Genomic DNA, 56,193 nt, shown 5'->3' on the forward strand with positions numbered 1-56,193 from the left:
CTCGGCGACTGGCGCGCCCTGCCGGAGTCGGTCTCCCTTGTAGCGCCCGGGGCGGGCCCTGGGATCGTGTGGGTCATGCCGTGCCCGCCGCGCTCCCCTGGAGGTCTTTCGTGGTGGCGGCGGGCGGGGTTGGCTCCGGGATCGGGTGGTCACTCGGCGACTGGCGCGCCCTGCCGGAGTCGGTCTCCCTTGTAGCGCCCGGGGCGGGCCCTGGGATCGTGTGGGTCATGCCGTGCCCGCCGCGCTCCACTGGAGGTCTTTCGTGGTGGCGGCGGGCGGGGTTGGCTCCGGGATCGGGTGGTCACTCCGCGGCCGGCGCGCCTGCGGTGGTCAGGTCTCCTTCGTGGTGACGGTCACGGGGGCGTAGGCGAGCTTTTCGAGGGGCTCGCGGATCTGGGCGGCGTCGCCTACGGCGATGACCGTGAGGGCTTCCGGGTCGATGTGCTTGCGGTAGGCGCGGGCCACGCCGTCGGGGGTGGAGGCGCGGACCGCGGCCAGGTAGGCGCTCGGGTAGTCGGCGCCCAGGCCGTTGGCGGACACGTCGGCCAGCTCGGCGGCCACGGCGCGGGCCGTCTCGTACTCGGCGGGGGCGCGGTCGGCCAGGGCGCGGACGGACGAGCCGTGCTCCTCGGCGTCGATGCCGCGGGACACGATGCCGCGCAGTTCGGTGAGGGCGTCGGCGACCGCGTCGGCGGTGACCTCGGTGTGGACGGCGCCCTGGGCGATGAACAGGCCGCAGTGCCGCATGCGGAGCAGGCCGGCGCGCATGCCGTAGGTGTAGCCCTTCTCCTCGCGCAGGACGGCGTTGAGGCGGGACGTGAGACCGCCGCCCAGGACGTGCGACGCGACCATCAGGGACGGCCAGTCGTGGTGGGAGCGGTCGGGGACGCCGTGGCCGAAGCTGAGGTAGGTCTGCACGGAGCCGGGGCGGTCGACCACGACGATGCGGGCGGCGGACTCGGGCATGACCCGGTCGGCGGTGGGCAGCGGCGCGGCGGAGCCCGCCCAGCCTTCCAGGGCGGCGGCGAGGGCGCTGTCGGCGTCGGTCCCGGCGAGGTCGCCCGCGACCACGGCGGTCGCCTCGGCGGGGACCACGGAGCCGTAGAAGTCGCGGACGTGCGAGCCCTGCAGCGCGCCGACGGACTCGGGGGTGCCGCCGGTCGGGCGGGAGGCGCGGGCCTGCTCCGGGAAGAGGACGGCGCGCAGCTCGCGCATGGCGCGCGTGCCGGGGTCGGCGTCCTCCTGCGCGATCTCCTCCAGGCGCTCGCGGACGAGGCGCCGCACGTCGGCGTCGTCGAGGGCCGGGCGGCGCACCACCGAGGAGAACAGCTCCAGGGCGGCGCCGAGCCGCGTGGTCGGGACGTCCAGCGCGATGCGCAGGGCGGTCAGGTCGGCGTGCGCGTAGAGGCTGGCGCCGAGCCGCTCGAACGCGGCGGTCAGCGCGGTGCCGCCGCCGGGCTCGGTGCCCTCCAGCAGGGCGCGGGACGCCAGCGTCGCGACGCCGTCGAGACCGGACGGCTCGCGGCCCGCCCCCGCGTGCAGGACGAGGCGGACGGCGGCGAGCCGGCGGCCGGGCAGGTCGCAGCGCAGCGTCGCGGGGCCGGCCGGGACGCGGCCCGCGGTGCCGGACGGGAACGCCCACGCCGGGACGGGCCCGGGGACGGGACGGGGCTGCAGTGCAAGGCCGCTGCTCACGAGGTGCCTCCGTAGGTCAGGGCGGTGCGGGCGCCCGGGGCCAGCCAGCGGCCCGCCATCTCCTTGATCGCGTCTCCGGTGACCGCGGTGGCGCGACCGGGGGCGGTGAAGACCCGGGCCGGGTCGCCGAACTGCGTCGCGTTCTGCGACAGCGCGTTCGCCAGGCCCGTCACCGTCTCGGTCTGCTCCAGGAAGCCGCGCTCGGCCTGGGCGGTGGCGCGGGCGGTCTCGTCGGCGTCCGGGCCGTGCGCGGCGAACCGTTCGAGCTCCTCGTCCAGCACGGCCGCGATCTTCTCGGGCTCCGGGCCGACGGCGTCCACGATCGCCAGGGACGGGCCGGACGCGAGCCGCGTGACCCCGGCCCACACCTCGGTGGCGATCTGGTCGCGCCGCACCATCCGGTCGTAGAGGCGGGAGCCGGAGCCGCCGCCGAGGATCTCGACCGCGAGCTCGGCGGCCTCGATGTCGTCGCCGCCGTCGGTGGGGAGCGTGAACATCGCGAAGTAGGCGGGGGAGGGCACTTCCTCGTCGAGGGTCTCGCCGCGGACGCCGGTCAGCGGCCCGAGGGCGCCGGGGCGCGCGGCGGGCTGCCGCGGGCCGGCCGGCAGGCCGCCGAAGTAGCGCTCGACCGCCTCCAGCGTCTTCTCCGGGTCGACGTCGCCCACGACGGACAGGACGGCGTTGCCCGGCGCGTACCAGGTGGCGAAGAAGTCGGTGCAGTCGTCGAGGGTGGTGGCGTCCAGGTCTTCCATGGAGCCGATCGGGGTGTGCGCGTAGGGGTGCCCCTCGGGGAACGTCAGCGCGCACAGGCGCTCGAAGGCCGTGCCGTAGGGCTGGTTGTCGTAGCGCTGGCGCCGCTCGTTCTTCACCACGTCGCGCTGGTTGTCGAGGTTGGCCTGGGTCAGCGCGGCGGGGAGGGTGCCCATGCGGTCGGCCTCCAGCCAGAGCGCGAGCTCCAGGTGGCTGACCGGCACCGTCTCGTAGTAGTTCGTGCGCTCGAAGGACGTGCTGGCGTTGAACGCGGCGCCGGCGCTCTCCAGCAGGGCGGCGTGCTCGCCCTCGGCGACGTTCGCCGAGCCCTGGAACATCAGGTGCTCGAAGAGGTGCGCGAGGCCGGTGCGGCCGGCCCGCTCGTGCCGCGAGCCCACCCCGTACCAGATGTTCACGGCGGCCAGTGGTACGACGTGGTCTTCGCAGACCACCACGCGCAGGCCATTGCCGAGCGTGTGCTCATGCAGCGGCTGTTCTGCCACGGAGCGCTCCCGTCCGTTCGATGGGCCGGACAGCACCGCGCGCGCCGGGAGGCGTCCCAGGCGGCGGGCTTGATCTCGGTCTCACCGTACCGGGTGCGCCCGGCGCGGGGAGCGCCGACGGAAACTGTGGATAACCGGCGCCACGGAAAAGGCGCGAGCGCGGCCGGAGCAGGACGGGAGGCGGGGGACGGGAGGCGGGGGACGGGTGGCGAGGGGTCAGGGAGCGCCGGGGCTCAGGACGCCGCGGACTCGTGGGCCGCGATCGCGTCCTCCAGCGACCGGTGCAGGACGAAGATCTTGGTGAGCTGGGTGACGTGGAACACCCGCCGCACCCTGTCGTTGACGCCCATGAACGACATCGAGCCGTCCCGCGCCCGCAGCCGGTGGTAGATCCCGACGAGGACGCCGAGGCCCGTGGAGTCGAGGAACGTCACCTCGCCGAGGTCGATGACCAGGTGCGCGCCGCCGTTGTCGATGATCTCTAGCAGGGCCTCGCGCAGGCGGGGGCTGGTGAAGACGTCGATCTCACCGCTGATCTTGACGACCGTGAGGCCCTTCTCGACGCGATGCTCGACGGCGAAGTCCACCGGTGCTCCTCTCTGCCCCACGCCTCGTCCAACCCTGGAGGAGTTCTAGGGCCTCGTCGGGGGAATCCAATTGTTACCCCGGTCGCGCGTTGTTACGCCCGTTGTTCCGGACGCGTCGCTCAGGAGGACCGGAACAGGGCCCAGACGACCTTGCCGCGGGCGAGGGCGCGCCAGCCCCACCGGACGCTGAACGACTCGACGAGGTGCAGGCCGCGGCCGGTCTCGGCGATGTAGTCGGGCTCCTTGCGGCGGGGCGCGGTCCGGCTCGCGTCAATGATCCCGCAGAGCAGCCACGGCCCCTCGTGCCCGAGGCGCAGCCGGATGGCCGAGGGCGCGGAGCCGAGCGGGTCGGCCGGGTCGCCGTACACGCCCTCGCGGTGCACGTCGTCGCCCGGCCGCCCGCCGGCCGTCTTCCCGCTGTGCCGCAGCGCGTTCGTGACGAGCTCGGAGACGACGAGGCCGACGTCGTCGGCGAGCTCGGCCATGCTCCACTCGGCCAGCCGGGAGATCGCGAAGTGCCGGGCCTCGGTGACCGACTCCGGATCGGGCTCGACGGTGAACGAGACCGTGGACCCCCGCAGTTCCGTCAGCGCCGTGACGGCCCTGTCCAGGCGCGGAGGCAGGTCGAACGCCTCCGGGACGGGCGTCGAGCGCCCAGCCTGGGCCCGTGGGTCGTCCGGCCCCGCGAGAGGGCCGAGCTCCCACCGCGTGTCGTCGTGCGCGTGGCGTGACGTCATTCCACCGGACCCCGCAGAGTGATCTCGTTGTGCAGCCGTGGCTCGGAAGTCTCGTGCGTTATCCTGCGCATCGTAGCGTGCGAATGCAAGGCCCAATGCACGTGCATCCGCATCGCGAGGGTGTGGGGCGACGCGGATCGCATGCGGGAGATCGGAGGTAACCGCGGGACGCTGAGGCCAGTGGCACACTAGGTTCGCTGTCCGCCGAATAGCCGGGAGGTTGGGCGTGACTCCAGAGACGCCGGGAAGCGGGTCGACGGTTCGTCGGATCCTGCTCGGGTCGCAGCTTCGCCGTCTGCGCGAGCAGAAGGGCGTGACCCGTCAGGACGCCGGCTACGTCATCCGCGCGTCGGAGTCGAAGATCAGCCGTCTTGAGCTCGGCAGGGTCAGCTTCAAAGAACGAGACGTGGACGACCTGCTCACGTTGTACGGCGTCGGCGACAAGACGGAACGCGAGGCGCTGCTACAGCTTGCGCGGGAGGCCAACACCCCCGGTTGGTGGCACCGGTACAACGACGTGTTGCCCGGCTGGTTCCAGACCTATGTGGGCCTGGAGGAGTCGGCGGCGTTGATCCGCACATATGAACTGCAGTTCGTCCCGGGACTGCTGCAGTCGGAGGGGTATGCGCGCGCGGTGATTCGCCTGGGCAACGCCGGGGCCGCCGAACACGAGATCGACCAGCGCGTGGAGCTGCGCCTGCAGCGTCAGGAACGCCTCACGGGAGCGGAAGCCCCGCGCCTGTGGGCCGTGGTGGACGAGGGGGCGCTGCGGCGTCCCATCGGCGGGCCGGAGGTGATGCGGGGCCAGTTCGAGCACCTCATCGAGATGTCGAAGCTGCCCAACGTCACCATCCAGATCATGCCGTTCAGGTTCGGAGGCCACGCGGCCGAGGGGGGCGCCTTCACGATCCTGCGTTTTCCCGAGCAGGATCTGCCGGACGTGGTTTACGTCGAGAACCTCACCGGCGCGATGTACCTGGACAAGCGCGACGACGTCGACACCTACCTGCAGGCGATGGAACGCCTGTGTGTCGACAGTGCGACCCCGGAGCGCACCGTCGAGCTTCTCGGTGATCTTCTCAGAGAGACATGATGCTCCAGACCGATTACGACAACGGGATGCCGGCCGCCGAGCTCCTCGGAGCACGATGGCTGAAGTCCCGGCGAAGCAACTCCCAGGGGAACTGTGTGGAAATCGCCGAACTGCCCGACGGGCAGGTCGCGATGCGCAACTCCCGCCATCCCGAGGGCCCGGCCCTCATCTACACCCGCCCCGAGATAGAAGCGCTCATCCTTGGAGCCAAGGACGGCGACTTCGACCATCTCATCGCCTCCCGTAACTGATCCAGCAGCGGCCGGGTCGGCACCGGTGCACCCGAACGTCGACCCGTCCTCCGCAGGAGACACAGGCCACCCCAGGCGCGAGGGTGGCCTTGTTCATTCCGGCCCCAGATCTCTCCGTCAGCCGCAGTTGCCGTAGGGGGCGGTACTGCCGTTGCCGCCGAAGCGGACGCACACCCCGGGCGCGCTCACGTACACCGGTCCCGCGTACCAGGCGAACGAGCCGCTGTCGCTGACGGCGCCTCCGCCCTTCTTCTGGACCCAGGCGGAGACGGGCGACTTCGTGCCGACGTGCTTCGTCTTGATGGTGACGGCGCAGTTGTACTTGGTCGAGTTGCTGTAGAGCAGGTAGGCGACGCCGCCGGACACCCCCATGGAGCGCAGCACGTAGTACCCGGTGCCCTTGCCGCCGTTGTTGCACGCGGACTGCGGCGTGTACTTGTTGGGCGGCTCCTTGGGCGGCGTCGAAGTGCCCCCGCCGGTGCCTCTCGTGGGGGTCGAGCCGCCGGGCCGCTGCGGCGCACCCGGTTTCGGGGACGCGGTGGGGTTCGCGGGGTTCCCGCTCTTTCCGGGCTTCGGCTGCCCTGGTTTCGTCGTCGTCGGGCTCTGGGGGCGGCCGGCCGCGCCGTTCGCGGAGCCGGAGTCGCCTCCCACGCCGTGGTTCTCGTCGGACGCCGAGACGGGCCGTTCCTTGTCGCCGCTCGGCCTTGTCGCGGCCCACGCGGCGCCGCCCGCGATGACCAGCGCCACCGCCGCGGCCGCGGCGATCGGTATGGCGAGGCGTCCGCGTCCCCTGCCGTCCGGCTCATGGCCGTTGGGCGGCGCAGGAAGGCTCGGTGGCGGCATTCCGAGCGCCCCCTGGCCGTAACCCTCCGGGGGAGGCATCGCATCGGCGTACGGACGCGGCTGCGGGGCCGTCCCTTCGGGGACGCCGGACGGGTCCGTCACGTGCTCGGGAGGCGGCGCAGGGAGGGCCGCGGCGGGCGGGACGGTCATGACGGGAGGGACGGCCTCGGACGCTCCGCTGGTCGCGCCGAGCAGCCGCTCCTGGGCCTCGCGGGCGGTCGGGCGCTGCGCGGAGTCCTTGGCCAGACACGCGAGGACGAGTTCGCGCATCGGGCTCGGGAGGTCGCCCAGATCCGGTTCGCCCGTCAGGATCCGCTTCATGACCGAGGCCATCTCGTCGTTGCCGAACGCGGGACGTCCCGTCGCGGCGAACGCCATGGTCGTGCCCCAGGCGAACATGTCGGCCGCCGGGCCGACCTGGTCGCCGGTGAAGTGCTCCGGGGCCATGTAGGCGGGAGTGCCGACGTTCTGCGTCTCACCGGCCGCGCCCAGCGCGCGCGCCACGCCGAAGTCGATGACGCGCGGGCCGTCCGGGCCCATCATGACGTTGCGCGGTTTGAAGTCGCGGTGCACGATGCCGGCCTGGTGGATCGCCGTGAGCGCGGTGAGCGTGCCCACCGCCAGCCGCTCCAGCGCGCCGCCCTTGCGCGGGCCCTCCGTCCGCACGACGTGGAAGAGCGACAGGCCGGGCACGTACTCGCTGACGATGTAGGGCTGGTCGCCCGCCACGTCGGCGTCCAGGACCTGCGCGGTGCAGAAGCGCGCGACGCGCTTGGCGACCTCCAGTTCGCGGACGAACCGGGCGCGGGCGGACTCGTCCCCCGCGAGCCTGCCGTGCAGGAGCTTGATCGCGACGTGGTCGTCGGCGCGGACGGCCCGGGCACCGCCCCGCGGGCGCCCCAGGAAGACCGCCCCCTGCCCGCCCTCGCCGAGGCGGCCCAGGATCTCGTATCCGCCCAGCTCGACCGGGTCCCCCGACTCCAGTGGATGGGCGTCCGGCATCGTCCTGTCGGTCACACCACTCGCTCCCCGTTGTTCCGCATCGTCCCGCGATCGTTCCGCAAGACTATGGCCAACGATGGTATGCGCTCGGCAAAGCGGGTGATCAAGTCGTGGTGGCCGCGGCCACTTAATGGGACTATAGTCCGGTTGTACTTCAGGGGAGGAGGCGATGATGGACCGTCGCCCGGCCGGCGCGAGGCGCGTGGATCTGGAACTGATGCGGACCCCGCCGCCCAAGGAGCGCGCCGACGCCGCCCGCAACCGCGTGAAGGTGCTGGACGCCGCCGCCGCGCTGTTCGCCCGGCACGGAGTGGAGGCGGTGTCCATGGACGCCGTCGCCGCCGAGGCGGGCGTCGGCAAGGGCACGCTGTTCCGCCGCTTCGGCGACAAGGCGGGCCTCGCCGTGGCGCTGCTGAACGAACGCGAACGTGCGCTCCAGGACGCGATCCTGTCCGGCCCGCCTCCGCTGGGCCCCGGGGAGGACGGCGCGGTCGTGGCGCCGTCCGAGCGTCTGCACGCCTTCGCCGACGCCTACCTGGACTACGTGCTCGACCATCTGTCGCTGGTGCGCATGTCCGAGACCGCTTCGCCCGGGGCCCGGTACCGGATCGGCGCCTACGGCTTCTGGCACCGGCACCTGACGATCCTGCTCGACCAGCGCGGTGACGCCGTTCCGGACGGTGAGGCCGTCGCGCACGCGCTCCTGGCAGTCCTCGGCGCGGAGCACCTCACCGCGATGGTGGAGAGCGTCGGCAGGGAACGCACCCGGGCCACCGTCCACAGATTCTTCGACATGGCTCGCGCCTAGCGGAACGCGAAAGCCCCCGCGGATGCGGGGGCTTTCCCATGCCTGCCCGGAGGTGCGGTCGGGCGCGGAGTGTCAGGCCGGGTCGGGTGTCCGCCGGCGGCGGCGGGTCTCCGCCCGGCCCTCCGCGTTGCCCGGTGGACCCTCCTGGGCATGGTTGCGTTCCAGCTGCGCGGCGACCGCGAGGGCGCGCAGCGACGTGGTTCTCACGCGTTTGCGCTCGCTGGTGGAACGGGTGCGGGGGATGCTGCTGGGCACGGTTCACCTCCGTAGGTCGCTGACATGGGTGCGGCCCGGCCGGCGGGATCGCGCACGGTCGTTGCAACCGCAAGATCCTTCCGGCTATTCCGAGTGATCGTTCCGTTTCGCGACGACCGGATTCAGGGGAAAGATTCCCCTGTTTTCACGTCTCGTACCATCTGTCCCTTTGTTCTCGTTGCCGTGCGGGGCCGTCCGGACCGCTCGACTGGGTAGGTATCCCAGGATCCGGTTCGCCCGCGGGTTCGTCCCGCCATGAGCGGCTCAGCGTGGAGCCCAGGAGGCCGTCGGGCGCGGCCGGACGCGCCCCGAGCCACTCCTGGGAGACACACGTGATCAGTAAGCTGCTCGTCGCCAACCGTGGCGAGATCGCCGTGCGCGCCTTCCGCGCGGCGTACGAACTCGGCATCGCCAGCGTCGCCGTGTACGCGCACGAGGACCGCCTGTCCCTGCACCGGCAGAAGGCGGACGAGGCGTACGAGATCGGGGAGCACGGCCACCCGGTCCGCGCCTACCTGGACGTGGACGGGATCGTGGAGACGGCGCTGCGGGTCGGCGCCGACGCCGTCTACCCGGGCTACGGGTTCCTGTCGGAGAGCCCCGAGCTGGCGGCGGCGTGCGAGCGCAACGGGATCAAGTTCGTCGGCCCGCCGTCGCGGGTGCTGAGCCTGGCGGGCAACAAGATCGAGGCGGTCGCGGCGGCCGGCCGCGCGGGCCTGCCGGTGCTGCGCTCGGCGACGCCGGAGCCGGGACGGGAGCTGGAGGCGGCCGACGAGGTCGGGTTCCCGCTGTTCGTGAAGGCCGCGTCGGGCGGCGGCGGGCGCGGGCTGCGCCGCGTCGACCACCGCGAGGACCTGGAGGCCGCCGTGGACACGGCGCGCCGCGAGGCCGAGAGCGCGTTCGGCGACCCGACGGTGTTCCTGGAGCAGGCGGTGGACCGCCCGCGCCACATCGAGGTGCAGGTCCTCGCGGACGCGGCCGGGCACATCGTCCACCTGCGCGAGCGCGACTGCTCGGTGCAGCGGCGCCACCAGAAGGTCGTCGAGATCGCGCCCGCCCCCGGGCTGGACCCGGAGACCACCCGGCGGCTCTGCGACGACGCGGTCCGCTTCGCCCGGGAGATCGGGTACGAGAACGCGGGGACGGTCGAGTTCCTCGTGGACGACCGCGGCGAGCACGTCTTCATCGAGATGAACCCCCGCATCCAGGTCGAGCACACCGTCACCGAAGAGGTCACGGGCGTCGACCTGGTGCAGAGCCAGCTGCGCATCGCGGGCGGCGAGACGCTGGCCGACCTCGGCATCGCGCAGGACGAGGTCGGCGTGAGCGGGTTCGCCGTGCAGTGCCGCATCACGACCGAGGACCCGGCGAACGGGTTCCGTCCCGACACGGGGAAGATCTCGGCGTACCGGTCCCCGGGCGGCGCCGGCGTGCGGCTCGACACGGGAACGGCCTACGGGGGCGCGATCGTGTCGCCGCACTTCGACTCGCTGCTGGTGAAGCTGACGTGCCGAGGCCGGACGTTCGAGGAGGCGGTACGGCGGGCGCGCCGTGCCGTCGCGGAGTTCCGTATCAGGGGCGTCGCGTCCAACATCCCGTTCCTGCAGGCGCTGCTGGACGAGCCCGACTTCCGCGCGGGCGGCGTCACCACGTCCTACATCGCCGACCACCCCGAGCTGCTCACGGCCCGTTCCAGCGGCGACCGCGCGACGCGGCTCGTCCGCTACCTGGCGGACGTCACGGTCAACAAGCCGCACGGTGAAGCCCCCACCGACCTGGATCCGGCGACGAAGCTGCCGCCGCTCGACCTCGACGGGCCCTTCCCCGAGGGGTCGCGTGACCGGTTGCTGGCGCTCGGCGCGCGCGCGTTCGCCGAGCAGCTACGGAACCAGGACGCCTTGGCCGTCACCGACACGACGTTCCGCGATGCGCACCAGTCGCTCCTCGCTACGCGAGTACGTACCTATGACCTGCTGTCTGCCGCGCCCTATCTCGCTCGGATGACGCCGCAGCTTCTCTCGATCGAGGCGTGGGGCGGGGCAACGTACGACGTCGCGCTCCGCTTCCTGGGCGAGTCGCCCTGGGACAGGCTGGCCGCGATCCGCGAGGCGGCGCCCAACCTGTGCATCCAGATGCTTCTGCGTGGCCGCAACACCGTCGGCTACACGCCGTATCCCGACTCGGTGGCTCGGGCCTTCGTCAAGGAGGCGGCCAGTACGGGAGTCGACATCTTCCGTGTGTTCGACGCCCTGAACGACGTGGACCGCATGCGCCCGGCCATCGACGCGGCCCTCCAGACCCACGCGCTTGTGGAAGGCACGCTCTGCTACACCGGCGACCTGTCCTCCCCGGACGAACGGCTCTACACGCTCGACTACTACCTGCGGCTGGCGGAGGAACTCGTCAACGCGGGAGTCCACATCCTCTGCGTCAAGGACATGGCCGGCCTGCTCAGGGCGCCCGCCGCGCGCACCCTCGTCAGGGCCCTCCGCGAGCGGTTCGACCTGCCCGTCCACCTGCACACCCACGACACGGCCGGCGGGCAGATCGGCACCTACATCGCCGCCATCGAGGCGGGCGTCGACGCCGTCGACGGCGCCGCCGCGCCGCTCTCGGGCACCACGAGCCAGCCGCCGCTCCAGGCGATCGTGGCCGCGACCGACTTCACCGAGCACGCCACCGGCCTCGACCTGGACGCGCTCACCGCCATGGAGCCGTACTGGGAGGCCGTCCGGAAGCTCTACGCGCCGTTCGAGATGGGGCTTCCCTCGCCGACCGGGCGCGTCTACGGGCACGAGATCCCCGGCGGGCAGCTGTCCAACCTGCGGCAGCAGGCCGTCGCCCTCGGCCTCGGCGACCGCTTCGAGGAGATCGAGCGCCTCTACGCGGCCGCCGACGCCATCCTCGGGCGGCTCGTGAAGGTCACCCCGTCCAGCAAGGTCGTCGGCGACCTGGCCCTGCACCTCGTCGCGGCGGGCGCCGACCCGGACGACTTCGCCGAGAACCCGGACCGCTACGACATCCCGGACAGCGTCATCGGGTTCCTGAACGGCGAACTGGGCGATCCGCCCGGCGGCTGGCCCGAGCCGTTCCGCACCAAGGCCCTCGCAGGACGCCGGTACACGCCCGCCCGGGCCGAACTGGACGGCGCCGAAGAGAAGGCTCTGGCCGGCCCAGACGTTCGCGACACGCTCGACCGCCTGCTCTTCCCGGGCCCTGCGAAGGAGTACCGCGAAGCCCGCGCCGCCTACGGGGACCTCTCCGTCCTGCCGACCGGCCCGTTCCTCTACGGGCTCCGGGCGGGGCACGAGGTGGCGTTCGACCTCGAACCCGGCGTCCGCGTCCTGGCCGGGCTGGAGGCCGTCGGCGACGTCGACGAGGCCGGGGTCCGGCAGGTCATCTGCTCGGTGAACGGCCAGCTCCGGACACTCTCCGTCCGCGACAAGTCCGTCAAGTCTGACGCGCCGCCGGTCGAGCGGGCCGACCCCGCCGAGCCCGGCCACGTCGCCGCCCCGTTCGACGGCTCGGTGACGCTGCGGGTGGCCAAGGGCGACGAGGTCGCCGCGGGAGACGTGGTCGCCACCATCGAGGCCATGAAGATGGAGGCCGCCATCACCGCCCCGGTCGCGGGCGCCGTCGCCCGGCTGGCCGTCCCGGAGGCGACGCCCGTCCAGGCCGGCGACCTCCTCCTGGTCATCCAGGACGGCGCCTAGGGCGCCTTCCGTCCTCCGGGGGCCGGACGCGTCGCGTAGCTCCCCAGGGACGGTTCGAGCAGGTCGAAGGCGGTCTTCGCGGACTCCGCGAGGGCCGCCTCGATCTCCTCGCGGGTCTCGCCCCGCACGTTGCGGCGCAGGGCCTCCTGGAACAGGACGCGGTGGACGCCGCCGAGCTGCGCGGCGACGAGGCGGGGCAGGACGTCGTCCGGGCCCGCGCCGGTCTCCTCGGCGAGGACGGCGGCGAGAGCCTCCTCCCGTTCCTCGTGGAACTCGCGGAGCCGCGCCACCAGCGCCGGGCTCTCGGCGACCATCCGGGCGAACGGGGGGCCGGAGAAACCGATCACGGCGTCCTGCCGCCGGACGGCCTCCAGGAACCCCCGGCGCAACGCGGCCAGCGCGGACTCGCCCGGCGCCCGCTCGGCGACCGTGCGCGCCAGGGAGGCCACGAACACCTCGTGCAGGTCGAGCGCCAGGTCCTCCTTGCGGGGGAAGTAGTTGGTGACGGTCATCTTCGCCACCTGGGCCGCCGCCGCGACGTCGGCGATGGTCACCCGGTCGAAGCCGTGCCGCAGGAACAGGCGGGTCGCGTGGTTCGAAATGCTCTGGCGCGTCTGCTGCTTCTTCATCTCCCGCAGTCCCATGCCGCCATCCTCTCATAATCCGACCTAAGTTCGTTGTCGACATAAGCTTAGGTCGGATCTAAGTTTGGCTCGCGAGCCTGACGGGTACCGAGATCGGGTGACCGTTCCCTCCCGGCCGCCGGACGAGCAAAGGACACAGCCCTGAACGCCAGCCACGCGCCGAGCGCATCCCCCCGCTCCACCGTGAACCTCGTCGACCCGATGAAGGACTACCTGTCCCGCATCGGGCGCACCGCGCTGCTCACCGCCGAGCAGGAGGTCGACCTGGCCAAGCGCATCGAGGCCGGCCTGTTCGCCCGAGAGCGCCTCATGACCCTGGGCGACGAACTGAGCCTCCAGGACAAGCAGGACCTGGAGTGGATCGCCGCCGACGGCGTCCGCGCCAAGGAGCACATGGTCGAGGCCAACCTGCGCCTCGTCGTGTCGCTCGCCAAGCGCTACATGGGCCACGGCCTCCCGTTGAACGACCTCGTGCAGGAGGGCAACCTCGGCCTGATCCGCGCCGTGGAGAAGTTCGAGTACCGCCGCGGCCTGAAGTTCTCCACCTACGCCGTCTGGTGGATCAAGCAGGCGATCAGCCGCGCGCTGGCCGACCAGAGCCGCACCATCCGCATCCCCGTGCACGTCGTCGAGGTGCTCAACCGGATGACGCGGGTCCGGCGGCGGATGATGCAGGACCTCGGCCGCGAGCCGACCTCGCAGGAACTGGCCGTCGAGCTCGACGTCACGCCCGAGAAGGTCGAGTGGCTGCGGCGGCAGGCCCGCGAGCCGCTGTCCCTGCACACCCCGCTCGGCGAGGACGGCGACGGCGAGCTCGCCGACGTCATCGAGGACCCCGAGGGCGGCGACCCCGCCGACGTCGTGGCGACCTCGATGCTGCGCGGGCGCCTCGACGCCGTCCTGGAGACCCTCACCGAGCGCGAGGCCGGCGTGATCTCGCTGCGGTTCGGGCTGTCGGGCGGCGAGCCGAAGACCCTGGAGGAGGTCGGCAAGGTCTACGGGGTGACGCGCGAGCGCATCCGGCAGATCGAGTCCAAGGGCATGCACAAGCTGCGCCACCCCTCCCGCCGCGAGACCCTCGCGGACCTGCTCGGCTGAGCCGCCGGCCGGGCCGGCGCCGGGGAGGCCCGCGGCGCCCGCGCGCCCGCCCGGGCGTCAGGCCGTGGAGTCGCGGCCTCCGGCGAGCCGCCGGGCGAGTTCGTCGCGCTCCCGGGTGAGTTCGGCGACCTCGTGCTGGAGTTCGAAGATGCGCCGGATGGCGGGCAGCGTCATGCCCTCGCCCATCATCGACACGACCTCCTGGATGCGGCCGATCTCGTGGCGGCTGTAGCGGCGCTGGCCGCCGGTCGAGCGCTGGGGGGAGACGACCCGGTGGTCGTCGATGCGGCGCAGGAACGCCTGCTGGACGTCCAGCATCTGCGCCACCTGTCCCACCGTGAACAGCGCGGCGTGCTCGTCGTCGAACGGCAGGTTCATGGGGGGCCTCCTCGGCGCCGTCGCGGTACCGGCGAACGCCGGACGATGCGGGCGGCCCCGGTCGGCACGGCCTTCGACGAGCCGCGCCGGCCGGGGCCGCCCGGACGTCGCGCGTCAGCTCCTGATCGCCTTCTGGCCGGCGCCGGACTGCTGGACGGCCACCTTCCGCGGCCGCGCCCGCTCCAGCACCGGGATGCGGACGGCGAGGACGCCGTTCTCGTAGGCGGCCTCGATCGCTTCGGCGTCCAGGTGCTCCGACAGGTAGACCCGGCGGGTGAAGGAGCCCATGGTGCGCTCGCGGACGAAGACGCGCTCCTCCTCGCCGAACTCCTCCTCGCGCCGCGCGGTCACCGAGAGCACGCCGCGGTCGACGGTCACCTCGATGGAGCCGGGGTCGACCCCCGGCAGATCGAACCGCAGGACGACGTCGTCCGCGCGGCGGACGCCGTCCATCGCCATGGCGGCGCCGTTTCCCTGGCCGGCCGCCTGGCGGACCGCGCGGTCGAACTGACGCTCGAACTCCTGCACGAACGGGTCGATCGACGTCAGCAACACGGACATCACCTCCGAAGACCTCGGCGCCTGGCGTGCGCCGATTACCTGTTCCTCGTACAAGAGGAAACCTGCAACTCCAGTTATAGGAAACCGGGAAGCCGATGTCAAGCCCCGGCGTCGCGGCCGTCCAGTCCCGGGTGTCGTGAGCGACCCGTTTTGGTGGCTCTGGGACCGCTTCCACCCTCGGGATGAGAGAGTGGATGATCTAGAAAAGCCCCCTCGGGGGCGCGGTCGGCGCGGAAAGACGGGGATGATGGCCAGAGGGCTGGGACGGCTGGCGAGGCGCGGCGTCGCCAGGGGAGCGGCCGCGGGTGCGGCGCTCGTTCTGACGTTGGCGACGGCCCAGGTCGCGGCGGCGGCCGGGCCGGACGTGGGCCCGTCCGTGATCGCCGCGGCGCAGCCGCCCACCGTCCCGTTCGATCCCGCCAAGCTCCGGGCCACCCTGGACGCCACGCACGACGCCGGGATGTACGGGCTGTTCTCCGAGGTCCGGGACGGCCGCACGGCGTGGGACGGCGCGGCCGGCGTCGCGGACGTGCGCACGGGGCGCCGGGTCACCCCGGGCATGCGCCAGCGGGTCGGCAGCATCACCAAGTCGTTCGTCGCCACCGCGATCCTCCAGCAGGTCGAGCGGGGCCGCGTCGACCTCGACGCCCCGGTCGGCCGCTACCTGCCCGGCCTCATCCCGGGGCGCCCCGGCGAGCAGACGACCGTGCGGATGCTGCTCGACCACACCAGCGGCATCGGCGACTACGTCGCCCCGGCGTTCCCCTCGCTGCGGGAGCTCTCGGCCGACAGCCTGGACGAGTACCGGTTCCGCGACGTCCCGCCCGAGCAGCTCATCGCCTGGGGGCTGCGGGCGCCGCGCACGGGAGAGCCGGGCGAGCGCTGGTCGTACTCCAACACCAACTACGTCATCGCCGGGAGACTCCTGGAGAAGGTGACCGGGACCAGGGCGGAGGAGTACATCACCCGGAACGTCATCCGCAAGGCCGGGCTGAAGCACACCTACTTCCCGTCCTCGCCCTGGATCGCGGGCCCGCACCCGCGGATGTACGAGTCGCTGTACCAGCACGTGACGCCGCCCCGCGACTACAGCACCTTCGACATGAGCTGGGCCTGGACGGCGGGCGCGCTCGTCTCCACCATGGACGACCTCAACCGCTTCTACCGCAGGCTCCTCACCGGCGACCTCATCGGGCCGGACGCTCTGGCGCAGATGCGGCGGACCGTCCCGGTGAAGGACGCGGACGGCAACGTCCTGATGAACTACGGCCTCGGGCTCTACTCCCTCGACCTACCGTGCGGGACGTTCTGGGGCCACGACGGCGCGGTCTTCGGCGCCGGAACCCAGTCCCTGTCCTCCGCCGGGGGCGAGCGGCAGATCTCGCTGGCCTTCAACCGGATGAAGTACCAGCAGCTCAGCGCGGGCGGCACGCCCGTCCCCCACCCCATCGACAACGCGCTGGCCGCGCACGTGGTGGAGGCCCTGTGCGGCAGCCGCCCCGCGACCGGCACGGTCCGTCCCGCCGCGCAGGTGCGGCTGCTGCCGCTCCAGGCCCTGCGCGCCGCCGGGTGAGACGCGGCCGGTCGCCGGAAACTCAGACCAGGTCGGACGGGTCGGTGTTGGCGCCGCACAGCACGACCACGACGCGCTCCCCGGGGGACGGCCGGTAGGCGCCGCCGCGCAGCGCGGCCACGGCGGCGGCCGTGCCGTGCTCGACGACCATGCGGTACTCCTGCCACACGAACCGGCGGGCCTCGATGATCGCCTCGTCGGTGACCAGGACGGGACGCACCCCGGCACGGGAGGCGACCGCGAACGCGATCTCGCCGGCCCGGGTCGCGCCGAGGGAGTCGGCGGCGATCCCCGACACCTCCACGTCCACGGGGCGTCCGGCGTGCAGGGCGCGTTCGAGGGTCGGGATCGTCGCGGGCTCGACGCCGACGACGCGCGCCCGCCCTTCGAGCGCGGCGGCGACGCCCGCCATCAGCCCTCCGCCGCCGACCGCCAGCAGGACCGTGTCGACCTCGCCGCCGGTCTGCTCCAGCATCTCCAGGCCGAGCGTGCCCTGGCCCGCGCACACCTCCGGCAGGTCGTAGGCGTGGCAGAACAGCGCGCCGGTGTCGGCGGCGCGCTTGGTCGCGGCGTCCTGCGCCTCGGCGTACCGGGTGCCCACCTGCACGACCGCGGCGCCGAGGGCCCGCAGCCGCGCGACCTTCACCGCGGGCGCCGTCTCCGGCACGTACACCTCGGCCGGGACGCCCGCCCGCGCCGCCGCGTACGCGAAGGCCAGCCCGGCGTTCCCGCCTGAGGCCGCGACGACTCCCGTCTCGGGAAGCCGCCCCTCCTCCCGCGCCGCCAGGATGTGGTTGAACGCACCGCGCGCCTTGAACGACCCCGTGTGCTGCGTCAGTTCGAGCTTCAGCCACATCCGCGCGGCGGGCGCGAGCGGCCCCGGCTCGACCTCGACCATCGGCGTGCGGCGGACATGTCCCGCGACACGCTCCGCGGCGGCCTGGACGTGCGAGCGATCGATCACCGGTTTCCCCTCCGCGTCATCAGCACCCAACGCCAGTTTGGGACATGACACCCGATCACGCCACCCGCCCCCCTGACAACCACCCCCAAGCCCCCCGGGAAGGGCTGCTGACCGTCGTCCTCCGCTCCGCTCCGGACGCCGGTCAGTTTTCCTTTGGGGGGCGACCCCCCAAGCCCCCCGGGAAGGGCTGCTGACCGTCGTCCTCCGCTCCGCTCCGGACGCCGGTCAGCACACGGTGCGAGGTCGGTCAGCGGCCGGGGCGAGTCTCTTCATCGGCGCGGGACGCAGGTCCCGCCGGACTAGGGAGGTCCCCATGAAGAACGTCCTCATCTCGGGTGCGAGCATCGGCGGTCCCGCGCTGGCGTACTGGCTGCGGCGGTACGGGTTCGGCGTGACGGTCGTGGAGGTGTCGCCCGGGCCGCGGGCCGGCGGGCAGGCGATCGACGTGCGCGGGCCGGCGCTGGAGGTCGCCGAGCGGATGGGCGTCCTCGACCGGATCCGCGAGCGGCGCGTCGAGATGCGCGGCATGTCCATGGTGGACGGGGACGGCAAGGAGCTGTACCGCAGCGAGGACTACACGATCACCGGGGGCGACCTGAGCAGCGCGGACGTGGAGATCCTGCGCGACGACCTGTCCGCGATCCTGGTGGACGCGGCCGGCGACGGCGTCGAGTACCTGTACGGCGACTCGATCGCCGGGGTGGAGCAGGACGACGACGGCGTGCGGGTGATCTTCCAGAGCGGGCTGATCCGCACGTTCGACCTGGTCGTCGGCGCGGACGGCGCGCATTCCACCACGCGCCGGCTGGTGTTCGGGCCGGAGAAGGACTACCTCACCCACCTCGGCACCTACCTGTCGGTGTGGACGGCCCCGAACTTCCTCGGCCTGGACCGCTGGCAGGTGTTCCACCAGGTGCCGGGCAGCAGTTGGGGTGGCGGCGTGATGAGCGTGCGCGGCAACGAGGAGGTCCGCGTCTACCTGGGGTTCGAGTCCGAGCGGCCGATCGAGTACGACCACCGCGACACCGCCGTGCAGAAGAAGATCATGGCGGACGCGCTGGCCGGCGGCGGCTGGGTGGTGCCCGAGCTGCTGGAGACGATGTGGGACGCGCCCGACTTCCACTTCGACTCGATGGCGCAGATCCACATGGACTCCTGGTCGAAGGGGCGGGTCGTCCTGCTCGGGGACGCGGGCTACTGCGGGTCGCCGCTGTCCGGGCAGGGCACGAGCATGGCCATCGTCGGCGCGTACGTGCTGGCCGGGGAGCTGAAGGCGGCGGGCGGCGACCACCGCGCCGCGTTCGCGAACTACGAGAAGGAGCTGCGCGGGTACGTCGCCGCGAACCAGGAACTGGCGCTGACCAACAAGGCGCGGGTGGACGCGCAGCGCGACGCCGAGACGGGCGCCGGGACCGAGGTCGTCGACTTCCAGGACTTCGGGGAGATCGTCGGCTCGTTCACGGTGCGGGACTACTGAGCGCGGCGGCGCGGTCCAGCAGGACCCGGCGTTCGGGCGCGTTGCGGGTGAGCTCCGCGGCGCGCTCGAACTGCTCCCGGGCCTCGTCCCGGCGGCCGAGGCGGGCGAGCAGGTCGCCGCGGACGCTCGGCAGCAGGTGGTAGCCGCGCAGGGCGGGCTCGTCCACCAGCGCGTCGGCGAGCTCCAGGCCCTTCTCGGGACCGTGGGCCATGCCGACCGCCACGGCGCGGTTCAGCTCCACCACGGGGGACGGCGCGACGCGGGCGAGGATCTCGTAGAGGGAGGCGATCTGCGCCCAGTCGGTGTCCTCGGCGGAGGGCGCCTGCGCGTGGCAGGCGGCGATCGCGGCCTGCAGGACGTACGGGCCGGGCGGCTCGCCGATCCTCTTCGCGCGCAGCAGCGCCTCGAACCCGCGGGTGATGAGGAGCCGGTCCCACTTGCCGCGGTCCTGCGCCGCCAGCGGGACGGGCTCCCCGGACGGGCCGGTGCGCGCCCGGGTGCGGGACGCCTGGATCTCCATCAGCGCCGCGAGCCCGTGCACCTCGGGCTCGCCGGGGGCCAGCGCCGCGAGGACGCGGCCGAGGCGCAGCGCCTCGCGGCACAGGTCCGTCCGCACCCAGGCGTCGCCCGCGCTGGCGGCGTACCCCTCGTTGAAGACGAGGTAGACGACCTCCAGCACGGACGCCAGCCGGGCCGCGCGGTCGGGGCCCTGCGGCACCTCGAACGGGACGTTCGCCTCCGAGAGCGTCCGCTTGGCCCGGACGATCCGCTGCGCCACGGTCGCCTCGGGGACGAGGAACGCGTGCGCGATCTCCTCGGTGGTGAGGCCGCCGAGCATGCGCAGCGTCAGCGCGACCCGCGCCTGCGCGGACAGCACGGGGTGGCAGGCCGTGAAGATCAGCCGGAGGACGTCGTCCTCGATGTGGTCGTCGTCCGGAACGTCGAACTCGTCGCGCGGCGCCTGGGTCTCCAGGTCGCGGCCCATCTCCTCGATCTTGTCATCGAGCCGCCGCAGCCGCCGGATCCGGTCGATCGCGCGGCGCTTGCCGACGGCCATGAGCCAGGCGCCCGGGTTATCCGGGACGCCCGACTCCGGCCACTGTTCGAGCGCGGCGACCAGCGCGTCCTGCGCGAGTTCCTCGGCGAGCCCGATGTCGTGCACCATGCGGGCGAGACCGGCGATGATGCGCGCGGCCTCCAGCCGCCACACCGCGTCGACGGTCGCGTGCACGCTCGTGCCCCGTGCGGGCGCCTTCCGCGCCCCGGGCTCGTCCGATGCCGTCACGCTGCCGATGAGAGCACCCGCACCGGCCGCCGCGCAACCTCGGCGGACGCCCCGGCCCGGCCGGGCGCCCGCCGGGCGCGAGCCTCACTGGCCGGGGAGGTCCTCCGGCCCGAACACCTGCTGGATGACGCCCTCGCCGTCGCCGACGATCGCCCAGAAGCGCTTGGACAGCTCGATGGCCTCCTCGCGGCTGCCCACCTCGATCAGCGCGAACCCGACGACCGTCTCCTTCGCCTCGGCGAACGGGCCGTCGAGGACGGTGACCTTGCCGCCGGACGACGTGATCCGGGTGCCGCCGGGCTCCAGCCCGCCGGTCGCGAGCAGCACCCCGCTCCGGGACATCTCCTCGATGAACCGGCCCATCTCCGTCTGCAGCTTCTCGTCCGGCGGCGCGGCGGGCGCAGAACCGTCGTCCGTCGTCATCAACAGGAACCGCATGTCGTCTCCTCTGTTCACCGGCCCGGTCCTTCCCGGTCCGTCACGAACGCGTCGAAGAACGTGTGACCGGATCGACATCCTGGCCGAGATCTTCTGGATTTTTTTCGTGCTCCGTATCGTGCCAGGTCACGGCGCTCTTGAGCCGGACGCTCCCGTACATTCCCCGAGATGACCACCAAAGAGGACATTCCGGACTAGTGGGCAAGTGACTCTCCAACGAGTAACTTCATCCGGTGGAAAGTTTTTCCGCACGTCGAGGAGGGCGTCCCATGGGAGTTCCGGCACCGGTGACCGGTGGGCCGTCCGCGCCGCGTGCCGGAGGTCCGGCGCCGCACGGGCGGTGCCGCGCCGCGGGGCGCGGGGCCTCGTGAGCGCCGCGGAACCGGAGGGCGACCGCGCCCGCGTCGCCCAGGACCACCGGGAGGCGGGCCCGACGGTGCTGCGCCTGCTGGTCGGCGCCCAGCTGCGCCGCTACCGGGAGGCCGCGGGCCTGTCCACCGAGGCCGCCGGGTACGAGATCCGCGGCTCGCATTCCAAGATCAGCCGGATGGAGCTCGGCCGGGTCGGCTACAAGGAGCGCGACGTCGCCGACCTGCTGACCCTCTACGGCGTGACCGACCCGTCGCTGCGCGAGCCGCTGCTGGAACTGGCCGAGCACGCCAACGCGCCGGGCTGGTGGCAGCCGTTCGGCGACGTGGTCCCGTCCTGGTTCGAGCCCTACCTCGGACTGGAGCAGGGTGCGGTGCTCGTCCGCGTGTACGAGGTCCAGAACGTCCCGGAGCTGCTGCAGACCAGGGACTACGCCCGCGCCCTGATCGCGGCCCGCCACCCGGAGGCGGGGCCCGAGGAGATCGAGCGGCGGGTGGAGCTGCGGATGCGGCGCCGCCGCGTGTTCGAGCGCCCGGACCCGCTGCGGCTGTGGGCGGTGCTGGACGAGGCGGCGCTGCGCCGGACGGTCGGCGGCCGCGCCACGATGCGCGCCCAGATCGAGCACCTGATCGAGATGGCGGAGCGGCCGAACGTCACCGTGCAGATCGCCCCCTTCGCCTCGGGCGGGCCCGCGACGGAGAGCGGCCCGATGACGCTGCTGCGGTTCGCCGAGCCCGAGCTGCCCGACGTGGTCTACCTGGAGCAGCTCACCTGCGCGCTCTATCCGGACCGGGCGTCCGACATCGCCCGCTACCGCGACGCCCTGGACCGTGTCGGCGTCCAGGCCGAGCCCCCGGACCGCACCCGCGCGATCCTCCGGGCGGCCCTGGCCCGGTTCGGCGTTCCGCCGCGCCGGGCCGCCGGGTGACCGCTCGCTACCGCGCGCTGGGGACGTAGGTGGCGATGATGACGCCGGTCTTGAAGACCTCGGTGCCGGCCAGCTCGAACGCGGCCGAGAACTCGTCGGCGTTGAGCAGCTCGCCGGTCTCGCGGGCGCCGACGAGCACCGGGTGGATCCACAGGCGCAGCTCGTCCAGCAGGCCGTGCTCGACGAGCGTCCGGGACACCGGGCCGAAGCCGTACTGCAGGATGTCCTGACCGTCCTGCTCCTTCAGCTTGGCGATCTCCGTGACGGCCTCCGCCCGCGGGATCGCCGTCGTGTCGCCCCAGCCGGGCTTGCGGAGGGAGTCGGACACGACGTAGTGGGGCAGGCTGTTCATCCGGACGCCGAAGTCGCCGGTCGCCTCCTCCATGGCCGGCCACGCCTGGGAGAAGCCGTCGAACGTCTTGCGTCCCATCAGGATGGCGTCGCAGGAGAACAGCAGTTCCCTGGCGTAGGCGGCGGCCTCGTCCTGGAAGTAGGCCGAGGTCCAGTTCTGCGGGTTCTCGATGACGCCGTCGAGCGACACGTACGTCGAGTTGATGATCTTGCGCATGGTCTCCTCCGTCGGGTTGATCGTTCGCCTTCCGGCGCCGTGTGACCACTGTGCGCGGGACCGTTTACCGGATCCTTACGCTTCCTTTCCGGCGGCCGCCCGGACGCGCCGGAGAACGAGTTCGCATTAGGGTCGGAAGATGCGTTTCGGGCTGCTCGGACCGCTCGCGGTCTGGACCGACGACGGCGGGCTCGTCCCCGTGCCGGGGCTGAAGGTGCGGGCGCTGCTGGCGGACCTGCTCGTGCACGAGGGCCGTCCGGTCCCCGCCGACCGGCTGGTCGACGACCTGTGGGGCGACGCGCCGCCCGGGAACCCGATGGGCGCGCTGTCGGCGAAGGTGTCGCAGTTGCGCCGCGTCCTGGAGGACGCCGAGCCGGGCGCGCGGGCCCTGGTGGAGTCGCGCCCGGCCGGGTACCTGCTGGCCGCCGCCCCCGAGCGGGTCGACGCCCGGTCCTTCCAGTCGCTGGTCGAGCGGGCGCGCGGCGCGGCGGAGCCGAAGGAGAGGGCGGCGCTGCTGGCGGAGGCGCTCGGACGGTGGCGCGGCCCCGCGCTGGCCGACTTCCGCGACGAGGAGTTCACCCGCGCGGCGGTGGCGAGGCTCGAGGAACTGCGGCTGACCGCGCTGGAGGAGCACGCCGAGGTGCGGCTGGCGCTCGGCGAGCACGGCGCCCTGGCGGGCGAGCTCGGCGGCGCCGTCGAGGAGCACCCGCTGCGCGAGCGGCTGAGGGCCGCGCACATGCGGGCCCTCTACGGGGCCGGACGGCAGAACGAGGCGCTGGAGTGCTTCGAGAGGTACCGGGTGCTGCTCGCCGACGAGCTGGGCCTGGACCCGGGCTCCGAGCTGGCCGAGCTCCAGCGGGCCATCCTGCGGCAGGACCCCGCCCTGGGCGGGCCCGCCGCCCCGGAGCCGCCGCGCCCGCGTTCGAACCTGCCCGTCCCGCCGACCGAGCTGATCGGGCGGGACGGCGCCGTCCGGGAGATCCGGGCCCGGATCGGCACCGACCGGCTGGTCACGCTGACCGGCCCGGGCGGGGTCGGCAAGACGCGCCTGGCGATCGAGACGGCGGCCGGCCTCGCGGACAGGTTCGGCGACGGCGTGTGGATGGCGGAGCTGGCGGCCCTGGAGCGCTCGACCGTGCCCGACCTCGCGGAGGTCGTGACGGCGATCCTCGACATCCGGGACGCGCCCGGCGAGCCCGCGGCGGCGCTCGACCGGCTGGCGGCGGCGCTCGGCGCCCGGCGGCTGCTGCTCGTCCTGGACAACTGCGAGCACGTGGTCGAGCAGGCCGCCGAGCTGGCGGACCGGCTGCTGCGCGGGGTGCCCGGGGTGCGGGTGCTGGCGACGAGCCGGGAGCCGCTCGGCCTGCCGGGCGAGGTCGTGTGGGCCGTTCCGCCGCTGGACGTGCCGGGCCGCGGCGACGACCCGGCGGCGTCGAGCGCGGTCCGGCTGTTCGCGGAGCGGGCGCGGGCGGCGTCGCGGGGCTTCCGGCTGGACGGGGACACGGCCGGCCCGGTCGGGGAGCTGTGCCGCAGGCTGGACGGCATCCCGCTCGCCCTCGAACTCGCCGCGACCCGGGTGCGGACGCTCGGGGTCGAGGGGCTCGTCGAACGGATCGACGACCGGTTCCGGCTGCTGTCGTCCGGGCACCGCGGCGCCCCGGCCCGGCAGCGCACCCTCACCGCGGTGATCGACTGGAGCTGGGACCTGCTGACCGGGCCGGAGCGCGCGGTGCTGCGCCGGCTGTCGGTGCACGCCGACGGCTGCACCGCCGACTCGGCCGAGGCGGTGTGCGCGGGCGGGGAGGTCCCGGACGCGGAGGTCCTCGACGTCCTGGTGCGGCTGGTCGACCGCTCGCTGGTCGTGATGACGGAGCGTCCCGGCGAGGGCCCCCGGTACCGGCTGCTGGAGTCGGTCGCCGCCTACGCGGCCGAGCGGCTGGCGGAGGCGGGGGAGACGCGGCGCGCCGAGGCCGCGCACAGCGCCCACCACCTGGCCCTGGCCGAGCGCGCGGCGGGCGGCCTCACCGGGCCCGACCAGGCGCGCTGGCTGGCGAGGCTGGACGTCGAGTCGGCGAACCTGCGGGCCGCGCTCGACGCCGCCGGGTCGGCGGACGAGGCGTTGCGGCTGGTCAACGCGCTCGCCTGGTACTGGTTCCTGCGCGGGCGGCTGACCGAGGCGCTGCGGTCGCTGGAGGCGGCCCTCGCCCGGGACGGCGGATCGCCGGACGTCCGGGCCCGCGCGCTGGTGTGGCGGGCGGGGCTGGCCGTGCTCAAGGGCGCCCCAGGCGACTGGAAGGCCCGCCGCGACGAGGCCCTCGCGCTCGTGGACGCCACCGGCGACGACCGCCTGAAGGCGTGGGCGCGCTGGTTCCTGACGTTCGCCCGGGCCGAGCTGGACGACACCGGCGAGGGCGCCGCGCGGCTGGAGGAGGCGCTCGCGGGGTTCCGCGCGTGCGGCGACCGGTGGGGCGAGGCGGCGGCGCTCGTCCAGCGCGCCATGCACGCCCACGCGCGCGGCGAGCCCGCCGCGCTGGAGCGCGACGCCGAACGGGCCGCCGTGCTGTTCGACGAGGTCGGCGACCGCTGGGGACGGCTCCAGGCGGTGGAGTGGCTCGGCGGGCTGGCGGAGCTGACCGGCGACTACGACCGGGCCGAGCGGCTCCATCACGACGCGCAGCGCATCGCCGAGGAGCTGCGGTTGTGGCCGGACGTCGCCATGCGGATGGCGTGGCGCGGCTGGATCGCCTACCTGCGCCGCGACCAGGCGTCCGCGCGGCGGCTGTTCGGGCGGGCACGGCGGGTCGCGGCGGAGCAGGGGTTCGCGCCCGCGGCCATGTTCGCCGACATCGGCCTCGGGCTGGCGGCGGAACGCGAGGGGCGGCTGGAGGACGCCGAGGACCGGATGCGGCCCCTGCTGGCGGCGGCGTCGCCGGAGGAGTTCCCGCCCCTGTACCTGCCGATGATCCAGACCGGGCTGGGCCGCGTGGCGGAGGCGCGGGGCGACGCGGCGTCCGCCGTCCGGTACCAGCGGGACGCGCTGGCCGTCGCGATCAGGTTGGAGGCGCCACGCGACCTGGCGGGCGCCCTGGAGGGGCTGGCCGGCGCGCTGGCCATGGCGGGGCGGCACCGGGACGCGGCGCAGGCCCTCGGGAAGGCGGCGGCGATCCGGGAGGCCGCCGGCGTGCCGCCCGCCCCCGTCGAGCAGGACGACATCGACCGGGCCGCCGCGCGGCTCGGGGACGCGGCCGGCCCGGACGCGCTCGCCGCGGGGGCGGGCCTCGATCCGGCGGAGATCCTGCGCCGTGCGGAGACCGTCCCTCCGGAGGGCGCGTCCGTATGGGCCGGCCGGTAGGGCGCGGGCGGACCGGCAGGGCGAGGCGGCAGGGCCTCCTGGGGACGCGCTTGCCTGGGTGATTCGCCCTATTGCAAGAAGGTTGCGAATAGTCGCGGATTCATCACGACCCCTTGTGGCCCCTCCCACAGGGGTTGATCATCACCCTTCGTGGGACGACGGGGGTTGGTGCTCAGCCGGATCATCGGCGATCGGACGCTGGTGCTGGCCGCCTGCGCGACCGCCCTCTTCGCCACGACCGTCCTCGCGGCCCTGGTCGGCTACACCGGCTCGGTGACCCGCGAGGGCCTGCGCCGCACCCTGGCGGACGCGACGTTCGAGTCGGTCGGGACGACGCTCGGCACCCACGTCCCGGCGAACGGCCTCCCCACGGTGCAGGGCCAGGTCGACCGGGCGCTGAAGCAGATCTACCGGGACGTCCCGCTGGCGGTCTCGATGAGCGTCCGCAGCGACTCCTTCACGCTGCCCGGCCAGGAGAAGAGCGAACACCCCGACCTGACGGCGTTCGAGACCTACACCGGCATCGAGAAGCACGCGCGGCTCACCGAGGGACGCTGGCCCGGCGCGGCCTCGGGCACGGGCTCCGGGGAGGTCGAGGCGGCCCTGCCCGGCGCCGCCGCCCGCGCGATGCGCGCCGGCGTGGACGACGTCCTCACGCTGCACGGCCGCGTCGACAAGAAGTCGGTCGTGAAGGTCCGCGTCGTCGGGCTGTTCGACGTCCCCGACCCGCAGGACTACTTCTGGCAGGACGACAAGCTCATCACGACCGGCGTCGAAAGGCTCACCTACACGAGCCACGGGCCCTTCGTGGTGCGGCCCGAGGTCTTCGCCGCCCGGTTCACCGGCACGGGATCCGAGGCGCGCTTCACCGTCATGCCGGACCTGCGCGGCGTCGAGCCGGGCGAGCTCGGCGCCCTCGGCGACCGGGTGGCCGCCGGCGGCGACACCTTCGAGAAGGCCGGCGACGGTGCGCAGTTCAGCGTCGCGACCGACCTGCCCGACCTGACCGCGCAGCTGCGCACCGCGCTCCAGGTCGCGCGGTCCACGATGCTCATCCCGGTGATCCAGCTCGTCCTGCTGGCGGGCTGCGCATGGCTGCTGGTCGCGCGGCTGCTCGCCGACCACCGGCGCGGCGAGGTCGCGCTGCTGCGCACCCGCGGCCTCGGCATGCGCCAGCTCGCCCGGCTCGGCCTCGCCGAGGGCCTGCTGATCGTGCTGCCCGCCGCGGTGCTCGGCCCGCTGCTGGCCGGCCCGCTGCTGCGCCTGGCCGGGCACGCGCCCGCGGTCCGGGACTCGGGGCTGCGGCTGGACGCCGGGCCGCTCCTGCCGCTGTGGACCGTCTCGGTGCTGACGGCGCTGGCCTGCGCCGTCGTCCTGACGGTCCCGACGCTGCGGGGCGCGAACCGGACCTTCGTGGAGGCCCAGGCCGGCATCGGGCGGCAGGGCCGCGGCGGCCTGCGCGGCTCGGGCACCGACCTCGCGCTGCTGCTCGTCGCCGGGCTCGCGATCTGGCAGCTCACCCGGTACGGGGCGGACGGCGCGGGCGGCGGCGCCCCCGGCGGCGGCACGGGCGGCATCGACCCGTTCATCGTGTCCGGCCCGGCTCTGGCCCTGCTCGCCGGCGGGGTTCTCCTGCTCCGCCTCGTGCCCGCCGTCACCCGCGTGGCCGAGCGGATCGCGACCCGCGGGCGCGGCCTCGTGGCCGTCCTCGGCACCCGGCAGGTCGGGCGGCGCCAGCTCCGCTACACCGGGCCCGTCCTGCTGCTGGTGATGGCGATGGCCGTCGGGATCCTGTCGGTCACGACGATGGCGACCTGGCGGCGGTCGCAGACCGACCAGGCCGACTTCCAGAGCGGCGCCGACCTGCGGCTGGCCGCCTCGGCCCGGGAGGGCGGCCCGGAGCCGCTCGGGCAGGCCGGGCGGTTCGCGGCGCTGCCGGGCGTCTCGGCCGCGAGCGGGGTCCTGCGCATGGACGCCGACCTCGGCACCGAACCCGCGACCCTGCTCGGCGTCGACGCGAGGAGACTCGGCCCGCTCCTGCGCGTCGGCCCCGGCCTGCGGAACGACCTGCGGTTGGACGAGCTGGCGCGGGCGCGTCCCGCCGCCCCGGCGCTGACCGTGCCCGGCACGCCGAAGCGGCTGCTGTTCGACCTGCGCCTCAGCCGCTCCGGTCCGGAGCCCGAAGTGCCCCCCGACTACGTGCCGCCGCTCGGCGAGGGCTACAAGTTCGTGGTGAGCATCGTCGACGCCGACGGGCTCACCCGGCAGGTGACCCTGCCCGGCATCGACGCGGACGGCGACGAGCACACCATCGCCCTCGACACCGCCCGGCTCGCGGGGAAGGACGGCGTGCCCTCCTTCCCGCTGGCGGTCCGCGGCGTCCACTTCAACTACGACGACAACAAGATCTCGGGCAGGCTCGACCTGGAGCTGCGGAGCATCGCCGGCGAGGGCACCGGCCAGGCCACGCGGCCCGCGGGGGCCCGCTGGGACGCGTTCGCCGGACCGCAGGACCTGGAGCATCCGATCAGGACGACCGCCGAGGAGGGCGAGGACGCACTGGCGACCCTCACGATCCCCTCGTCGCCCACCCTCGACCGCCAGGGCTTCTACGGCTACGCGACCGGTACCGCCGTCCACGCGATGCTCGGCACGTCCACCCCGCCCTCGCACGACACCAAGAACACCGACCTGCTGCCGGTCGTGCCGGGCGTCATCACCAAGGAGATGGCGAGCCGCGCCAAGGTCGGCGTCGGCGGCACCGTCACCGTGAACACCATCGACGGCGACCAGCCCGTCAAGGTCGCCGGCATCGCGCCCGCGCTGCCGAGCGTGCCGCCCGGCAGGCCGGGCGTCCTGGTCGACCTGCCCACCCTCACCCAGTCGCGGCTCGCCGTGGACGGTTCGGGCGGCGAGACCATCACGCCGCGGGAATGGTGGGCGTCGGCGCGCGGCGGCCGCACCGCCCCCGCCGTCCGGGAACTGGCCCGCCATCCCGCCTGGGGCGAGGTCGCGGCCGACCGCGTCGAGACCCGCGCCCGGCTCCGCGACGCCCCGCTGGGCGCGGCGCTCCAGGGCGCCCTCGTGCTCGGCTTCGCCGCGGCGCTGGCGTTCGCCGTCATCGCGTTCGTGGTGAACGCGGCGGTGACCGCGGGCGAGCGGTACCGGGAGTTCGCGGTGCTGCGGGCGCTCGGCGTCCCGCCCCGCCAGGTCGCCGGGATGCTCGCGACCGAGCAGGCCTACCTGGTCGGGCTCGGCCTCCTCGGCGGGACGGTCCTCGGCCTGGTCGTGGCGCGGCTCGTCGTCCCGCACGTCGTGCTGAGCGTGCAGGCCGCCGAGCCGTACCCGCCCGCGCACCTGGTCGTCCAGTGGCCCGTGGTGCTGGCCGTCCTCGGCGGGGTGGCGGCGGTGCTCGGGCTCGTGCTCGCGCCGGTCATCCGGACGCTGCGGCGCCGGAACCTCGGCGCCGGCCTGCGCGTGGGGGAGGACCGATGAGGAGTGCCGGGACGCGGCTCGCCCGCGCGCAGTGGGCGCCGCTCACCGCGCTGGCCGTGCTGATGCTGGTGTCGGCGCTGCTCGCCGTCGCCGTCCCGTCCCGGACGACCGCCGGGTACGACCGCGCCGCGGCCGCCGCCGTCGGCGCCGACGCCGACATCCACGTGAAGGGGGAGGCCGGAGGCTCCGCCGCCTTCGCGGCCGTTCCCGGCGACGCGGCCCTGAACTCCCACGCCCTCGCCTGGCGGGACCGGCTGCCCCGCTCCCTGGCCGGGGTCGTCGGCGAGCCCGAGTCGTCGGTCACCTCCCCGGGCGACCGCGTCGAGGGGGACTTCCGCCGCCCGAGGATCCTCTACCTCGGCTGGGAGCCGGGCGCCTGGCGGCGCGTCCGCCTCGTCTCCGGCCGCTACCCCTTCAACAAGCCGGGGCAGACGAGCGGCGACATCGACGTGCTGGTCGCCAAGAGGTACGCCGACCAGCTCGGTTACAAGGCCGGCGACCGGATCGACCTCGGCGGCAGGGGCGTCCGCATCAGCGGCCTGTACGCACCGTTGAACGCCGCCGACCAGTTCTGGCGGCCGCGCGCCCGGATCCTGCACCCGACCGTCGAGTACCTCCCCAACAGCACCATCGAGGCCGACGCGGGCACGGCGCTGATCGATGCCACCGCGTACTCGCGCCTCACGCGCGACCCGCATCTGAAGCTGCTCTACGACTGGCGGTTCCCGGTCCGCACCGGCGCCGTCAGCGCCGAGCAGACCCGCGTCATGGTCCGCGACCTCGACGCCTTCCGCTCCGCCGTCGAAGGGCGCGCCGACCTCTTCCCCTGCGAGGTCTCCACCGCCCTGGACAACCGGCTGAAGGAGTTCATCGAACGGCTCCACACCGCCCAGTCCGTCCTCGGCCTCGCCTTCGGCGGCCTCGTCGCCGTGGCCGCCGGGCTGCTGCTGCTCGCCGCCGGGCTGTTCGGCGAGCGGCTCCGCCCGCTCCTCGGCGTGATGCGGGCCCGCGGCGCGTCGCTGCGCCAGCTCGCCGCGCCCGCCTGCGGGCTGACCGCGCTCGCCGCCGTCCCGTCCGCCCTGCTCGGCTACGCGGCGGGACGGCTGCTGGACGCCGGCCCGCCGCAGGCCGCCTCGCTGTACGCGATCGGGCTGCTCGTCCTGGCCGTGCTCGGGGTCTCGGCGACCATGGTCCTGCGGGAGCGCGGCGGCGGGCTCGGCTCGGTCGCCGAACGCCGCGACGACCTCGTCGCGGCGCGGCCCTCCCGGCGGCGGCTCGTCATGGACGGCTTGCTGGTGGTGCTCGCGGTGATCGGCGTCGTGCTGCTGCGCGAGCGCGGCCCGTCCGCCGGCACCGACCCGCTCGTCGCCGCCGTCCCCGCCCTGCTCGGCGCGGCGCTCGGCGTGCTCGTCCTGCGCGCCTACCCGTACCTGCTGCGCGCGGCCGGGCCGCTGCTGCGGCGGCGGACCGGGGCCGTCGCGTTCATCGGCCTCGCCCGCGCGGCCCGGCAGAACCTCGTCGGCGCGCTGCCGCTGGCCGTCCTGCTGCTCGCCGCGACCATCGCCGGCTTCACCTCCACCGTGGACACCGCGCTGCGGATCGGGCAGGAGCGCGCCTCCTGGGCCGAGACCGGCGCCGAGGCGCGGGTCGAGGCGGGGGCGCTGGACGAGGCCGGGCTCCGCCGCATCCGCGCGGTGCCCGGCGTCACCGGCGCCGTCCGGGTCCGGGTCATCGCGCGGGCCTCGTCCGCCACCGACCCGGCGCCGGTGACCGTGGTCGGCGTGGACCTCGACGCCTACCGGAGGCTGGCGCCCGAAGTGCCCGGCATCCCGGACACCTCGGGCGCGCTGGTGTCGCCCCTGGCCGCCCGCACCCTGGGCTCCGGCACCGTGACGCTCGGCCGCGCGGGCATGGACCCGGTGACCGTCAAGCCGTCCGGCCAGATCGCGCGCTTCCCCGGTCAGGAGAAGAACAGCGCCTTCGTGATCGTCCCTTACCGGACGGTCGCCGGTGCGACGGGTTTCCCGTCCCACGTCTTCCTCGCGGGCGGCCACATCGACGTCAAGGCGCTGCGCGCCGCGGCCCCGGGGGACGACATCGTGCTGCGGCAGCGGGTGCTGCGGGAGATGACGGGGCTGCCGCTGGTGTCGGTCGTCCACGAGACCTTCCGGAACGGCGCCCTCGCGGGCGGCGCGTACGGGCTGCTCGCCGTCCTGCTGATGCTCGTCGTGGGCGCCCGCGCCCGCGGCCGGACGATCGCGCACCTGCGCGCCCTCGGGCTGAGCCGCCGGCAGAGCCGCCGCCTCGCGCTCGTGGAGGTCGCGCCCGTCCTGCTGTGCGCGGTCGGCGCCGGGTGGGTCCTCGGCCTCCTGCTGCCGGAGATCACCGGACCGGCCGTGGACCTGCGCCCCTACACCGGCGGCTTCGCCGTCACCGCGCACGTCCCGGGACTTCCGGCGCTGCTCGGCCTGCTCGCCGCGCTGCTGCTGGCGGCCGCCGCCGCCATCGCGGTCGACCGCGCCTTCGACGCCGACCCCGCCGACGCTCTGAGAACGGGGGAGTGATGACCGACACGACCGATCTCGCCGAACTGGAGCGACGGGCCGCCGAACGCGGCCCCGTCTACGGCGAGGGCGCCCACATCGTCTGCGACAACCTGGTGCGCATCTACAAGACCGACGGCGTCGAGGTCGTCGCCCTCCAGGGCCTCGACCTGCTGATCGACCCCGGCGAGCTCGTCGCCATCGTCGGCGCCTCCGGGTCGGGGAAGTCGACGCTGCTGAACATCCTGTCCGGCCTGGACGTGCCGACCGCCGGCGTCGCCCGCGTCGCCGGGTCGGACCTGCTCACCATGGCGTCCAAGGAGCGGCTGGAGTTCCGGCGCGAGAAGGTCGGGTTCGTCTGGCAGCAGACGTCCCGCAACCTCCTGCCGTACCTGACCGCCGCGCAGAACGTCGAGCTGCCCATGAGGTTCGCCGGGCGGTCGCGCCGCGAGCGCGCCACCCGCGCCGCCGAGCTGCTCGGCATGCTGGACGTCGGCGACTGCGCGGGCCGCCGCCCGGCGGAGCTGTCCGGTGGCCAGCAGCAGCGCATCGCGATCGCCGTGGCCGTCGCCAACGAACCCCAGGTCGTGCTGGCCGACGAGCCGACCGGCGAGCTCGACACCGCCACCGCCGCCGGGGTGTTCGCCGCCCTGCGCCGCGTCAACGAGGAGCTCGGCACCACCACCGTCGTCGTCACCCACGACACGCAGGTGTCCGAGCGCGTCGACCGGACCGTCGGCATCCGCGACGGCCGCACCAGCGTCGAGGTCCGCCGCCGCTCCGAGGACGACGGGACCCGCGTCGTCGAGGAGTACGCCCTCCTCGACCGCGTCGGCCGCGTCCAGCTGCCCAAGGGCTTCACCGAGGCCCTGGACCTGCGCGACCGCGTCCGCCTCGCGCTGGAGAGCGACCATGTCGGCGTGTGGCCCGACCGGGAGGAGAACCGATGACCGCGCCGATGGTGGCCGTGGAGGGGCTGGTCCGCACCTTCCGGACGGGCAGGATCGAGGTCCCGGCCCTGCGCGGGGCGTCCTTCACCATCGCGCCCGGCGAGATCGTCGCCGTCCGGGGCCGCTCGGGCTCCGGCAAGACGACCCTCCTCAACCTGATCGGCGGCCTGGACAGCCCGGACGGCGGCACCGTCCGCGTCGACGGCCGCGACGTCGGCGCGCTCTCCGAGGACGAGCTGCTCGCCCTGCGCCGCGACGACATCGGCTACGTGTTCCAGTCGCACGGACTCATCCCCGTCCTGTCGGCCGCCGAGAACGTCGAGGTCCCGCTGCGCCTCGTCCGCACGCCGCCCGCCGAGCGCGACGAGCGGGTCCGCGTCCTGCTGGGCCTCGTCGGCCTGGCCGACCACGCGCTGCAGCGCCCCTACGAGCTGTCCGGCGGCCAGCGCCAGCGCGTGGCGATCGCCCGCGCCCTCGCCAACCGGCCCCGCCTGCTCCTGGCCGACGAGCCCACGGGCCAGCTCGACTCCGAGACCGCCGCCGCCATCATGCCGCTGTTCCGCGCGGTCGTCTCCAGCGAGGGCGTGACCGTCCTGGTGGCGACCCACGACGAGACCCTCCTCGCCGAGGCCGACCGCGTCCTGACCCTGGAGGACGGCTCCGTCACCGAGGCGTCCGTCCCCGCCTGACCGTCACCTGGCGAGGCCGTTCCCCCGGGTCGTGTAGACGCGGGCCCCGACGGCCAGGAGGACGGCCGCGGGCAGCCAGACGGCCGCCGTGGCCCAGAAGTCCTCGCCGACGGCGTTCGCGGCGAGCGGGGAGAACAGGCCGGCGAAGAACACGCCGACGGCCAGGCCGAGGGTGGCGACCATGCCCCGGCTCGGGCCGGCGCGCCGTCCCAGCCTCCAGACGCACGCCGCCGTGACCAGGAGGCCGGGCGGAATCATGATCAGCCCGGCGATGAGGGACCGGGCGCGCAGGTCGGCCGGGGCGGCGTCGGTGTCCTGCGACTCGCCGCGCGCCGCGATCTCGGTCAGCCGCCCGCGCCAGACGGTGCCGGTGACCCGGTCGCCCCTGCCGAGATCGCCGATGACCGGGCCCCGGTCGGTGTAGGCCGTCTCCCACCGGTGGCCGTCCGTGCCGGTCAGGGTGACGGTGTCGAGCCTGCCCCGCCTGGACGTCAGCCGGACGCCGGCCACGGTGAACTCCCGCGTCCAGCGGCACTCGGCGGGCCGGGCCGGCGCGGACGGGCAGCGCGGCGCGGCCCGGTAGGCGTCCAGGTCCCGGGTGCCGTCCGGGACCTGCGTGACCATCAGGACCACGGCGAGCGCCACGAAGACGACGGCCGCCAGGAGCGTGAGCACGGTCGCGACGGTGCTACGCAGGACTCCGGCGAGAGAGGGCTGGGGCATGCCCAGATTGTCCCGTTCCAAGAAGGGTGGCGCTCACCAGGGGGACAGGCTTGCGAAGTGATCGTCGGGGGAATCGGTATCGGGGGAACGGAGGGGACGCGATGGCGACCGTGGTACTGGTGGGGACGCTCGACACCAAGGGCGCGGAGTACGCGTGGCTCCGCGAGCGGGTGCGTGAGCTGGGCTGCGACACCGTCCTCGTGGACGCGGGGGTCGGGCCGTCGGAGGTGACGGCCGACGTCACCGCCGAGGAGGTCGCGGAGGCCGGGGGCGCCTCGCTCCAGGCCCTGCGGGACGCCGGCGACCGGGGCGCGGCCGTCACGGCGATGGGGGAGGGCGCGGCGGTCGTCCTCGCCGCGCTGGACCGGGTGGACGCCGTGCTCGCCGTCGGCGGGAGCGGCGGATCGTCGATCGCCGCGCGGGCCGTCCGGGACCTGCCCATCGGACTGCCCAAGCTGATCGTGTCGACGATGGCGTCGGGGGACGTCTCGCCCTACGTGGGCGCCAAGGACGTCACGCTCACCTACAGCGTCGTCGACATCGCGGGCCTGAACCGGCTGTCGCGCCTGATCCTCGGGAACGCCGCCGCGGCGGCGGCCGGGATGGCGAAGGCGCACGCCGTCCCGGAGCCCGCCCCGGACGAGCGGCCCCTCGTCGCGGCGTCCATGTTCGGGGTCACGACCCCGGCGGTGGACGCCGCCCGGGAGCGCCTGGACGAACTCGGCTACGAGGTGCTCGTCTTCCACGCGACGGGCGCCGGAGGACGGGCGCTCGAAGGGCTCGTGGAGAGCGGCCTGCTGGCCGGGGTGCTCGACCTGACCACCACCGAGCTGGCGGACGACCTCGTGGGCGGCGTCCTGTCGGCGGGACCCGACCGCCTCACCGCCGCGGGACGGCACGGCGTCCCGCAGGTCGTGGCGCCCGGCGCCCTCGACATGGTCAACTTCGGGCCGCGCGGCACCGTCCCCGAGCGGTTCGGGCAGCGGATGCTGTACGTCCACAACCCCACCGTGACGCTCATGCGGACGACGGCCGAGGAGATGGGCGAGCTGGGCCGCCGGATGGCGGCCAAGCTGGCCGCGGCCACCGGGCCGACCGCGCTGTTCGTCCCGCTCAAGGGCGTGTCGGCGCTCGACGCGCCCGGCATGCCGTTCCACGATCCGGTGGCCGACGTGGCCTGCTTCATGGCGCTGGAGGACGTCGCGGGGGCGGAGATGCTCGACATGCACATCAACGACCCGGAGTTCGGCCGGGCGATGGCCGACCGGCTGCACCGGCTGATCTCGGAGGGCGCGCAGTGAACCGCGAGACCGTCCTGTTCCGGCTGCGGAACACCGTCGAGGAGGGCAGGCCCGTCATCGGCGCGGGCGCGGGCACCGGGCTGTCCGCCAAGTGCGCCGAGGCGGGCGGCGTCGACCTGATCATCATCTACAACTCGGGCCGCTACCGGATGGCCGGACGCGGGTCGCTGGCCGGCCTGCTCCCGTACGGGGACGCCAACCAGATCGTGGTGGAGATGGCGTCGGAGGTGCTGCCCGTCGTCCGGGACACGCCCGTCCTGGCCGGAGTGTGCGGCACCGACCCGTTCCGGGTGATGCCCGTCTTCCTCGACCAGCTCAAGGCCATGGGCTTCGCGGGCGTGCAGAACTTCCCGACGGTCGGGCTCTACGACGGCGTCTTCCGGCAGAACCTCGAAGAGACCGGCATGGGCTACGACCTGGAGATCGAGATGGTGCGGCTCGCCCACGAGCGCGGCCTGGTCACCGCCCCCTACGTCTTCGACGAGGACCAGGCGCGGGCGATGACCGAGGCCGGCGCCGACGTGCTCGTCCCCCACGTCGGCCTCACCACCAAGGGCAGCATCGGCGCCGGGACGTCCCTGACGCTGGACGAGGCGGTCGAGCGCGTCCAGGCCATGCGGGACGCCGCGGCCGCCGTCCGTCCCGACGTCCTCGTGCTGTGCCACGGCGGCCCCATCGCCGAACCGGACGACGCCGCCTACGTCCTGTCCCGGACGGAGGGCGTCGTCGGCTTCTTCGGCGCCTCCTCCGTCGAGCGGCTCCCGACCGAGAAGGCCGTCACCGCGCAGGTCGCGGCCTTCAAGAACCTGGAGATCTGATGCTGAGGAACCCCGGTGACGTGGCGACCGCGACCTTCGACTGGGGGTCGATCAAGTGGTTCGTCACCCCGTCCGCGGTGCCCGGGGCGGGCAGCACCCTGGGCGAGGTGATCGTCAACCCCGGCAAGGGCCACGCCCGCCACCACCATCCGAACGCCGAGGAGGTCATCTACGTCATCTCCGGCGAGGCCGCGCAGATGGTCGACGACGGCGAGCCCTTCCTGATCCGCGAAGGCGACGCCGTCCACATCCCCAAGGGCGTCTGGCACTCCACCTACAACATGACCTGGCGCCCCCTGCGCCTGATCGTCACCTACACCCCCGGCGGCGAGGAGAAGGCCCTGGAAGCCGCCCCCGACCACTGCCTCCACGAACCAGGCGCCATCCCCGAATGGCGCCCCGCCTAACCACCACCCCCGTTCCCGCCCCCAGATGCGGACCCCATACGCGCTGGCCCGAACGCAACCGCCGCACCCCCCAAGCCCGTGGCCCCCCGAGCGCCGCTGCGCGGCTAGTTCCTGGCCGCCCAGCCTCGGGTGCAGGGCCCACACACTCTGGTCCGCCTCTGCGTAAAGCCCCGGGCGCATCCGTCCGCGACTCCGAGCCGCCTTGGGTCACCCGCGCGCCGCGCGCCGCTGCGCGGCTAGTTCCTGGCCGCCCGCCCCCAGGTACGGGGAGCGTGCGCCTTGGTGCTTCTTTGCGTGAGGTTCCCGAGCGCAGCCCGTCGCGCGGCTCCTAGCGGCGTTGGCTGCCCGAGCGCCGCGCGGGCAGCCAAGCGCCGCGCGGCGTTGCGTGGCCACGAACCGCGCGCTCGGCTCAGGTGCGGGATCTGGCGACCTGGTGCTCCTCCGCGAGGAGGGGCCGAACGTGGCATCCGCGATCCAGCAGCGTCCCTGGTGACGGGGTGCCGCGCTGGGGGCGTGGCCTGGCGCTCGGACTCACGTTCGGGACCAGGCGGCCAGGCCTTCCTCGGTGAGGAGGAGGTCGAAGGCGGCGTCCGCGGCTCCGGTGAGGGGGCCCTGCGGGCCGAGCGTCGAGGGCAGGATGGGCGGCGGCGCCGTGCGGCGGTAGCGCATCAGGGCCGCGGTGTAGCCGGTCTCCAGGGCCGCGGGCGCCGTCGCGGCCAGATCGGTGGCCAGGCCGGAGAGCGTGACCACGCCGGGATCGAGGGCGTTGGCGAGGGCGCCGATGCCCCGTCCCAGCGCGTGCGCGGCGGCGCCGACGGCCGAGCGGGCCGCGGGGTCGGACGACGCGGCGGCGATCACGTGCCCGGCGGCCGTGCGCGGGTCGCGGGGGGCGGGGCGGCCGAGGGCGCGGGCCATGGCGCGGCCGTCGACCTCCAGGTCCCAGCAACCGCGGGCGCCGCAGGGGCATTGGAGCGAGGGGTCCCCGAACGGCATGTGGCCGAACTCGCCGCCAGCGCCGGTGGCGCCGTCCACCGGCCGTCCGTCCACGACGAGGATGCCGCCGATCCCTACCTCGACCGTGAGGTGCAGGACCACCCGCGCCCCCGCGCCCGCGCCGCGTCTGGCCTCCGCCAGCCCGGCGAGCGAGGCGTCGTTGCCGACGAGCAGGGGAATTCCGGGCGGCCGGAGCGGTTCTAGGTCCACGCCGCGCCAGCCCATGCCCGACGCCTGGACGACCGTGGTCGCGCTGACCGTGCCCGCGACGCAGGCGGACACCGCACGGAGGCGGTGGCCGTAGCGGGCGTGCATGGCCGCCACGTGGTGGCCGAGCGTCTCGAGGACGTCCGGGGTGCCGGAGTGGCCGCCGGCCTCCTGCGCGACGACGCGGCCGCCCAGTTCGACGCAGGCCGCCTGCCACCGCTCGTGGCTGATGTCCACGACGCACACCAGCGGGCCGTCGCGGTGGGGCACGAGCGCGGGGGAGGGGCGGCCTCGCCCGCCGGTCAGGGCGGAGGCCTCCTCGTCGAGCAGCCGGGCCGCCTTCAACCGGCTCGTGATCTCGGTCGCGGAGCCGCTGCTCAGCCCCAGCGCCCGCGCCGCGTCCGCGCGCTTGACCGACGGGTGAGCGTGGGCGTGGCGGAGCATCGCCAGCGCTCCCTGGCTGCGCAGGGCGCGCGCGGAGTGCGCGGTCATCGGCTCCATGGGTGACATCCTGGCGTGCTCGACTTATCCTCGTCCTACGAGTTTAATAGGGAGGCGCGATGAAGCCCGCCGACACGGGCCCGGCCACCGGGCGGACAGCGGAGACACTCGGGCTGTACGCCGCCTTCGGGTGCCTCGGCTACCTGCTCACCGGGCTCGGTGCGATCCTGCCCCAGTTGCGGGAGGAGCGCGGCCTGCCCCGCGCCGAGGCCGCCCTCTACCCGTCCGCCTTCGCCCTCGGTCTGGTGATCGTCGGGCTGGTCGGACACCGCCTGGCCGCACGGCTCGGGCGGTACGCGATCCCGGCGGCCCTGCGCGCCGCCCAGCACGGCGATGGAACGGTCCAAATCGGCGAGGCCAACGCCGTTTCCAGCGCCGCGTCCGTCCTGTCCCCGATCCTCATCGGCGCCGCCCTGGCCCACGGCCTCGGCTGGCGCCCCGCCTTCGCCGCCCCGCCCCTCCTGGCCGCCGCCATCCTCCTTCTCCTCACCCGTCCACCCCGCCCCCCGATCAACGCCCCCACCGAGCCCGCACCGTCCCACGCCACCCCCGCGCCCACCGACCCGTCCAGCACCAAGCCCCTCAACGCTGCGCCAACGGACTACGAGTCGCCCGGGAACGAGCCAACGGCAGGCGCCGCAACCGAAGCCAGGCCTACCCGCCTCGGCGCGGCAGGTACTGAGCCTTCTGGCGCCTCTGTCGATCGCGGGTCGTTCGACGAGGAGTCGGCGGCGGGTGATGCTGCTGGTGTGGGGCCTTCCTGCCTTGGGGCCGCAGGTATCGAGCCTTCTGGCGTTTCTGCCGCTCGGGAATCGGCCGGTGAGGAGTCAGCATCGGGCGCTGTGTCCGGTGTGGGGCCTTCCTGCCTCGGCGCGGCAGGTGCTGAGCCTTTGGGTGCTTCTGTCGAGCGGGCATCGTCCGGTGAGGAGTCAGCGGCGGGTGCTGCGGCCGGTGTCCGGGCTTCCTGTGTTGGCGCGGCAGGTGCTGAGCCTTCCGACACGGGGACGGCCGATCGGGATTTGTTTGGGGAGGAGTCGGCGGCGGGTGGTGGGCGGGTTTCCTGCCTTGGTGTAGGCGCTGAGGCTTCTGGTGGGGAGGGTGCTGGCGGAGAAGGGGGTCGGTCCGTTCGCCGTGGGCGGGGCGGGGTTGGGTTCTGGGGACGGTGGGTCGATCTTGTGCTCGCGGTGGGGGTGGAGTTCTGCATGGTCTTCTGGGCGGCGGACTTCCTCGGGAGCGTCAAGGGGCTGGGGGCGGGGAGCGCGGCCACGTTGTCGGCGGGGTTCGTCCTCGGGATGGCCGCCGGACGGGCCGCCGCGGGGCCGGTCGTGCGGCGCGGAGGACGGCCGGACCGGCTGCTCGCCCTCGCGGCGGCCGTCGGCCTCGGCGGGTTCGCGGTGCTGTGGGCGTCGCCCGCGCCGGTCGCCGTCGCCGGGCTCGTGGTGACCGGGCTCGGGGTGGCGTTGCTGTATCCGGTGATCCTCGGCCAGGCCCTCGCCGCGCGGCCGTCCGAGCCGGCGCGGGCCGCGGCGCGGTGCGCGCTCGCGTCCGGGGTGGCGATCGGCGTCGCCCCGCTCGTGCTCGGGGCGCTCGCCGACCTCACCACCCTGCGCGCCGCCGCGCTCGTCGCGCCCGTCCTGCTGCTGGTGCTGCTGGCCCGCTGCGGACGGCGGCTCAGGAACCGATAGCGGCGCCCGGCCGCGCCTGGCCGCGCCCGGCCGCGCCCAGCGGGGCCCAGCCGCGCCCGGCGGCGGCTGGCGGCGGTCGGCTTGCGAAACGGTGTTTTCCGGCGTCTCGACCACGATCGCGTGGTGCGGAGCGGTGTGGCGCCGGACGCCGGACGGGTGGAGGTTGTCCAGGCCGTTCGCCCTCCGCGCCTCGGCCCCCGACTGGTCGTCGTCGAGGCGCGGAGTAAACGGCTTCCGTCGCGTTGGCGGGTGGGCTAGCTGTCGGCGAACGAGCAGTCGGCGGGGTTGTCCGGCGGCTGGAAGTCGCCGGTCGGGAGCTTCAGGGGCGCGTCCTTCACCGTGTACCCCTTCAGCCATTTCCCGAAAGGACCGGAACTGTTGGTGCTGAACGGCGCCGGCCCGACACCCATCTGCTGGCACTGCGGATAGACGACGCCCCACGAGAAGCCCATCCGGTCGAACTTGTGGCCGCGCGGCGACTGGTAGAACGTCAGGTTCGCGCGCTTCTGGTTCGGTGGAATGCCGTGCTCGTCGTCCTGCCGGATTCCGGACACGACCGCGACCGGCCCGGTCGCCATCACGTAGTCGACCTTGATCCAGCCCCAGTGGTGCTTCGACGGTCCACCGGGCACGTCCGGCGCGTAGTGGTCGAACTTCACCGTGCCGCGCGCCGCACCCATGATCATCTTCCCGTTGACGAACTTCCACGGGCCGCCGTGCGCGTCGACGATGAACCGCCGGTACGGGTACTCGGAGTCGCCCGGGTAGTTCAGCCACGCGTCCCCGGTGACGTGGGCCTCCTTCGGGACCGGCCCCTTGTCCTGCGCCATCGCGCTGCCGGTGCCGACCGCGCCGGCCGCGCAGAGAACGGCCATTCCGGCGACCGCGGCACGCCTTTTCCGTGACATGTGGATTCCCCTTTTCCGTGGGCGTCCATCGCCCGCATCCACACGTTCTCAGCGCCCGCCCAGGTCGTCCTTCCCCCGTACGGGCGATACCGCTCGCCCGTGGGATGGAATGTCAGCTCACTTTGCCCCGGACGTAGACCCATCTGCCGTCGTGTCGCACGAACCGGCTGACCTCGTGCATTTCACCGGGCTCCGTTCCCGTCAGGTAATGGGCGCGGAACTCCACGAGGCCCTTGTCGTCGTCCGGCCCGCCGCCCTCGGTGCGGACGACCTCCAGCCGCGTCCAGCGCGTGCCGTCCTCGAAGCCGATCCGCTCCGGACGTGTCGCCGGATGCCAGGTCGCGAGCAGGTACGCCTCGTCCTCCACCGCGAACGCGCTGAACCGCGACCGCATCAACCGGACGGCCGTCTCAGCCGTTTCCTCACCCCGGTGCAAGGGCCCGCAACAGTCCCGATACCGGGAGCCGACCCCGCACGGACATCTTTTCGCCACCTTCCGATTCTGCCTTGCGGGGCGGTACCCGCGCGGCGACGATGAGCGCCATGTCCGCACGGTTACCGCCCGAGATCGACACCTCCCGCCCCCATCCCGCGCGCATGTGGAACTACTGGATCGGCGGCAAGGACTTCTACGAGATCGACCGGCAGGTCGGCGAGCAGGTCGCGGCGGCGTTCCCCAGCGTCGGCGACGTCGCCCGCCACTCCCGCGCGACGCTCGGCCGCATGGTCCGCCACCTCGCCGAGCGGGAGGGCGTCCGGCAGTTCCTCGACATCGGGACGGGGCTTCCCACGCACGACAACACCCACGAGGTCGCCCAGCGCGTCGCGCCCGAGACGCGCGTCGTGTACGTCGACAACGACCCGCTGGTCCTGCTCCACGCGCGGGCGCTGCTGACCGGGCGCCCCGAAGGCAGGACGGACTACGTCCAGTGCGACGTCCGCGACCCCGGCCGGATCCTGGACGAGGCCGCCCGCACCCTCGACTTCGGCAGTCCGGTCGGCCTCATCATGTTCGGGATCATGGGCAACGTCGTCGACGACGGCGAGGCGCACGCCATCGTGCGGCGGCTCCTCCACGCGCTCGTCCCGGGAAGTTTCGCGGCGTTCAACGACGGCACCGGCGTCGTCGACCGGAAGGGCCGCGAAGAGGCCGTGCGGATCGCCGTCGAGCAGGGCTCGACGCCCTATGTCGTCCGCAGGCCCGAGCAGATCACCGAGTTCTTCACCGGCCTCGAACTGCTGGAGCCGGGCGTCGTCTCCACGTCCCGCTGGCGGCCCGAGGCGACGCCGTTCGGCATGCCGGAGCCGGTGGACGCCGCCTGCGGCCTGGCCCGCAAGCCCTGACCCGGCGGTCGCCGCGAGGTGTCGCATCCGGCCGCCCGCCGATCGCCCAGGAGGTGGAAGACCCCGTACGACTCGAAGGATCTTCACCTGCTGCCACCCCGCGCTGCCCGTGGCGGCGCAGGTGGACGTGAGGTCGGGAGCCCGCTTCGCGCGACAAGATCGTTTTGTCAGGCTTGATCGACTTCTCCGGCGGGCACGTTATCGATCATGTCTCGGTCGCCGCTGAGGCGATCGTCCGACTTCGACGGAGAGGGACTCGATGGCGACTCTCAGATCCGCCGGCCGCCTCCCGCTGGCGGTCACGGCGGCAGGCGCCGCGACGCTCGCGCTTCTCGCGCCCGCCGCGGCCGCCGACGTCCGGTACGAGCCCGGAGCCCCCGGCATGGGCGACCCCTACTTCCCCGATCTCGGCAACGGCGGATACGACGTCACGCACTACTACATCAAGACCGCCTACGACCCGGGCACCGACGAGCTCACCGGCACGACCACCGTCAAGGCGACCACCACCCAGAACCTGTCCCGGTTCAACCTCGACTTCCACAAGATGAACGTGCGGTCGGTGCGGGTGAACGGCCGCGCGGCGTCGTTCGACCGCACCGGCGAGCGGGAGCTGGAGATCACCCCGCCCCGCGGCCTGCGGAAGCACAGCGCGTTCACCGTGACCGTCCGCTACGACGGCGTGCCGCAGGTCCTCAGCGGCCCGGTCGTCTTCGACCTCCCGTACGGTTTCCTGCCGACCAGGGACGGCGCGACGGTCATGAGCGAGCCCGACGGCGCGTCCACCTGGTTCCCGTCCAACGACCACCCGCGCGACAAGGCGCTGGTCACGCTGGAGACGACCGTCCCCCACGGCCTCAGGGCGATCGGCAACGGACGGCTCGTCCGGCAGTGGAGCGCCCACGGCGAGGACACCTTCCTGTGGCGGGAGGACCGGCCGACGGCGACGTACCTGGTGACCAACTCGATCGGACGGTTCGACGTCTCCACGACGACCACCCCCAAGGGCGTCCCGCAGCTCGACGCGGTCGACCCGGAGATCGCCTCCGACCCCGACGCGCTCAGCACGCCGCGCCACACCACGCGGGTGACGGACGAGCTCGCCGGCTACTTCGGCGACTACCCCTTCACCAGCACCGGCTCCATCGTCGAGAACGACAACGTCCCGCCGCTCAACCTGGAGAACGCGCTGGAGACCCAGACGCGCCCCACCTACCAGAGCCCGCCCGTCGAGCGGGGCGTGGCGCACGAGATCGGCCACCAGTGGTTCGGCGACAGCGTCTCGGTGCGCGACTGGAAGGACATCTGGCTGAACGAGGGCTTCGCCAAGTGGGTCGAGTGGTACTGGGCGGAGAAGCACGGAGGCCAGCCCGCGCAGCTGTCGTTCCAGCAGTCCTACGACAACCCGCCGCCGATCCAGCCGGACCGGCCCCCGTTCTGGGACCTCGTGATCGCCGACCCGACCCGCGACCAGCTGTTCCACCGCGCGATCTACTTCCGCGGCGCGATGACGCTACAGGCCCTCCGCCACAAGATCGGTGACGGGCCGTTCCTGCGCCTCGTCCGCACCTGGGTGGACGGCAAGCGGTACGGCAACGCCGGTACCGGGGAGTTCGAGGCTCTGGCGGAGAAGGTCTCCGGCCAGGACCTGGACGCCTTCTTCAAGGCCTGGCTCCACAGCCCGACCAAGCCCACCACCTGGTGACCCGCCCCGGGGGCCGGCGCACCGCCGGCCCCCGGCGCGGTGGGTGAGGCAGGGGGGCGGCCCTGCCTGGCTCAGTCCAGCAGCAGGCCCATGTAGTACTCGTTGATCCGGTGCCCCTGGGCCTCCAGCGCCGCCCGCCGGAGCCCCTCCACCTGGAAACCACAATTCAGATAAAGCGAAAGAGCGCGGCGATTGTGCTCCATCACGGTGAGTTCCAGACGTCGCATCCCGCGCGTCCGCGCCTCCCGCAGTGCCGCCCCCATCAGGGCCTTGCCCAGCCCCCGCCCGCCGTGGCCGGAGCGCACGCCGGCGACCACGTAGCCGGTGCGGCGGGCCCTGGCGAAGGGGAGCACCGACACGTCGACGTAGCCCACCGCCGCGGGCCCCTCCAGCGCCACGACCAGGTACGACGGGTCGCGGCCCTCGGCGCGGGCGGCGAGGCGCAGCTTCAGCGGGTCGAGGTCCGGCTCCCGCTCGCCGGGTTCCAGAAGCATGAATTCCGTCTCGCCGTCCAGAAGGTGCTGCAATTCCGCCAAAGCGGACGCATCTCCTGGACGCCCGAGCCGGATCAGCGGATCAGTGGCCGTCACGCCCCCAGTGTGCCAGATGGAAATACCCGCCATTTCAAACTAAACGCCACAACCACTCCCCAGACCTGCAAGAAAAGTGCCCTCTACCGGTAACGACATCGCCCACGCTCATTACCTTTCCCGCCGAGCGGGCGCCTCCGCGGCGGCGAGACGCCGGCCGTCCGCCGCCGTCGACCGGGGGCGGAACCGCCGCGGGCTCGGAATCCGTGGATTCCGAGCCCGGTTCTGCCTGGCGCCTCCGGCGTGGGGAGCGTGGCGCGCGTGTCCTTTCGGGAGTCCGTGGGGTGGGACCGAAGCGATCAGTAGTTCGGGTTGTTCGTGGTGGGGATCTGGATGCTGATCGGGAGGTTGCCCCCCGACAGGAAGAGCAGGGTCCCCAGGCGGATGATCTCGTCGAACGCCCAGTAGATCTGCAGCAGGCCGGGGGGCGCGTCCGTGATCTTGAGCAGGCCCTCCTTGATGGCGACGAAGGTCGGCCAGAAGGCCTCGAAGGCCGGGTCCCACACCGGCTCGCGCGGGATCTGCAGCCAGCCGCAGATCTGGTCGCCGAGCATGTAGCGGGTGAGCGCGCCGAGGATGTGCGTGGTGAGGATGCCGCCGTCGATGGTGACGCCGAGGTGGAGCAGGATGTCGGCCAGCTTGACGCCCTCGGGGGTCGGGGCGAGGACCGGGTCGAGGACCTGCGCGGCCTGGGCGTCGGCCTCGTCCCACGAGTTGGGGATGTACTCGTCCAGGATGCCCAGCATGTGCGCGGTCAGCTGCCAGGAGTGCAGGAACGCCGCGGACTCGTCGGCGGGGATCGGCACCTTCCACCGGTTCAGCTGCTTCATGACCGTGGTGGGCAGGCTGTGCCAGGTGACCATCATGTCCGCCTGGCTGATCGGGATCTGCTCGTCGGCGACCTTGGTCCAGTACGGGGACTGCGGCAGCAGGTGGCGCACGCCCGCGTGGGCCAGCCGCGTCTTGACGCAGGTCACGATCATCTCGCCGTCGGGCAGGAACGCGTTCCTGGTGCCGATGTCGTAGCCGAGCTTGGCGGTCTTGGTGATGCGGTCCCTCATGTCCGCGCCGCCCTTGGAGTAGTACACCGCGCGCGCCTCGTGGGGGATGACCGTGCTCATCATCCCGCTGGCGAAGCCGTAGCTGACGCCGAGGTAGGTGCCCCGCTTCTGGTTGAACCTGAACGCGGTGGCGAGCTTCGTCTGGTCGGCCCACGACGGCAGCTGCCGGGCCTTCTCGATGAACGCCCTCAGGTCCGCCGGCAGCCCGGACGGCAGCGCCTGGCCGTTCTTGGTCCAGGTCTTCAGCAGCATGTTGACCTTGGGGACGTCGCCCCGGTCGATCAGCGAGGCGACCAGCGGGTCGGCCTCCTCGTCCCAGACCCACCGCGGGTCGACGCCCTTGCCGGCGCCCACGACCGATCCCTTGGGCGACCACGTCCACAGCGGCCTGGCCTGGGCGGGCGTCGCGACGCTGAGCGCACCGAGCGCCCCGAGCACCCCGCCCGTCATCAGCACGTTGCGCCTGCTGGGTTGTTCCATGCCTTTCCCTCCTCGGGCCGACGACGACTGCTGATACGATGAAACACAACGTGCTTCCGTGTATCAGGGTCTGGCATCATGAGAGCACACGGTGGCTTCGGTCACAAGACCCTTCGTGACGCACATGGACGATTCGGGCAGAATCGGTGTCTCGGGAGGGGATCGTGGAACCTGTGCTGTCGTTCCTCATGGGGTCGTCGGACTCGGGGTCGCTGCTGGAGAGCGTGTACGTCGAGGCCGTCGAACAGGTCGACGACGTGGACGAGACCCGGTCGCGCGTCCTCGACGCGGCCTACGCGCAGTTCTGCCGGATGGGCATCCAGCGCTCCACGATGGACGACGTGGCCCGGCGGGCCGGCGTCTCGCGGATCACCGTCTACCGGCGGTTCGCCACGAAGGACGCCCTGGTGGAGCAGGTGGTGCGGCGGGAGTTCCGCCGCTATTTCGACCGGTTCCTCATCGACATCCGGGAGGCCGAGACGGCCGCCGACCGGGTCGTCCTCGGCTTCGTGAGCTCGCTGCGCGCCATCCGGGGCAACCCTCTGATCGGCGGCCTGATCGCCACGGAACCGGACCTGCTCCTGCCCTCCCTGACCGGTGACGGGGGCCGGACCCTCGCCACCGTGCGGCGGTTCGTCGCCGACCAGCTCCGCCGCGAGCAGCGCGCCGGCAACGTGTCGAGCGACCTGGACATCGATTTCGTGGCCGAGATGATGGTCCGGATATCCGGCTCGCTCCTGGCGGTTCCCAGCCACATCATCGACCTCGACGACGACGCTCGACTGGCCGCCCTGGCCCACCGCTTCCTCGTCCCGATGCTGGAACCGAGAGAGCCCCGTCTCGACCGTCCCTGACCTGTCGAGGCCGCGGTCGGCGCCCTCGCGCGGCGAAATGTCGCCGCGGGCGACCCTTGTGACCCTTTCCTGCCGCCATGGAAGAGCCTTAGCGGCGCCGCCATGGCGAACCGTTCCATTCTCCGCCGGGCGGAGCGCCATGGTGAATGAAATGGCGTCGATGTGCGGCTCTGCGTGACGGGAGAGGGTCCTTTGTGATATGGGGCTGACCTGCGTCCACATGGACGGATGCGTGGCGCTGGAAGCTTGACGTCGGGCATTAAGTAAGTACTATGTCCTTTGCGGCAAAGGCCGCAAAAGGAACTCAAAGAAAAGGGAAGTGTGTCGCAATGGCGACTAGCTTGAACAAACAAGATAAAATGGAACGAGAGGCCTCGCTGAGGTCGATCCTCGACACCGAAGGGCTCTTCCGGTTCGCGTCGGAAACCGACCGGGAGGCCGTGGCGTCCGCCCTCCGCGACGCGTACGACGCCGCATGGGAGACCATCGCACCGTTCTACGTCCGGGCCGTCCACCGCATGCTCGGAGACATCCGAGCGGCGGCCGCGAACGGCGCGACCCTCGCGTCGGTCGGCCGCGACGGCGAGAACTGCCGCATGATCGTCCTCGCCTTCGAGCCGGGGCTGGACATCATCGAGATCCCCATCAACCGGAGCGTCGTCAGGAGCGCACTGGCGGATCTGAAGCGCCACCATGGCAGGACCTTCCCCGAGCTGGACGCCATGCTCGGGACGATGGCGTGGAAGGCCCCCTCCGACGAGGAGATCGCCGACGCCGCTCGGAACCTGACGACACTCCTGCGTCGGCGGGGCCTGCCCGTGGACGAGCCCGAACCGCGGCAGGACGTCATCCTGCTCGACAACGGAATGCGCGGCACGGCCCGTGCGGCCCTGAAGCAGATGTACTGGCCGACCGCCAGGGGAACCCTGGTGCGCGGGCTGTACCTCTTCCGGACGGCGGCGTACTTCGACCCGCACCCGCACGCGGACCGGGGGTACCTGTTCGACCTCGACGCGGCCGGCAGCGACGGCGGCAAGAACCTGCTCGTGCTGCCGGACGACCCGGATCTGGAAGGTCTGACCTTCCGGGCGAACGACGCGCTCGTGGTGATCGAGGTTCTGACCAGCGGGCCGAAACTGACACCCGACCGGATCGACGCCCAGGGCCACCCCGTGCAGGGATGGTTCCGAGACCACCCGCTGACGAAGGGGGTCAATCCGGTGCACCGGTCCGCCCGCTACACGGATCCTCGGGTCCAGGAGGGGGTGCTGCGCGCCGTCCGCGAGGCCATCGGGAATCACGCGCGGTCCGTGGCCCTTCGCGAGCGGCGCGGCGCGGACGTCCAGGAACTGCTGCGCCCCGGCCACGAGCGAATGGTGCGGAACACCCGGGACTGGATCGCCGGAAACCTGGACGCCATGCATCCGGGGCTCCGCGAACTCGTCAGCACGTACTGCTGGCGGACGGCCCGGTGGGGCATGAACGTCAAACTCGCCGACGCCGTCGAAGCCGCCGGCCTGTCCGCCGAAACCGCGCGGACCGTCTGGACGGAGTTCGACGAACTGCGGGATGACACGGCCAGGGAGGTGTTCATCGAGAGGCTGGCCGGTTCGCCGCGAGAAAGCTGATCGTGCGGCGGTCTCACGGCCGGTAATGACCAAGCCCGGCCCGGCTTAGGGCCGGTCCGGGCACTCGACCCGTCCACCCGAAGGCCGGGCGGCGCACTCACGCGCCGCCCGGCCTTTCCCATGCCGCGACGCCGTGCGAGTCGAAGGCCTTTCGGAATATGACCCGGGTCGCGCTTTCGGCCCGGTTGCCTTCCGGCCCCGGCGCCGTACGGTCTTGATCAGGTCCTGCTCGGCAGGGCTTCTGCCTCGTGCAGTTCGTGACTAAAGCCCGGAAGGCTGCGTGATCATCATGATCCCGACCAACGACCGTCCCGAGATCTCCCGTCGCGGGAACGGTTTCCCCCTCACCCGCTACGCCGGGCCCGACTTCACCTGGCCCGTCTTCACCGGGGTGAGCTTCCCCGGGGGCGGCTTCACCGAGATCGACTTCGTCCTGGTGGAGCTGGTCGTGGTGGAGTACGACCGGGTGTGGATCCCCGTGCTCGACCTCGCCACGATGCGCGTCACCGTGGTGGAGTTCCTCGTGGTGCGGGTCACCGTGCGGCGGATCGCCATCCTGTGGATCACCGTCGTGGAGTACACGCCGGTGGGCTGCTACGTGCGGGAGTACGGCCTGCTCAAGTACCTCCGGGAGGAGTACACCCGGGACGGGTACGACTGGGTGGAGTACACCGCGCTGGTCTCCGCTGCGGACTGGCGAGTGTGAGAACCGCGCCCTAGGCCCCCCGGCCTGCGCGGCTCCATCGTCAAGATGACCGAGATGAGGGGGCTGGTGCGGCCCCCTTTTACGGCCCCGGCGTGACGCCGGACGCCGATCGCGAAACCTTCGGCTCAGCCGAGCCGATTCTCACTTGAGCGTGCCGTCCCGCATGGCGCGCTTCTCACCGAAGTGGCCCTTCTCCCCCGGGAGGAGGGCCACTTTCGTTGAAAGACGCCCGCACGCCCGCCGAGCCCGCACCGGGAAACGTGAGCAACATGCCTTGGGGACGGCGCCCCGCACGGAAACCGCGCCCGTTCCGAGGAAGCGAAAGCCCTGCGCGGCGCTCATGCCGGCCAAGGACCTTTCGCGGTGGTCATGAAAGCGCCTCCGGCAGGATTCGAACCTGCGGCACCCGCTTTAGGAGACAGGGGGCCATTGCCATCCGGGCATGGCTCCTACCTGTGCAAACCCCGGACTACATGCCCCCTGAGGGGTGTCCGCGGGAACGCATTGGGAATGACCGCCCCCTCAGGACGTCTCCGACGAGACCGACACGCCCACCCCGTCCATAGGCGGCCCTGCCGACGCGCGTTTGCCCGGCGGCCCTCATCGCTGGCAGTTCAGGCACTAATCCTTCATGCGTGACGGCGACCAGCGCTGACGCCCCCGCCGCACAATCCGCAGAATTCGCAGAAACCTGCATCGCCCCTCCAGACGGGGAGACGCCAGGTCACGAGTCCGCAGAACGTGGGCGCGGCCTGGCGCAGAAACCCGGATGCCCACCTGAGAGCGAGCATCGCAGCAGGTCAGGAGGTTTCGTGGAGTTCTGCGGCATTGCGTGGTGGATGGTCCCAAGGCGAGTGCCCGATCAACCAGTATCGCGGCGATTTCGCGTATTTCGCGGATTCCGCGGGGCGGCCCTGGATTGCTGCTGTCCGCGCCGGGCTTGGACCTGCACGGCGATACGTCGGGCCGCCTCCCTGAGATTCTCATGCTCCCAGACGCGAATCGCCAGCCAACCAGCCACAGTTAGGAGCCGGTCGGTCTCGGCGTCCCTCTCTCGATTGCGCCGTATCTTCTCTGCCCAGTGCTGAGCGTTGGTTGCTTCCGTGGTGTGGTGCTCAGGGCAGCCGTGCCAGAAGCAACCGTCTACGAAGACGGCCACCTCAACCCTGGTGAAGACAATGTCGGGTGTGCGCCGGAGCGCCGGCAGTGGACGCACGGACACTCGATACCGCAGGCCGAGCGCATGTACCGCACGGCGCAAAGCTAACTCAGGCTTGATAACGCGGCTTTCGTTGCTCCCCATGCTGCGGCGAATGCCGACACCAGATGTTCGCCGCACTTAGGTCTCCTTAACCCAGCAAGCCCGGTGATATCGCACGTACTCGATCCCAATGTTGTGGGAGGGGTGCGTGTGCAACTGCTTTCCGACAGCGCTTGTTAGAGCATCTACGATTTCTAGATCGTCAGTCAGGTAAAGAGCGCCGTTGTCGAAGCGCTTATGGTCGTTTGGGCACAGGCACAGGACGTTCTCCTCGACATCGGGGCCGTTATGAGGGACACCAAGGGCCTTGATGTGTGCCGCCTCACTACTGGGGCCGCTAGGAAGTGCAACGGTCTCCCCGCAGACCTGGCAACGATTGCCATGCCACGCTTTGACTCTCTGCACGACCTCTGCGCGCCGATTCACCTTGTTGATCGTCGTCTTGGACCGCCCCGCAGGGCCAACCGGCTTCAAAGGCTCCAGTGTAGTGCCAGGAGGAATCTCGGTGGGAAGTTCCGGATCGACTACGTCCGAAGGGCTTCCGATTTTGACCATGAGGAATTGGCAGACCTGAAACCCGTCATCCCGAGTCTTGAACCAGTGCCGGACAACCCGATACAGCCCGTCGTACCGGTAGCCCTCATCTGGAGCATGCGGGGAGTCCTCCTCAAAGCCGCGGATCACTCGAACGGGCAGACCGTCTAGTTGGCTCTTAACCAACCCTGCGTTGCCTGAGTCGTCGAGTGTCTGGTCAGCTATCTGCAGCTTGGTGCGAGAGTCCTGGCCTCCATGCCCAGTGTAGACAATGATCTCGCCGTAATCGCGATCATCTGGATAGCCACCGTTAAGGACTATCGCGTCGGCGCCCTGCTTTCCGGTGCCAGAGATCCCTGCCTGATTGTGAGCATGCAGCTTGGCTTTGCGTACTTGCTCTCGACTGTAGAAGGACGTTCCCTCGACCTGCCCTGGGATCTCGCCAAACGTTCGCACGTAGTTCGCCACGCCCCCGATTCTGCCACGTACGACGGACGTCTATCTGAGGTATAAGACCGTCTCGCTGCAGAATGTGTGCACGCATGATGGCTCAGAGTTAAGGATCCTGCAGCACGGTTGTGGCAAAATCTTCTGTGCGCTTTCGGACCACGTCAGGAGTCCATTTGGCGTAATCAATCACTTGCATGCTGCGCGGGAAGTCAGACACGCGAGGCTTGAGATAAGTCTGCTTCTTCTGTTCGAATTCCCGCCGTCCTGCTGACGAGTTCTTGCTCTTGCTAAGTAGGACTAGATTTCCAGCCGAGTCGACTAGCTTTTCGCGCTGGGCAGTCGGGAAGATCTTGTTCCAATCACTCCCTGAAGCTGGGTTCTGCGGAAGTACATGCTCGATTGAGCGGGCCTGGAAGTGGCGTTCGTGGTCAAGTTCGCTTGCTATTATCTCTGCCCTGACGAGCAAGTATTTGGCGTGCCCGGCACCGTAAAAATTGTCTGCCCGGCAAGCTTTTTCGATGGCCTTTATATTAACCTCGATGCTTTCGGCGATCTTGTTCGGATCGGTTGCCGAAGAAAGGTTAGACAAAATTGATGTGTAAGTGCCGTATCGCTCGTCTTTGCGGATACCGCTGATCCAATGACTAAGGTAGACCTTCTCTAGTTTTAGTAGGAACTGATATAGTCCTACATGGCCGAACTTGCGAGCAAACAACAGAAGGCAAGACTTCCATTCCGAAGCCGGGAAGTGGTCGATCATAGCTCGCATTAGCGTCCGATAGCGTGGAGCTATGTGAGTATCCTCATCCATGAAATCGCGAGCGATAAAGAGGTCGTCATATAGATCGACATAGGTGCCGAGTTCGTCCATAAACTCCGCACCTTGCTTTGGCATTCCTTTTTGTCCGAGAATTCGTTTCCTGAACTCAGTCTGAAGGTCGGATTGTGGCTTATCCTTGATGTAGATAAGTCGCAGTAGATGGAAGATCTCCTCGAAGCCACTTTCTCCTAGCTTGTCCTCCATCTCTTCCCACTTGTGTGCGTACTTTGTTCTCGACGATTCGCTTGGGAGGTGAGCGGGGTCAAGATTGTGTGCCTTGAGGACATCGATTCGCCGAAGTTGCTTACCTCGATCGTTCACCACGGTGAATAGTTGAAACGCGTCTTCAAATGAATCTGTCGCGAGATAGATTAGATTGCAACGTTGAGTGACAAAGTCAACGAATTGGCGAAGCTCGTCACTCTTCATCCCGGAAATGGCCTTCCAAAAGATTGACCTGGCCAGTTCATATCGGCGACCGCTTGGAGTCTTTCTATTAGTTTCGGAGACTTCGTTCTTCGTCCCGCCTGTCTTTTTAATCAGTGCATTAAAGACGGCTTGATCTTTTACTTGTAGCCGACTTCTGGACGGAATGTTATCGATTTCCCTTTCGGGTTGGATTATTTTTTCATGCAACTCGTTTGCTAGCCCGTGCTTCTCTTGGTGGTCTAGGGCATCGCGAAGGCAGGCAAATAGAATGCAAAGCGATGTCAGGCGCTGCTGTCCATCCACAATTGCGTATTCCGAGGGGCCGATCTGATGAAGTACTAGCGTTCCTAGGAAGTAGGGCTCATCGGTTTTCGCTGTTACTAGGTCGTCAATAAGGTCGCGAAAATTCTGCGCGTCCCAGAGGAAAGGCCTCTGATACTCGGGCACCTGAAAGAAGAAATCTTGGGAGAAGAGCTTCGTTAGGGGAAGCATGTGGCTCTTGATCTCTTTCGTCATGGCATCCTCTCGGCTCCGTTGAGTTGACGGCATCTTACTAAGCCTTCGTCGTCTTTGGGCGTGTTCAGGGGGGCCGTTCGGTTGTCGTGGCGTCTTCCTGAAGCGCGAGAAGGTCGGTTCCAGACTGGAACCGACCTTCTCTTGGCTTCTTGGCTTAGCTGGCTGTCTCGATCCCCAGGTAGTGGAACCTCGGCTTCGGGTGCATGAGGAAGTCGTGGTGGGAGATGTTCCAGGCGTAGGCGCCGGCCATGGCGAAGGCGACTAGGTCGCCGACTGCGATGCGGTCCGTGGGGACCTCGCGTGCGAAGACGTCCTTTGGTGTGCAGAGCTGGCCGACGAGCGTGACGGTTTCGCTGGTGACCGCGGGGCCGTCGCCATTGCTGGTGAGGACGTTGAACGGCTGGTTGTGCTGCTTGGTGACCGGCGTCCGGATGTGCATGGTTCCGCCGCGTAGGACGGCGTACCACTGGCCGTGTGCCTTCTTAACGTCTAGGACCTCGGTTACGTACCAGCCGGCATAGACGCTGATGGAGCGGCCCGGTTCGATGCGCAGTGTCTCGCCCGGCTGGGCGAGGGCTGCGACCTCGGCGCCGTACTGCTTCCAGTCGAATCGGGTGTCGGGCGTGCTGTAGTCGACGGCCATGCCGCCGCCGAGGTTGAACTCGCGCGGCCCGGTGTGGCCGATCTTGTCGAGCCATGCGCGGCCCCACGTGAGGATCTCCGCGGACTGGGCTGCCATGGCGGACGCGTCCAGGCCGGACGCCAGGTGTGCGTGAATTCCGCGTAGGCGCAGGCGCGGCGAGGCGGTCAGGATGTCGGTGCAGGACTCCATGAGTTCGGGATCCATGCCGAACGGGCCGCTCATAGCCAGTGCGACGCCGTTGCGGTCGCCGGCGAGGTTGACCCGTAGAAGGACGTCGACCTCACGTCCTGCCGTCTTGGCGATGCGCGCGAGGCGGGAGAGTTCGTACGGGCTCTCGACGTGGATCCGCTCGACGCCGAGATTGAGCGCCAGTTCAAGTTCGTCATCGGTCTTGCCGGGGCCGCCAAACGCCAACCGAGCGTCCGGCAATGCCTCGCGCACGTGCGCCAGCTCGCCGCCGGACGCCACCTCGATGCCGTCGACGTACGGGGCCAGCGCACGCAGTATCGGGGCGTCCGGGTTGGCTTTGGCGGCATAGAAGATCTCCGGCGCGCCCGGCGCCGAGAGTGCCGCTTTGACCTCGGCCGCGTGGTCCCGGAGTGCGGCCAGGTCGTAGACGAACGCGGGTAGGCGCGCGTCTGCGGCGAGCGTCCGGGCGTGGTCTTCGACGAGTCGCGTGATCATGGGTGTGGTCTCCGGATGTCAGGCGAGCGGGAACTCGTACTGGGCCGTGAGGTAGTGAGCGGGGGCGACAGAGATCGTGACCTCCACGGCGCGGCCCTCGGCGGTCATGCCCGCGTGGGTTATCTCCACCACGGTACGTTCCGGGCTGATCTCTAGCGCGCGCGCTTCGGCGTCGGTGGGCAGCCGACTGGGCGTGATCTCCTCGCGTGCCGTGACCTGCGGGTAGCCGAGTTCGCCGAGGGCGCTCTTGACCCCGCCCACGATGACCGGCCCCTCCTCCTCCAGAACCGTCCCACCCGCGATCTCCAGGGGGAACCAACTGGCGTTCAGCCGGACGGGGATGCCGCTGGCCAGCAGGCGCCGGCGCCGGACGAGGCAGTTCACCTCGCCGACGGGGAGGTCGAGCAGCTCGGCGACGTGTGCCGGCGGTTCGGCGTGCTCGGTGGTGATCTCGTGTTGAGGCTCCAGGCCGCGCGCTCGCACCTCGGCGTCGAATGCGCCGCGGGCGCCGTTGTTCTCGCGCTGCGCGCGGTCGTACCGCGCCGGCGAGTGAAGCATGGGCGGTAGCCACGTGACCATGGTGCCGCGTCCCTGCTGAGGCCGCACGATGCCCTCAGCCGCGAGCATCTGCATGGCCCGGTTCACCAGACTGCGTGAGGCGCCGTAGCGGTCTGCCAGCTCTGGTTCGGAGGGGAGAACGGATCCGGTCGGGTACGCCCCCTCGATGATCTCTTCGCGGATTTTCGCGGCGATCTCGCGGAACCCGTGGCGCTCTGAGTTGGGCATCTACCTGCCCCTTTCTGCTGTCTGTGTGCTGCTTAGGTCCACCTAATCAGACGAAACGCCAAACGCCAAACGACTGATGCCTCTTGACAGGTGTGGCGGTCCGGGCGCACTCTGACTTACGTCAAACGACAAACGTTTGACGTATGGATCAACGTCAGGAGTCGTCTCGTGATTCCGCAGAAGTCCAGCAGCATCCCGCAGTGGCTCGCCGGCATCGCCGTCGCGATCTTCGCGATCAACAACCCCGAGAAGGCCGCCGAGCTGGTCAACCAGGTGATCCACGCGATCACCACGTTCTCCGGATCGCTGGGCTAACCAGCGATGACCGCTCACCGCTCGCAGGCGCTCGCCCTCGGCGCACAAGCCACCACGCCCGCCGCCGAGGGCCGTGCCATCCGACCGATCACTGACTCGAACGAGGTGCCTGTGTCCCGTCATCTGTCCCCGTCTACAGCGCTGGCCGGTCTCGACCTGCGCGGAATGCCCGTCACCGGCGCACAGTGCCGGTTCGACCCCGAGTTGCACACCGGCCCGGACGCCGAGGAGATGCCCGACGAGCGCGCGGCCCGCGAACTAGTCGCCGCTGAGGTGTGCCAGTCCTGCCCGCTGC

At 71.8% G+C, this 56,193-nt stretch carries 47 protein-coding genes and 1 pseudogene (1 of these 48 running past the window's edge); 24 read left to right on the plus strand and 24 right to left on the minus strand.

Annotated features, from left to right (window positions below; translation table 11 throughout):
- Positions 1 to 330 precede the first annotated feature (330 nt).
- From AB0C87_RS30475 to AB0C87_RS30490, 4 genes are all read right to left on the minus strand, one after another.
- A complete protein-coding gene (locus AB0C87_RS30475; protein ID WP_360580681.1) occupies positions 331 to 1,695 on the minus strand; it encodes a pitrilysin family protein in 1,365 nt (454 codons plus the stop codon).
- Complete coding sequence (locus AB0C87_RS30480) at positions 1,692 to 2,948, minus strand: pitrilysin family protein (RefSeq protein ID WP_360580683.1); 1,257 nt, start codon at positions 2,946 to 2,948, stop codon at positions 1,692 to 1,694. The genes AB0C87_RS30475 and AB0C87_RS30480 overlap by 4 nt, the downstream gene beginning before the upstream one ends.
- Positions 2,949 to 3,181: 233 nt before the next feature.
- Positions 3,182 to 3,535: an STAS domain-containing protein gene (locus tag AB0C87_RS30485; protein ID WP_089311207.1), complete on the minus strand. Its 354-nt coding sequence runs from the start codon at positions 3,533 to 3,535 to the stop codon at positions 3,182 to 3,184.
- Positions 3,536 to 3,654: 119 nt separating this feature from the next.
- Positions 3,655 to 4,272 (minus strand): ATP-binding protein, encoded by a 618-nt coding sequence (locus AB0C87_RS30490; RefSeq protein ID WP_345173328.1) that lies wholly within the window; start codon positions 4,270 to 4,272, stop codon positions 3,655 to 3,657.
- Between the two features lie 226 nt (positions 4,273 to 4,498).
- Here AB0C87_RS30490 and AB0C87_RS30495 point away from each other — a divergent pair, with 226 nt between their 5' ends.
- Complete coding sequence (locus AB0C87_RS30495) at positions 4,499 to 5,365, plus strand: helix-turn-helix transcriptional regulator (protein WP_179844140.1); 867 nt, start codon at positions 4,499 to 4,501, stop codon at positions 5,363 to 5,365.
- Positions 5,365 to 5,616, plus strand: a complete 252-nt coding sequence (locus AB0C87_RS30500) for a DUF397 domain-containing protein (protein WP_185035161.1) — start codon at positions 5,365 to 5,367, stop codon at positions 5,614 to 5,616. The genes AB0C87_RS30495 and AB0C87_RS30500 overlap by 1 nt, the downstream gene beginning before the upstream one ends.
- 117 nt (positions 5,617 to 5,733) lie before the next feature.
- Here AB0C87_RS30500 and AB0C87_RS30505 read toward each other — a convergent pair whose 3' ends face one another.
- On the minus strand, positions 5,734 to 7,476 hold the full coding sequence (locus AB0C87_RS30505) for a serine/threonine-protein kinase (RefSeq protein ID WP_360580685.1): 1,743 nt from the start codon (positions 7,474 to 7,476) through the stop codon (positions 5,734 to 5,736).
- A 154-nt stretch (positions 7,477 to 7,630) separates the two neighbouring features.
- On the opposite strand from AB0C87_RS30505, the gene AB0C87_RS30510 reads away from it, so the two are divergent.
- On the plus strand, positions 7,631 to 8,269 hold the full coding sequence (locus AB0C87_RS30510; protein ID WP_345173333.1) for a helix-turn-helix domain-containing protein: 639 nt from the start codon (positions 7,631 to 7,633) through the stop codon (positions 8,267 to 8,269).
- 72 nt (positions 8,270 to 8,341) lie between these two features.
- Here AB0C87_RS30510 and AB0C87_RS30515 read toward each other — a convergent pair whose 3' ends face one another.
- Positions 8,342 to 8,524: a hypothetical protein gene (locus tag AB0C87_RS30515; RefSeq protein ID WP_345173334.1), complete on the minus strand. Its 183-nt coding sequence runs from the start codon at positions 8,522 to 8,524 to the stop codon at positions 8,342 to 8,344.
- 332 nt (positions 8,525 to 8,856) lie between these two features.
- On the opposite strand from AB0C87_RS30515, the gene AB0C87_RS30520 reads away from it, so the two are divergent.
- Positions 8,857 to 12,237 (plus strand): pyruvate carboxylase, encoded by a 3,381-nt coding sequence (locus AB0C87_RS30520; RefSeq protein ID WP_360580688.1) that lies wholly within the window; start codon positions 8,857 to 8,859, stop codon positions 12,235 to 12,237.
- On the opposite strand, the gene AB0C87_RS30525 is transcribed toward AB0C87_RS30520, so the two are convergent.
- Complete coding sequence (locus AB0C87_RS30525; RefSeq protein ID WP_345173337.1) at positions 12,234 to 12,881, minus strand: TetR family transcriptional regulator; 648 nt, start codon at positions 12,879 to 12,881, stop codon at positions 12,234 to 12,236. The genes AB0C87_RS30520 and AB0C87_RS30525 overlap by 4 nt on opposite strands.
- A gap of 195 nt (positions 12,882 to 13,076) precedes the next feature.
- Between AB0C87_RS30525 and AB0C87_RS30530 the strand changes: the two are divergent.
- Positions 13,077 to 13,979 (plus strand): annotated as a pseudogene (locus AB0C87_RS30530) (RNA polymerase sigma factor); the annotation flags it as partial.
- Between the two features lie 57 nt (positions 13,980 to 14,036).
- Here AB0C87_RS30530 and AB0C87_RS30535 read toward each other — a convergent pair.
- Positions 14,037 to 14,357 (minus strand): MerR family transcriptional regulator, encoded by a 321-nt coding sequence (locus AB0C87_RS30535; RefSeq protein ID WP_345173339.1) that lies wholly within the window; start codon positions 14,355 to 14,357, stop codon positions 14,037 to 14,039.
- 114 nt (positions 14,358 to 14,471) lie between these two features.
- Positions 14,472 to 14,912 (minus strand): Hsp20/alpha crystallin family protein, encoded by a 441-nt coding sequence (locus AB0C87_RS30540; protein ID WP_345173340.1) that lies wholly within the window; start codon positions 14,910 to 14,912, stop codon positions 14,472 to 14,474.
- 250 nt (positions 14,913 to 15,162) lie between these two features.
- Here AB0C87_RS30540 and AB0C87_RS30545 point away from each other — a divergent pair, with 250 nt between their 5' ends.
- A complete protein-coding gene (locus tag AB0C87_RS30545; protein ID WP_360580690.1) occupies positions 15,163 to 16,491 on the plus strand; it encodes a serine hydrolase domain-containing protein in 1,329 nt (442 codons plus the stop codon).
- A gap of 22 nt (positions 16,492 to 16,513) precedes the next feature.
- Here the strand turns inward: AB0C87_RS30545 and AB0C87_RS30550 are convergent, their stop codons facing one another.
- Positions 16,514 to 17,455 (minus strand): serine/threonine dehydratase, encoded by a 942-nt coding sequence (locus AB0C87_RS30550; protein ID WP_353833107.1) that lies wholly within the window; start codon positions 17,453 to 17,455, stop codon positions 16,514 to 16,516.
- Positions 17,456 to 17,768: 313 nt separating this feature from the next.
- Here AB0C87_RS30550 and AB0C87_RS30555 point away from each other — a divergent pair, with 313 nt between their 5' ends.
- Positions 17,769 to 18,932, plus strand: coding sequence for an FAD-dependent monooxygenase (locus AB0C87_RS30555; RefSeq protein WP_360580692.1), 1,164 nt, complete (start codon positions 17,769 to 17,771; stop codon positions 18,930 to 18,932).
- On the opposite strand, the gene AB0C87_RS30560 is transcribed toward AB0C87_RS30555, so the two are convergent.
- Positions 18,913 to 20,163 (minus strand): RNA polymerase sigma factor, encoded by a 1,251-nt coding sequence (locus AB0C87_RS30560; protein ID WP_345173606.1) that lies wholly within the window; start codon positions 20,161 to 20,163, stop codon positions 18,913 to 18,915. The genes AB0C87_RS30555 and AB0C87_RS30560 overlap by 20 nt on opposite strands.
- 138 nt (positions 20,164 to 20,301) lie before the next feature.
- Entirely contained in the window at positions 20,302 to 20,655 is a 354-nt protein-coding gene (locus AB0C87_RS30565; RefSeq protein ID WP_345173347.1) for a YciI family protein, read from the minus strand.
- A 367-nt stretch (positions 20,656 to 21,022) separates the two neighbouring features.
- Between AB0C87_RS30565 and AB0C87_RS30570 the strand changes: the two genes are divergently transcribed.
- Positions 21,023 to 21,952: a helix-turn-helix transcriptional regulator gene (locus AB0C87_RS30570; protein ID WP_345173348.1), complete on the plus strand. Its 930-nt coding sequence runs from the start codon at positions 21,023 to 21,025 to the stop codon at positions 21,950 to 21,952.
- Positions 21,953 to 21,959: 7 nt separating this feature from the next.
- On the opposite strand, the gene AB0C87_RS30575 is transcribed toward AB0C87_RS30570, so the two are convergent.
- A complete protein-coding gene (locus AB0C87_RS30575) occupies positions 21,960 to 22,520 on the minus strand; it encodes a dihydrofolate reductase family protein (RefSeq protein WP_345173349.1) in 561 nt (186 codons plus the stop codon).
- Between the two features lie 139 nt (positions 22,521 to 22,659).
- Here AB0C87_RS30575 and AB0C87_RS30580 point away from each other — a divergent pair, with 139 nt between their 5' ends.
- The 5 genes from AB0C87_RS30580 (at position 22,660) to AB0C87_RS30600 (ending at position 33,549) form a co-directional block, all read left to right on the plus strand.
- On the plus strand, positions 22,660 to 25,872 hold the full coding sequence (locus tag AB0C87_RS30580) for a BTAD domain-containing putative transcriptional regulator (RefSeq protein ID WP_360580695.1): 3,213 nt from the start codon (positions 22,660 to 22,662) through the stop codon (positions 25,870 to 25,872).
- Positions 25,873 to 26,022: 150 nt separating this feature from the next.
- A complete protein-coding gene (locus AB0C87_RS30585; protein WP_360580697.1) occupies positions 26,023 to 29,367 on the plus strand; it encodes an FtsX-like permease family protein in 3,345 nt (1,114 codons plus the stop codon).
- Positions 29,364 to 31,931, plus strand: coding sequence for a CRISPR-associated protein Cas5 (gene cas5, locus AB0C87_RS30590; protein ID WP_360580699.1), 2,568 nt, complete (start codon positions 29,364 to 29,366; stop codon positions 31,929 to 31,931). Before AB0C87_RS30585 ends, cas5 begins: the two co-directional genes overlap by 4 nt.
- Positions 31,931 to 32,860: an ABC transporter ATP-binding protein gene (locus AB0C87_RS30595; protein WP_345173355.1), complete on the plus strand. Its 930-nt coding sequence runs from the start codon at positions 31,931 to 31,933 to the stop codon at positions 32,858 to 32,860. The genes cas5 and AB0C87_RS30595 overlap by 1 nt, the downstream gene beginning before the upstream one ends.
- Positions 32,857 to 33,549, plus strand: coding sequence for an ABC transporter ATP-binding protein (locus AB0C87_RS30600; protein ID WP_345173357.1), 693 nt, complete (start codon positions 32,857 to 32,859; stop codon positions 33,547 to 33,549). The genes AB0C87_RS30595 and AB0C87_RS30600 overlap by 4 nt, the downstream gene beginning before the upstream one ends.
- A gap of 3 nt (positions 33,550 to 33,552) precedes the next feature.
- On the opposite strand, the gene AB0C87_RS30605 is transcribed toward AB0C87_RS30600, so the two are convergent.
- Positions 33,553 to 34,272 carry a hypothetical protein gene (locus tag AB0C87_RS30605; protein WP_360580702.1) on the minus strand — a complete coding sequence of 240 codons (720 nt, stop codon included), beginning with the start codon at positions 34,270 to 34,272 and terminating at the stop codon, positions 33,553 to 33,555.
- 101 nt (positions 34,273 to 34,373) lie between these two features.
- Here AB0C87_RS30605 and AB0C87_RS30610 point away from each other — a divergent pair, with 101 nt between their 5' ends.
- Genes AB0C87_RS30610 through AB0C87_RS30620 form a run of 3 tightly spaced genes read left to right on the plus strand, consistent with a single transcriptional unit; the run spans position 34,374 to position 36,798 of the window.
- Positions 34,374 to 35,573 carry a Tm-1-like ATP-binding domain-containing protein gene (locus AB0C87_RS30610; RefSeq protein WP_360580704.1) on the plus strand — a complete coding sequence of 400 codons (1,200 nt, stop codon included), beginning with the start codon at positions 34,374 to 34,376 and terminating at the stop codon, positions 35,571 to 35,573.
- Positions 35,570 to 36,391: a phosphoenolpyruvate hydrolase family protein gene (locus AB0C87_RS30615; RefSeq protein ID WP_360580706.1), complete on the plus strand. Its 822-nt coding sequence runs from the start codon at positions 35,570 to 35,572 to the stop codon at positions 36,389 to 36,391. Before AB0C87_RS30610 ends, AB0C87_RS30615 begins: the two co-directional genes overlap by 4 nt.
- Entirely contained in the window at positions 36,391 to 36,798 is a 408-nt protein-coding gene (locus AB0C87_RS30620; protein WP_179844124.1) for a cupin domain-containing protein, read from the plus strand. The genes AB0C87_RS30615 and AB0C87_RS30620 overlap by 1 nt, the downstream gene beginning before the upstream one ends.
- Positions 36,799 to 37,329: 531 nt before the next feature.
- On the opposite strand, the gene AB0C87_RS30625 is transcribed toward AB0C87_RS30620, so the two are convergent.
- On the minus strand, positions 37,330 to 38,499 hold the full coding sequence (locus tag AB0C87_RS30625) for an ROK family protein (protein WP_353833115.1): 1,170 nt from the start codon (positions 38,497 to 38,499) through the stop codon (positions 37,330 to 37,332).
- Between the two features lie 1,202 nt (positions 38,500 to 39,701).
- Here AB0C87_RS30625 and AB0C87_RS30630 point away from each other — a divergent pair.
- Positions 39,702 to 40,184: a hypothetical protein gene (locus AB0C87_RS30630; protein ID WP_360580707.1), complete on the plus strand. Its 483-nt coding sequence runs from the start codon at positions 39,702 to 39,704 to the stop codon at positions 40,182 to 40,184.
- A gap of 254 nt (positions 40,185 to 40,438) precedes the next feature.
- On the opposite strand, the gene AB0C87_RS30635 is transcribed toward AB0C87_RS30630, so the two are convergent.
- Both AB0C87_RS30635 and AB0C87_RS30640 read right to left on the minus strand, forming a co-directional pair.
- Positions 40,439 to 41,092 (minus strand): hypothetical protein, encoded by a 654-nt coding sequence (locus AB0C87_RS30635; protein WP_345173367.1) that lies wholly within the window; start codon positions 41,090 to 41,092, stop codon positions 40,439 to 40,441.
- A 112-nt stretch (positions 41,093 to 41,204) separates the two neighbouring features.
- On the minus strand, positions 41,205 to 41,645 hold the full coding sequence (locus AB0C87_RS30640; protein WP_345173369.1) for a YchJ family metal-binding protein: 441 nt from the start codon (positions 41,643 to 41,645) through the stop codon (positions 41,205 to 41,207).
- Here AB0C87_RS30640 and AB0C87_RS30645 point away from each other — a divergent pair.
- Both AB0C87_RS30645 and AB0C87_RS30650 read left to right on the plus strand, forming a co-directional pair.
- Positions 41,636 to 42,436, plus strand: a complete 801-nt coding sequence (locus tag AB0C87_RS30645) for an SAM-dependent methyltransferase (protein WP_360580709.1) — start codon at positions 41,636 to 41,638, stop codon at positions 42,434 to 42,436. The genes AB0C87_RS30640 and AB0C87_RS30645 overlap by 10 nt on opposite strands.
- Positions 42,437 to 42,695: 259 nt before the next feature.
- Complete coding sequence (locus AB0C87_RS30650; RefSeq protein ID WP_360580711.1) at positions 42,696 to 44,141, plus strand: M1 family metallopeptidase; 1,446 nt, start codon at positions 42,696 to 42,698, stop codon at positions 44,139 to 44,141.
- Between the two features lie 71 nt (positions 44,142 to 44,212).
- Here the strand turns inward: AB0C87_RS30650 and AB0C87_RS30655 are convergent, their stop codons facing one another.
- Positions 44,213 to 44,731, minus strand: coding sequence for a GNAT family N-acetyltransferase (locus tag AB0C87_RS30655; protein ID WP_353833118.1), 519 nt, complete (start codon positions 44,729 to 44,731; stop codon positions 44,213 to 44,215).
- Positions 44,732 to 45,030: 299 nt separating this feature from the next.
- Positions 45,031 to 46,272 (minus strand): oxygenase MpaB family protein, encoded by a 1,242-nt coding sequence (locus AB0C87_RS30660; RefSeq protein ID WP_345173375.1) that lies wholly within the window; start codon positions 46,270 to 46,272, stop codon positions 45,031 to 45,033.
- Between the two features lie 164 nt (positions 46,273 to 46,436).
- Between AB0C87_RS30660 and AB0C87_RS30665 the strand changes: the two genes are divergently transcribed.
- The 3 genes from AB0C87_RS30665 (at position 46,437) to AB0C87_RS30675 (ending at position 49,460) form a co-directional block, all read left to right on the plus strand.
- Positions 46,437 to 47,126 carry a TetR/AcrR family transcriptional regulator gene (locus AB0C87_RS30665; RefSeq protein ID WP_345173377.1) on the plus strand — a complete coding sequence of 230 codons (690 nt, stop codon included), beginning with the start codon at positions 46,437 to 46,439 and terminating at the stop codon, positions 47,124 to 47,126.
- 359 nt (positions 47,127 to 47,485) lie between these two features.
- A complete protein-coding gene (locus AB0C87_RS30670) occupies positions 47,486 to 48,754 on the plus strand; it encodes a hypothetical protein (protein WP_360580714.1) in 1,269 nt (422 codons plus the stop codon).
- 280 nt (positions 48,755 to 49,034) lie between these two features.
- The gene (locus AB0C87_RS30675) at positions 49,035 to 49,460 is read left to right on the plus strand and encodes a hypothetical protein (RefSeq protein WP_345173380.1); all 426 of its coding nucleotides are present in this window, start codon (positions 49,035 to 49,037) and stop codon (positions 49,458 to 49,460) included.
- 862 nt (positions 49,461 to 50,322) lie between these two features.
- Here the strand turns inward: AB0C87_RS30675 and AB0C87_RS30680 are convergent.
- From AB0C87_RS30680 to AB0C87_RS30700, 5 genes are all read right to left on the minus strand, one after another.
- On the minus strand, positions 50,323 to 50,763 hold the full coding sequence (locus AB0C87_RS30680) for a very short patch repair endonuclease (protein ID WP_360580786.1): 441 nt from the start codon (positions 50,761 to 50,763) through the stop codon (positions 50,323 to 50,325).
- A gap of 36 nt (positions 50,764 to 50,799) precedes the next feature.
- Positions 50,800 to 51,723, minus strand: coding sequence for a YDG/SRA domain-containing protein (locus AB0C87_RS30685; RefSeq protein ID WP_360580716.1), 924 nt, complete (start codon positions 51,721 to 51,723; stop codon positions 50,800 to 50,802).
- Positions 51,724 to 51,811: 88 nt separating this feature from the next.
- The gene (locus AB0C87_RS30690) at positions 51,812 to 53,470 is read right to left on the minus strand and encodes a DUF262 domain-containing HNH endonuclease family protein (RefSeq protein WP_360580718.1); all 1,659 of its coding nucleotides are present in this window, start codon (positions 53,468 to 53,470) and stop codon (positions 51,812 to 51,814) included.
- A gap of 154 nt (positions 53,471 to 53,624) precedes the next feature.
- Positions 53,625 to 54,797 carry a type III PLP-dependent enzyme gene (locus tag AB0C87_RS30695; RefSeq protein ID WP_360580720.1) on the minus strand — a complete coding sequence of 391 codons (1,173 nt, stop codon included), beginning with the start codon at positions 54,795 to 54,797 and terminating at the stop codon, positions 53,625 to 53,627.
- 18 nt (positions 54,798 to 54,815) lie between these two features.
- Complete coding sequence (locus AB0C87_RS30700; protein ID WP_360580722.1) at positions 54,816 to 55,583, minus strand: GntR family transcriptional regulator; 768 nt, start codon at positions 55,581 to 55,583, stop codon at positions 54,816 to 54,818.
- 168 nt (positions 55,584 to 55,751) lie between these two features.
- On the opposite strand from AB0C87_RS30700, the gene AB0C87_RS30705 reads away from it, so the two are divergent.
- Both AB0C87_RS30705 and AB0C87_RS30710 read left to right on the plus strand, forming a co-directional pair.
- The gene (locus AB0C87_RS30705; RefSeq protein ID WP_179279241.1) at positions 55,752 to 55,898 is read left to right on the plus strand and encodes a hypothetical protein; all 147 of its coding nucleotides are present in this window, start codon (positions 55,752 to 55,754) and stop codon (positions 55,896 to 55,898) included.
- Between the two features lie 111 nt (positions 55,899 to 56,009).
- Positions 56,010 to 56,193, plus strand: the 5' portion of a protein-coding gene (locus tag AB0C87_RS30710; protein WP_360580724.1) for a WhiB family transcriptional regulator. It continues 149 nt past the right edge of the window; only the first 184 of its 333 coding nucleotides appear in the window; its start codon is at positions 56,010 to 56,012; its stop codon lies off the right edge, out of view.

The sequence above is a fragment of the Actinomadura sp. NPDC048021 genome, from assembly GCF_040653135.1.
GTDB classification, from domain to species: Bacteria; Actinomycetota; Actinomycetes; order Streptosporangiales; family Streptosporangiaceae; genus Spirillospora; species Spirillospora verrucosospora.

What these genes read in the sequence shown, in the direction of transcription:
- AB0C87_RS30565 (WP_345173347.1), bottom strand. Translation starts at nt 20,655, where the DNA reads ATGCGGTTCCTGTTGATGACGACGGACGACGGTTCTGCGCCCGCCGCG.
- AB0C87_RS30595 (WP_345173355.1), top strand. Translation starts at nt 31,931, where the DNA reads ATGACCGACACGACCGATCTCGCCGAACTGGAGCGACGGGCCGCCGAA.
- AB0C87_RS30650 (WP_360580711.1), top strand. Translation starts at nt 42,696, where the DNA reads ATGGCGACTCTCAGATCCGCCGGCCGCCTCCCGCTGGCGGTCACGGCG.
- AB0C87_RS30695 (WP_360580720.1), bottom strand. Translation starts at nt 54,797, where the DNA reads ATGATCACGCGACTCGTCGAAGACCACGCCCGGACGCTCGCCGCAGAC.
- AB0C87_RS30630 (WP_360580707.1), top strand. Translation starts at nt 39,702, where the DNA reads ATGGTCTTCTGGGCGGCGGACTTCCTCGGGAGCGTCAAGGGGCTGGGG.
- AB0C87_RS30525 (WP_345173337.1), bottom strand. Translation starts at nt 12,881, where the DNA reads ATGGGACTGCGGGAGATGAAGAAGCAGCAGACGCGCCAGAGCATTTCG.
- AB0C87_RS30610 (WP_360580704.1), top strand. Translation starts at nt 34,374, where the DNA reads ATGGCGACCGTGGTACTGGTGGGGACGCTCGACACCAAGGGCGCGGAG.
- AB0C87_RS30500 (WP_185035161.1), top strand. Translation starts at nt 5,365, where the DNA reads ATGCTCCAGACCGATTACGACAACGGGATGCCGGCCGCCGAGCTCCTC.
- AB0C87_RS30510 (WP_345173333.1), top strand. Translation starts at nt 7,631, where the DNA reads ATGATGGACCGTCGCCCGGCCGGCGCGAGGCGCGTGGATCTGGAACTG.
- AB0C87_RS30490 (WP_345173328.1), bottom strand. Translation starts at nt 4,272, where the DNA reads ATGACGTCACGCCACGCGCACGACGACACGCGGTGGGAGCTCGGCCCT.
- AB0C87_RS30625 (WP_353833115.1), bottom strand. Translation starts at nt 38,499, where the DNA reads ATGGAGCCGATGACCGCGCACTCCGCGCGCGCCCTGCGCAGCCAGGGA.
- AB0C87_RS30575 (WP_345173349.1), bottom strand. Translation starts at nt 22,520, where the DNA reads ATGCGCAAGATCATCAACTCGACGTACGTGTCGCTCGACGGCGTCATC.
- AB0C87_RS30660 (WP_345173375.1), bottom strand. Translation starts at nt 46,272, where the DNA reads ATGGAACAACCCAGCAGGCGCAACGTGCTGATGACGGGCGGGGTGCTC.
- AB0C87_RS30670 (WP_360580714.1), top strand. Translation starts at nt 47,486, where the DNA reads ATGGAACGAGAGGCCTCGCTGAGGTCGATCCTCGACACCGAAGGGCTC.
- cas5 (WP_360580699.1), top strand. Translation starts at nt 29,364, where the DNA reads ATGAGGAGTGCCGGGACGCGGCTCGCCCGCGCGCAGTGGGCGCCGCTC.
- AB0C87_RS30555 (WP_360580692.1), top strand. Translation starts at nt 17,769, where the DNA reads ATGAAGAACGTCCTCATCTCGGGTGCGAGCATCGGCGGTCCCGCGCTG.
- AB0C87_RS30690 (WP_360580718.1), bottom strand. Translation starts at nt 53,470, where the DNA reads ATGACGAAAGAGATCAAGAGCCACATGCTTCCCCTAACGAAGCTCTTC.
- AB0C87_RS30545 (WP_360580690.1), top strand. Translation starts at nt 15,163, where the DNA reads ATGATGGCCAGAGGGCTGGGACGGCTGGCGAGGCGCGGCGTCGCCAGG.
- AB0C87_RS30535 (WP_345173339.1), bottom strand. Translation starts at nt 14,357, where the DNA reads ATGAACCTGCCGTTCGACGACGAGCACGCCGCGCTGTTCACGGTGGGA.
- AB0C87_RS30635 (WP_345173367.1), bottom strand. Translation starts at nt 41,092, where the DNA reads ATGTCACGGAAAAGGCGTGCCGCGGTCGCCGGAATGGCCGTTCTCTGC.
- AB0C87_RS30680 (WP_360580786.1), bottom strand. Translation starts at nt 50,763, where the DNA reads ATGGGGAGCAACGAAAGCCGCGTTATCAAGCCTGAGTTAGCTTTGCGC.
- AB0C87_RS30580 (WP_360580695.1), top strand. Translation starts at nt 22,660, where the DNA reads ATGCGTTTCGGGCTGCTCGGACCGCTCGCGGTCTGGACCGACGACGGC.
- AB0C87_RS30700 (WP_360580722.1), bottom strand. Translation starts at nt 55,583, where the DNA reads ATGCCCAACTCAGAGCGCCACGGGTTCCGCGAGATCGCCGCGAAAATC.
- AB0C87_RS30605 (WP_360580702.1), bottom strand. Translation starts at nt 34,272, where the DNA reads ATGCCCCAGCCCTCTCTCGCCGGAGTCCTGCGTAGCACCGTCGCGACC.
- AB0C87_RS30645 (WP_360580709.1), top strand. Translation starts at nt 41,636, where the DNA reads ATGTCCGCACGGTTACCGCCCGAGATCGACACCTCCCGCCCCCATCCC.
- AB0C87_RS30620 (WP_179844124.1), top strand. Translation starts at nt 36,391, where the DNA reads ATGCTGAGGAACCCCGGTGACGTGGCGACCGCGACCTTCGACTGGGGG.
- AB0C87_RS30600 (WP_345173357.1), top strand. Translation starts at nt 32,857, where the DNA reads ATGACCGCGCCGATGGTGGCCGTGGAGGGGCTGGTCCGCACCTTCCGG.